50 protein-coding genes, 6 tRNA genes and 1 pseudogene (1 of these 57 running past the window's edge) are annotated in these 57,671 nt (G+C 49.4%); 45 read left to right on the top strand and 12 right to left on the bottom strand.

Going from position 1 to position 57,671, the window contains the following annotated elements:
• From metG to ACE418_RS08035, 23 genes and pseudogenes are all read left to right on the top strand, one after another.
• A protein-coding gene (metG, locus tag ACE418_RS08145) for a methionine--tRNA ligase (protein WP_416450143.1) crosses the window boundary here: on the top strand, positions 1–1,321 show its 3' portion. Its footprint begins 617 nt before the window's first position; the window shows 1,321 of its 1,938 coding nt (coding positions 618–1,938); its start codon lies beyond the left edge, outside the window; the stop codon is at positions 1,319–1,321.
• A complete protein-coding gene (locus tag ACE418_RS08140) occupies positions 1,321–2,088 on the top strand; it encodes a TatD family hydrolase (protein ID WP_416450142.1) in 768 nt (255 codons plus the stop codon). Before metG ends, ACE418_RS08140 begins: the two co-directional genes overlap by 1 nt.
• Before the next feature lie 167 nt (positions 2,089–2,255).
• Entirely contained in the window at positions 2,256–2,528 is a 273-nt protein-coding gene (locus ACE418_RS08135; RefSeq protein WP_416450141.1) for a TIGR04076 family protein, read from the top strand.
• Positions 2,529–2,707: 179 nt separating this feature from the next.
• Positions 2,708–2,782: transfer RNA gene (locus ACE418_RS08130), tRNA-Gly, on the top strand.
• A 5-nt stretch (positions 2,783–2,787) separates the two neighbouring features.
• Positions 2,788–2,863: transfer RNA gene (locus tag ACE418_RS08125), tRNA-Asn, on the top strand.
• Positions 2,864–2,866: 3 nt separating this feature from the next.
• Positions 2,867–2,941, top strand: a tRNA-Gln gene (locus tag ACE418_RS08120).
• A 4-nt stretch (positions 2,942–2,945) separates the two neighbouring features.
• A tRNA-Lys gene (locus tag ACE418_RS08115) sits at positions 2,946–3,021 on the top strand.
• Positions 3,022–3,036: 15 nt separating this feature from the next.
• Positions 3,037–3,112, top strand: a tRNA-Glu gene (locus ACE418_RS08110).
• A gap of 3 nt (positions 3,113–3,115) precedes the next feature.
• Positions 3,116–3,191 (top strand) — tRNA-Val (locus tag ACE418_RS08105).
• Positions 3,192–3,405: 214 nt separating this feature from the next.
• Positions 3,406–4,644, top strand: coding sequence for a hexokinase family protein (locus ACE418_RS08100; protein WP_416450140.1), 1,239 nt, complete (start codon positions 3,406–3,408; stop codon positions 4,642–4,644).
• Positions 4,645–4,803: 159 nt separating this feature from the next.
• Positions 4,804–5,592, top strand: a complete 789-nt coding sequence (locus ACE418_RS08095) for a MurR/RpiR family transcriptional regulator (protein ID WP_416450139.1) — start codon at positions 4,804–4,806, stop codon at positions 5,590–5,592.
• A 195-nt stretch (positions 5,593–5,787) separates the two neighbouring features.
• A pseudogene (locus tag ACE418_RS08090) lies at positions 5,788–7,956 on the top strand (alpha-glucoside-specific PTS transporter subunit IIBC).
• 9 nt (positions 7,957–7,965) lie between these two features.
• Positions 7,966–9,633 carry a glycoside hydrolase family 13 protein gene (locus tag ACE418_RS08085; RefSeq protein WP_416450138.1) on the top strand — a complete coding sequence of 556 codons (1,668 nt, stop codon included), beginning with the start codon at positions 7,966–7,968 and terminating at the stop codon, positions 9,631–9,633.
• Between the two features lie 11 nt (positions 9,634–9,644).
• Positions 9,645–10,424, top strand: coding sequence for an HAD-IIB family hydrolase (locus ACE418_RS08080; protein ID WP_416450137.1), 780 nt, complete (start codon positions 9,645–9,647; stop codon positions 10,422–10,424).
• A gap of 17 nt (positions 10,425–10,441) precedes the next feature.
• Positions 10,442–11,851 carry an S-layer homology domain-containing protein gene (locus ACE418_RS08075; protein ID WP_416450136.1) on the top strand — a complete coding sequence of 470 codons (1,410 nt, stop codon included), beginning with the start codon at positions 10,442–10,444 and terminating at the stop codon, positions 11,849–11,851.
• Between the two features lie 223 nt (positions 11,852–12,074).
• Positions 12,075–12,842, top strand: a complete 768-nt coding sequence (locus tag ACE418_RS08070) for a DeoR/GlpR family DNA-binding transcription regulator (RefSeq protein WP_298586904.1) — start codon at positions 12,075–12,077, stop codon at positions 12,840–12,842.
• 12 nt (positions 12,843–12,854) lie between these two features.
• Positions 12,855–14,066 carry a four-carbon acid sugar kinase family protein gene (locus tag ACE418_RS08065; protein WP_416450135.1) on the top strand — a complete coding sequence of 404 codons (1,212 nt, stop codon included), beginning with the start codon at positions 12,855–12,857 and terminating at the stop codon, positions 14,064–14,066.
• A 274-nt stretch (positions 14,067–14,340) separates the two neighbouring features.
• Positions 14,341–15,324: a 4-hydroxythreonine-4-phosphate dehydrogenase PdxA gene (gene pdxA, locus ACE418_RS08060; RefSeq protein WP_416450134.1), complete on the top strand. Its 984-nt coding sequence runs from the start codon at positions 14,341–14,343 to the stop codon at positions 15,322–15,324.
• A 36-nt stretch (positions 15,325–15,360) separates the two neighbouring features.
• Positions 15,361–16,239 (top strand): 4-hydroxy-tetrahydrodipicolinate synthase, encoded by an 879-nt coding sequence (gene dapA / locus ACE418_RS08055; protein WP_416450133.1) that lies wholly within the window; start codon positions 15,361–15,363, stop codon positions 16,237–16,239.
• Positions 16,240–16,261: 22 nt separating this feature from the next.
• Positions 16,262–17,239 carry a hydroxyacid dehydrogenase gene (locus ACE418_RS08050; RefSeq protein WP_416450132.1) on the top strand — a complete coding sequence of 326 codons (978 nt, stop codon included), beginning with the start codon at positions 16,262–16,264 and terminating at the stop codon, positions 17,237–17,239.
• Between the two features lie 213 nt (positions 17,240–17,452).
• Positions 17,453–18,031, top strand: a complete 579-nt coding sequence (locus ACE418_RS08045) for an MFS transporter (protein ID WP_416450131.1) — start codon at positions 17,453–17,455, stop codon at positions 18,029–18,031.
• Positions 18,032–18,121: 90 nt separating this feature from the next.
• Positions 18,122–18,757 (top strand): MFS transporter, encoded by a 636-nt coding sequence (locus ACE418_RS08040; RefSeq protein ID WP_416450130.1) that lies wholly within the window; start codon positions 18,122–18,124, stop codon positions 18,755–18,757.
• A gap of 25 nt (positions 18,758–18,782) precedes the next feature.
• The gene (locus ACE418_RS08035; RefSeq protein ID WP_416450129.1) at positions 18,783–19,931 is read left to right on the top strand and encodes an iron-containing alcohol dehydrogenase; all 1,149 of its coding nucleotides are present in this window, start codon (positions 18,783–18,785) and stop codon (positions 19,929–19,931) included.
• Between the two features lie 75 nt (positions 19,932–20,006).
• On the opposite strand, the gene ACE418_RS08030 is transcribed toward ACE418_RS08035, so the two are convergent.
• From ACE418_RS08030 to ACE418_RS08015, 4 genes are all read right to left on the bottom strand, one after another.
• Positions 20,007–21,413 (bottom strand): vWA domain-containing protein, encoded by a 1,407-nt coding sequence (locus ACE418_RS08030; RefSeq protein ID WP_416450128.1) that lies wholly within the window; start codon positions 21,411–21,413, stop codon positions 20,007–20,009.
• Between the two features lie 6 nt (positions 21,414–21,419).
• A complete protein-coding gene (locus ACE418_RS08025) occupies positions 21,420–22,496 on the bottom strand; it encodes an AAA family ATPase (protein WP_416450127.1) in 1,077 nt (358 codons plus the stop codon).
• Positions 22,497–22,506: 10 nt separating this feature from the next.
• Positions 22,507–23,304 carry a hypothetical protein gene (locus ACE418_RS08020; protein WP_416450126.1) on the bottom strand — a complete coding sequence of 266 codons (798 nt, stop codon included), beginning with the start codon at positions 23,302–23,304 and terminating at the stop codon, positions 22,507–22,509.
• A gap of 192 nt (positions 23,305–23,496) precedes the next feature.
• Complete coding sequence (locus ACE418_RS08015) at positions 23,497–23,976, bottom strand: hypothetical protein (RefSeq protein WP_416450125.1); 480 nt, start codon at positions 23,974–23,976, stop codon at positions 23,497–23,499.
• 220 nt (positions 23,977–24,196) lie between these two features.
• Between ACE418_RS08015 and ACE418_RS08010 the strand changes: the two genes are divergently transcribed.
• The 4 genes from ACE418_RS08010 to ACE418_RS07995 all read left to right on the top strand — a co-directional run bounded on the left by ACE418_RS08010 (position 24,197) and on the right by ACE418_RS07995 (position 28,035).
• Entirely contained in the window at positions 24,197–25,066 is an 870-nt protein-coding gene (locus tag ACE418_RS08010) for a LysR family transcriptional regulator (protein ID WP_416450124.1), read from the top strand.
• 54 nt (positions 25,067–25,120) lie between these two features.
• On the top strand, positions 25,121–25,813 hold the full coding sequence (locus ACE418_RS08005; protein WP_014015341.1) for an iron-sulfur cluster assembly scaffold protein: 693 nt from the start codon (positions 25,121–25,123) through the stop codon (positions 25,811–25,813).
• A 12-nt stretch (positions 25,814–25,825) separates the two neighbouring features.
• Complete coding sequence (locus ACE418_RS08000; protein ID WP_014015340.1) at positions 25,826–26,836, top strand: GGGtGRT protein; 1,011 nt, start codon at positions 25,826–25,828, stop codon at positions 26,834–26,836.
• 260 nt (positions 26,837–27,096) lie between these two features.
• Positions 27,097–28,035 carry a C40 family peptidase gene (locus ACE418_RS07995; protein WP_416450123.1) on the top strand — a complete coding sequence of 313 codons (939 nt, stop codon included), beginning with the start codon at positions 27,097–27,099 and terminating at the stop codon, positions 28,033–28,035.
• Positions 28,036–28,154: 119 nt separating this feature from the next.
• Here ACE418_RS07995 and ACE418_RS07990 read toward each other — a convergent pair whose 3' ends face one another.
• Together ACE418_RS07990 and ACE418_RS07985 are read right to left on the bottom strand one after the other, a co-directional pair.
• Complete coding sequence (locus ACE418_RS07990) at positions 28,155–28,925, bottom strand: hypothetical protein (RefSeq protein WP_416450122.1); 771 nt, start codon at positions 28,923–28,925, stop codon at positions 28,155–28,157.
• 6 nt (positions 28,926–28,931) lie between these two features.
• Positions 28,932–29,873, bottom strand: a complete 942-nt coding sequence (locus ACE418_RS07985) for a LysR substrate-binding domain-containing protein (RefSeq protein WP_416450121.1) — start codon at positions 29,871–29,873, stop codon at positions 28,932–28,934.
• A 230-nt stretch (positions 29,874–30,103) separates the two neighbouring features.
• On the opposite strand from ACE418_RS07985, the gene ACE418_RS07980 reads away from it, so the two are divergent.
• From ACE418_RS07980 to nagZ, 4 genes are all read left to right on the top strand, one after another.
• Positions 30,104–31,279: a DNA polymerase IV gene (locus ACE418_RS07980; protein WP_416450120.1), complete on the top strand. Its 1,176-nt coding sequence runs from the start codon at positions 30,104–30,106 to the stop codon at positions 31,277–31,279.
• Positions 31,280–31,304: 25 nt separating this feature from the next.
• Positions 31,305–31,592 carry a hypothetical protein gene (locus tag ACE418_RS07975; RefSeq protein WP_416450119.1) on the top strand — a complete coding sequence of 96 codons (288 nt, stop codon included), beginning with the start codon at positions 31,305–31,307 and terminating at the stop codon, positions 31,590–31,592.
• Between the two features lie 458 nt (positions 31,593–32,050).
• On the top strand, positions 32,051–33,205 hold the full coding sequence (gene nagA / locus ACE418_RS07970) for an N-acetylglucosamine-6-phosphate deacetylase (RefSeq protein ID WP_416450118.1): 1,155 nt from the start codon (positions 32,051–32,053) through the stop codon (positions 33,203–33,205).
• Positions 33,192–34,340: a beta-N-acetylhexosaminidase gene (gene nagZ, locus ACE418_RS07965; protein ID WP_416450117.1), complete on the top strand. Its 1,149-nt coding sequence runs from the start codon at positions 33,192–33,194 to the stop codon at positions 34,338–34,340. The genes nagA and nagZ overlap by 14 nt, the downstream gene beginning before the upstream one ends.
• Here the strand turns inward: nagZ and ACE418_RS07960 are convergent.
• A complete protein-coding gene (locus ACE418_RS07960) occupies positions 34,337–35,224 on the bottom strand; it encodes an ROK family protein (protein WP_416450116.1) in 888 nt (295 codons plus the stop codon). The genes nagZ and ACE418_RS07960 overlap by 4 nt on opposite strands.
• 117 nt (positions 35,225–35,341) lie before the next feature.
• Here ACE418_RS07960 and ACE418_RS07955 point away from each other — a divergent pair, with 117 nt between their 5' ends.
• Positions 35,342–37,186: an alkaline phosphatase gene (locus tag ACE418_RS07955; RefSeq protein ID WP_416450115.1), complete on the top strand. Its 1,845-nt coding sequence runs from the start codon at positions 35,342–35,344 to the stop codon at positions 37,184–37,186.
• 203 nt (positions 37,187–37,389) lie between these two features.
• Here the strand turns inward: ACE418_RS07955 and ACE418_RS07950 are convergent, their stop codons facing one another.
• Complete coding sequence (locus tag ACE418_RS07950; RefSeq protein ID WP_416450114.1) at positions 37,390–38,226, bottom strand: P-loop NTPase; 837 nt, start codon at positions 38,224–38,226, stop codon at positions 37,390–37,392.
• The gene (locus ACE418_RS07945) at positions 38,219–38,584 is read right to left on the bottom strand and encodes a DUF134 domain-containing protein (RefSeq protein ID WP_416450113.1); all 366 of its coding nucleotides are present in this window, start codon (positions 38,582–38,584) and stop codon (positions 38,219–38,221) included. The genes ACE418_RS07950 and ACE418_RS07945 overlap by 8 nt, the downstream gene beginning before the upstream one ends.
• A gap of 175 nt (positions 38,585–38,759) precedes the next feature.
• Here ACE418_RS07945 and ACE418_RS07940 point away from each other — a divergent pair, with 175 nt between their 5' ends.
• The 6 genes from ACE418_RS07940 to ACE418_RS07915 all read left to right on the top strand — a co-directional run bounded on the left by ACE418_RS07940 (position 38,760) and on the right by ACE418_RS07915 (position 46,238).
• On the top strand, positions 38,760–39,128 hold the full coding sequence (locus tag ACE418_RS07940) for a RidA family protein (protein WP_416450112.1): 369 nt from the start codon (positions 38,760–38,762) through the stop codon (positions 39,126–39,128).
• Between the two features lie 176 nt (positions 39,129–39,304).
• A complete protein-coding gene (locus ACE418_RS07935; protein WP_416450110.1) occupies positions 39,305–40,012 on the top strand; it encodes a helix-turn-helix transcriptional regulator in 708 nt (235 codons plus the stop codon).
• A gap of 5 nt (positions 40,013–40,017) precedes the next feature.
• Complete coding sequence (locus ACE418_RS07930; protein ID WP_416450109.1) at positions 40,018–41,691, top strand: SWIM zinc finger family protein; 1,674 nt, start codon at positions 40,018–40,020, stop codon at positions 41,689–41,691.
• Positions 41,692–41,923: 232 nt separating this feature from the next.
• Complete coding sequence (locus ACE418_RS07925) at positions 41,924–43,216, top strand: ATP-binding protein (protein ID WP_416450108.1); 1,293 nt, start codon at positions 41,924–41,926, stop codon at positions 43,214–43,216.
• Between the two features lie 398 nt (positions 43,217–43,614).
• Positions 43,615–44,874, top strand: a complete 1,260-nt coding sequence (locus ACE418_RS07920; protein WP_416450151.1) for an SLC5/6 family protein — start codon at positions 43,615–43,617, stop codon at positions 44,872–44,874.
• A gap of 44 nt (positions 44,875–44,918) precedes the next feature.
• The gene (locus ACE418_RS07915; protein ID WP_416450107.1) at positions 44,919–46,238 is read left to right on the top strand and encodes an L-cysteine desulfidase family protein; all 1,320 of its coding nucleotides are present in this window, start codon (positions 44,919–44,921) and stop codon (positions 46,236–46,238) included.
• A gap of 69 nt (positions 46,239–46,307) precedes the next feature.
• Here ACE418_RS07915 and eda read toward each other — a convergent pair whose 3' ends face one another.
• The 3 genes from eda to ACE418_RS07900 all read right to left on the bottom strand — a co-directional run bounded on the left by eda (position 46,308) and on the right by ACE418_RS07900 (position 49,084).
• Positions 46,308–47,270 (bottom strand): bifunctional 4-hydroxy-2-oxoglutarate aldolase/2-dehydro-3-deoxy-phosphogluconate aldolase, encoded by a 963-nt coding sequence (eda, locus tag ACE418_RS07910; RefSeq protein WP_416450106.1) that lies wholly within the window; start codon positions 47,268–47,270, stop codon positions 46,308–46,310.
• 9 nt (positions 47,271–47,279) lie between these two features.
• Positions 47,280–48,218, bottom strand: a complete 939-nt coding sequence (locus ACE418_RS07905; protein WP_416450105.1) for a sugar kinase — start codon at positions 48,216–48,218, stop codon at positions 47,280–47,282.
• Between the two features lie 62 nt (positions 48,219–48,280).
• Positions 48,281–49,084 (bottom strand): gluconate 5-dehydrogenase, encoded by an 804-nt coding sequence (locus ACE418_RS07900; RefSeq protein ID WP_416450104.1) that lies wholly within the window; start codon positions 49,082–49,084, stop codon positions 48,281–48,283.
• A 200-nt stretch (positions 49,085–49,284) separates the two neighbouring features.
• On the opposite strand from ACE418_RS07900, the gene ACE418_RS07895 reads away from it, so the two are divergent.
• The 7 genes from ACE418_RS07895 to ACE418_RS07860 all read left to right on the top strand — a co-directional run bounded on the left by ACE418_RS07895 (position 49,285) and on the right by ACE418_RS07860 (position 57,151).
• On the top strand, positions 49,285–49,758 hold the full coding sequence (locus ACE418_RS07895) for a hypothetical protein (RefSeq protein WP_416450103.1): 474 nt from the start codon (positions 49,285–49,287) through the stop codon (positions 49,756–49,758).
• A 186-nt stretch (positions 49,759–49,944) separates the two neighbouring features.
• Positions 49,945–50,832: a LysR family transcriptional regulator gene (locus tag ACE418_RS07890; RefSeq protein WP_416450102.1), complete on the top strand. Its 888-nt coding sequence runs from the start codon at positions 49,945–49,947 to the stop codon at positions 50,830–50,832.
• Positions 50,833–51,157: 325 nt separating this feature from the next.
• Positions 51,158–52,573, top strand: a complete 1,416-nt coding sequence (locus ACE418_RS13635; RefSeq protein ID WP_292300521.1) for a GntP family permease — start codon at positions 51,158–51,160, stop codon at positions 52,571–52,573.
• A 36-nt stretch (positions 52,574–52,609) separates the two neighbouring features.
• On the top strand, positions 52,610–54,151 hold the full coding sequence (locus ACE418_RS07875) for an acyl CoA:acetate/3-ketoacid CoA transferase (RefSeq protein ID WP_416450100.1): 1,542 nt from the start codon (positions 52,610–52,612) through the stop codon (positions 54,149–54,151).
• A 26-nt stretch (positions 54,152–54,177) separates the two neighbouring features.
• Complete coding sequence (locus ACE418_RS07870; protein ID WP_416450099.1) at positions 54,178–54,594, top strand: MaoC family dehydratase; 417 nt, start codon at positions 54,178–54,180, stop codon at positions 54,592–54,594.
• A gap of 195 nt (positions 54,595–54,789) precedes the next feature.
• Positions 54,790–56,160, top strand: a complete 1,371-nt coding sequence (locus ACE418_RS07865; RefSeq protein WP_416450098.1) for a short-chain fatty acid transporter — start codon at positions 54,790–54,792, stop codon at positions 56,158–56,160.
• A 31-nt stretch (positions 56,161–56,191) separates the two neighbouring features.
• On the top strand, positions 56,192–57,151 hold the full coding sequence (locus ACE418_RS07860) for a 3-hydroxyacyl-CoA dehydrogenase family protein (RefSeq protein ID WP_416450097.1): 960 nt from the start codon (positions 56,192–56,194) through the stop codon (positions 57,149–57,151).
• Positions 57,152–57,671: the final 520 nt, after the last annotated feature.

Below are 57,671 nucleotides of genomic sequence, written 5' to 3'. Positions count from 1 at the left end.
CGTCTCCCGTACGTCCTTCGACTGGGGCATCAAGGTCCCTTGGGACCCGAAACACGTCGTCTACGTCTGGTTCGACGCCCTGGTCAACTACGTCACGGCTGCGGGCTATCTCGATGACCCGGAAAAATTCAAGAAATTCTGGCCTGCTGACCTGCACCTGGTCGGCAAGGAAATCGTCCGCTTCCACAGCATCATCTGGCCGATTATGCTCATGAGCTGCGGCCTGCCGCTGCCGAAGAAAGTCTTCGGTCATGGCTGGCTCATCGTCGACGGCACTAAGATGAGTAAATCTTTGGGCAACGTCGTCGATCCCATTCCCCTTATCGACCGCTATGGTGCCGATGCGCTCCGTTACTATCTCCTGAAGGAAATCCGCCTCGGCCAGGACGGCAACTTCTCCCTGCCGTCGTTCATCAACCGCATCAACTCCGACTTGGCCAACGACTTGGGCAACCTCTTGCAGCGTACCCTGGCTATGGTCGAAAAATACGAAGGCGGTGTCGCAGCCGGCCCGACGGTCAAAGAACCGGTCGACGACGATTTGGCAACGTGTGCTGTGGAAACGGCGAAACGCTTTGAAACCTATATGGACGACATGAAAATCAACGACGCCATCAACGACGTCTGGGCCCTCATCCGCCGCAGTAATAAGTACATCGACGAAACGACGCCGTGGGTATTGGCCAAAGACGATGCCAAAGCGCAGCGCCTGCAGACGGTCTTGTACAATCTCCTCGAAGCCCAGCGCATCATCGCTACCCTGGTCAGCCCCTTCATCCCGGCCAGCGCTGCCGAAATGTGGAAACAGCTCGGCCTGGGTGATTTTGCCGAAGCCAACCTCCCGGCTGCCCAGGAATGGGGCCGCTATCCGGCTGACACGAAAGTCTGCAAAGGCCATGCCCTCTTCCCGCGCTACGATTTGAAGGAAGAAGTCGCCGAAGTAGAAGAAGAAAAGAAAGCGGCTCAGGCCTGCCCGGCGGCTAAGGAACCGACGAAACCAGAAATCACCATCGATGATTTCGGCAAGATCGACCTCCGCGTCGGCAAAATCGTAGCTTGTGAAAAAGTACCGAAGGCTAAGAAACTGCTGAAATTGCAAGTCGACCTCGGTACGGAAACGCGCCAGATCGTCAGCGGCATTTCTCTCTACTATAAACCGGAAGACCTCATCGGCCACTGCGTCATCGTCGTCACCAACCTGAAACCGGTCAAACTCTGCGGTGTCGAATCGAAAGGCATGCTCCTGGCTGCTTCCGATGGCAACGATAACCTGAAGGTCGCTTTCGTCGACGGCATGGCACCGGGAAGCCGGGTACGCTGATGCTCTTCGACACCCATTGCCACGTCAATGACGGCGCCTATGCCGAAGACCGTCCGGCTATGTTCAGCCGGGCGGCCGCAGCCGGCGTGGGCCTCATGCTCTGTCCGGCAACGGATATGGAAACGTCGGCTCAGTGCATCGCCATGGCCAGGGAACAGGAAGGGCTTTATGCAGCTGTCGGCATCCATCCCGAAGAAGCAGCTAAGGCCAAAGCAGGCGACGTCGGCCAGCTGCGCCAATGGCTGATGACGGAAGAGAAAGTCGTCGCCGTCGGCGAAGTCGGCCTGGACTACCATTGGCCTGAACCGGACCGGTCTGTCCAGCAGGCTGTCTTCATCGACATGGTCAAGCTGGCTGTGGAACTCGATGTACCCATCATCATCCATGACCGCGAAGCCCATGGCGACACGCTGGATATCCTGCGCCAGTACGGCAAGGGCATCCGCGGCGTCTTCCACTGCTATTCCGGCAGCCTGGAGATGACTGACGAACTGCTGCGCATGGGCTTCTATTTCGGCTTTGACGGGCCTTTGACCTATCCCAATTCCAAGCGGGCCAAGCGCGTCGCAGCCCATCTGCCGTTGGAGCGCATGCTCATCGAAACGGACTGTCCATACCTGACGCCCCAGGCTCATCGTGGTCAGCGCAATGAACCGGCTTATGTCCATTATGTCGCCGAAGAAATCGCGGCGCTGCGGGGCATAGATACCGCCGAAGTGGTACGGGCGACAACCGAAAACGCCAAGCGGCTATTCAGGATTCCGTAGAACAGGGGAGCCATCAGACGGAATGCCTTTGTTTCTGTCGTTTTTCGTTCATCGCGGTGGGTGTTATTTGTTCTATCCCTTACGACGAACGATGAACGGCCTACGACGAACGAAAACGCATTGCCTTCGGGCGGCGTACTGCTCATTTCTATATAAAGGAGAAAAAAATGTCACGAGGAAAACGTCCTGTCATCCAGCTTACGATTACGGGAAAACTGGGGACTATGGGCTGTCATCGCGGCCACCATATCGGAGAAACCTTTGATTACGATACGGACCGGGGAAAAATCTGTCCCATGGCCCTGCACTGTGCCTTTCCCTATGTCGACATCCTGCGCTATGGCGGCCAGCTGCCCGGGCAGCCTGAAGGCGAAGCCGAATTCTGCTGCTCCGACGCCGACGTAGCGTTGGTATTCAAGGCTAAAATCATTAGCGATTAGCAGGTAGGGGCTAGCCGTTAGCCCCTAGCCCCTAACCCCTAACCCCTAGCCCCTAGCCCCTCAAAAAGGCGCTGTCTTCATAGGACAGCGTCTTTTTTTTATTTTTTTCAAAAAATCCCTTGACAGAATCCTGTGGATTTGGTATTATAATCAAGTCTTCTGAAACAGACAACACACATGCGGAAGTAGCTCAGTGGTAGAGCATCACCTTGCCAAGGTGGGGGTCGCGAGTTCGAGTCTCGTTTTCCGCTCCATTTATTCCTCAATAGCTCAGTTGGTAGAGCAATCGGCTGTTAACCGATTTGTCGTAGGTTCGAGTCCTACTTGAGGAGCCATACAGGGGTGTCGCCAAGCGGTAAGGCAACGGACTCTGACTCCGTCATCCGTAGGTTCGAATCCTACTACCCCTGCCATTATGATCCACTAGCTCAGTTGGCAGAGCACCTGACTTTTAATCAGGGTGTCCCGAGTTCGAATCTCGGGTGGATCACCACATTCCACATTACGTGGCCCCTTGGTCAAGCGGTCTAAGACATCGCCCTTTCACGGCGAGAACATGGGTTCAAATCCCGTAGGGGTCACCACTTGGGCGATTAGCTCAGCTGGGAGAGCGCCTGCCTTACAAGCAGGATGTCAGCAGTTCGATCCTGTTATCGCCCACCAAACTCTATTCAAGGAACTGGAGCATGAAGGTTTTACTTTCGTGCACGGTTCCTTTTTATTTTTGCGCGCAGCGCCTGTACCAATATCCATATTTTGTACTACCGTCCCATATCGTGTTACAGAACCGAAAGACCATAAAAGAGTTGTCTTTATGGTCTTTTTTCATTATCATGAAACTATAGATGTTTTGTGTACAGACAGGAGGCCGACTATCATGGCAGATACGATAAAAAATTGGGAATCAATGAGACAGGCATTACAGTTATCCGGTGCGGACCTGCGGGAACTGGCGCAGCACTTCCGCAAGGCCGCCGAAGATGCCTTGGCAGGGAAGGACAGCTCCCTTTCCGCCCTGCGCACCTACCTGGGCTTGCCGACAGGACGGGAAACGGGAACTTTCCTGGCCTTGGACTTTGGCGGCACCAACATTCGGGCTTCGCGTATCCGCCTCATGGGCGAACAGGGCTTTGTGGTGGAAAACAAGGTAGCCAAACCCTTGAAATGCGCCGACTATGACTATACGTCTTCGGTACGGACGGCAGAAGAACTCTTCGACTTCATCGCCGCCATCGTCAAGGAAGCGGCCGGCGGCAATCAGGACTATAAGCTGGGCTTTACCTTTTCCTTTGCCGTCGACCAGACGTCGGCCAAAGACGCCAGCCTCATTGCCTGGTCCAAAGAAATCGCCGTCCCCGGTGTGGCCGGCCAATCCATCAACGGCCTGCTGAAAGAAGCCCTCGTCCGGGCCGGCCTGGACCACATCGAACCGGTGGCTTTGCTGAATGATACGACGGCGACCCTATTGTCTTCCGTCTATCAACATAACCCGTCGCGCATCGGTATCGTCTGTGGTACGGGTTTCAACATGTGCTATTATGAACCGGCTTTGCAGATGATCGTCAACCTGGAAGCTGCCGGTTTCGATGGTGGGCCGACCACCGTCTGGGACCGCCTCGTCGACGAAGCGTCCCAGCAGCCTGGCGACCATCCTTTTGAAAAGATGATCGGCGGCCGGTATTTAAGCGAAGTCTGCCGCGTCGTCTTTGGCGAATACCTCAAGCGGGACATTCCGTACTTTACGACGCGCGATATGAATGAACTCATTTCCGGCCAGCAGACGACCGAAGCCCTTCTCGGCTTTGCCGTCAGTGAAGAAGAACAAGAAGGCCTCTGCGCCCTGGTCAAAGCCGTCTTTGCCCGGGCAGCCCAGCTCATCGGGGCAGCCAGCTTCGGCATCCTCGGCCACTTGGCCCAGGATAAGGGCATTGCGGAACAGTCCATCGCTATCGAAGGCAGCCTGGTTGAAAAAATCAAAGGCGTTCCGGCCATCATTGAAGACGCCATCTGTGTCTTCTGTATGGCACCGACCGAAAATACGCGTATCCACGTCGTCCCCAACAGCAACGGTGCTTCCGTCGGCGCTGCCATTGCCGCGGCGCTGTGTGAGTGTTAATTCCGTTCATCGTAGGTCGAAAATACGATGCCATCGCGATGGACGATGAACGACGAACCATCGGCTTGACGTCCGTCCCTGGATTCCTTATAATGAAACTATGACCCGGCCCCTGCGGATTTTTCCGCCGGGGCCTGTTTCGTGAAAGGGGAACCAGCCATGCAACTTGCCGAACTCATCAATGCCCATCGCCAGCAGCTCAACAATACCGATATGGGAATCTGGAAGTACATCTTGCAGCACCGCGCCGCTGTCCGCCACAGCTCAATCCATGAGCTGGCCCGGGCCTGTCATGTCTCGACGACGACCATCGTCCGCTTTGCCCAAAAATTAGGCCTCGACGGCTTCGGTGAATTCAAGATGATGCTCAAGCGGGAAGAACCGGAAATTTCCAGTTACGATACGAATGTCATGGAGGAACTCCATCGCTTCTATGAACAGACCGTGGATAAGCTCTGCAGCCGCAACTTCGATAACGCCAGCGCCCTCGTCCATGAAGCCAACCGGATTTTCACCTATGCTTCCGGCTACGTGCAGAGCAACGTCATCCAGGAATTGAAACGGCTCTTCTTTTATGACAACGTCATGCTCTACGATGTACCGGCGCGGGAAGAGTTCCGCAACCTCGTACAGACCCTGAACAAGGATGATTTATTCATCATCGTCTCCTTTTCCGGGGAATCGCCAGCTGTGACGGAATTAGCCCAGGCCTTGAAATTAAGGGATATCCCTTTCATTTCCATCACTCGTCTCCACGATAATACCCTGGCGTCGTTATCGACAGTCAATTTCTATATTTCACCAGCTCGTTTCCAGCTCTATGATAAAGAAGAAGACCACGTTGCCTTTCAGTCCATGATGCCCTATTTCGTCCTGGCCGAAGTGTGGTATGTCAAATACTGTATGTATATGCACCGCTTGAAAGAAGAGAGCCGCCGGGATCTGTAGGCTGTACCAAAGTACAGGAAATGTACCAGATTACAGGCCGGGGGCCGTGTGCCAGAAAGCCGCGAATCTATTGTATTCGCGGCTCTTTTTTTATATCCTGTTAGTAAAGATAGCCTTCGGGCATACCTGCGGATGACGTCTCCGTTATATGTCAGGATGGGCTAGGGACTTATTGTTATTCAAAACGGGAGGAAAATGTATATGTCATTCAACAAGGACCGCGTGATGCAGGAATTGCAGCGTTTTGGCGGCGCTATGTATACACCGGTCATTTTATTCGCCTTCTTCGGGCTGACCGTCGCCTTGTCGATTATTTTCAGCAATACAGGCCTTTTTGGCAGTCTCGCCGAAAAAGGGACCCTTTGGTATGATTTCTGGTATGTTGTCCAACAGGGTGCCTGGACGGTCTTCAATCAGATGCCGATTCTCTTCGCCATCGCCGTTCCCATTGGCTTTGCCAAGAAAGAACAGGCCCGCTGTGCCATGGAAGGCTTCGTCATCTATATGGTCTTCAACTATTTCATTGCCGGTATCCTGACACTCCACGGCAGCTATTTTGGCGTCGACTACAGCCAGGAAGCCGGAGCCGGGACGGGGCTGGCCATGATTGCCAATATCAAGACTTTGGACATGGGCATGCTCGGGGCCATCTTCATTGCCTGCATTTCGGCATACCTGCACAATCACTTCTATGATACAGAAATCCCGGACTGGCTGGGCATCTTCAAAGGACCGGCCTTCGTCGTTGCTGTCGGCTTCCTGGTCATGCTGCCTATGGCGCTCCTCTTCTGCTACATCTGGCCGCCTATCCAGCACGGCATTGAACAGTTCCAGTTCTTCCTCAAGACCAGCGGCATCTTCGGCGTCTGGGCATACACTTTCTCGGAACGTATCCTCCTGCCGGCCGGTCTGCACCATTTCATTTACCTGCCCTTCATCTACGGCCCGGCCGTCTGCGACGGCGGGATCCAGGCTTACTGGCTGCAGCACCTCAATGATTTCGCTACCAGTGCTCATTCCCTGCGGGACATGTTTCCCCAAGGCGGCTTTGCCCTCCACGGCAGTGCCAAAGTTTTCGGCCTGCCCGGCGCAGCCTTAGCCATGTACTATTGCGCTAAACCGGAAAAACGCAAGAAAGTTGCCACCCTGCTCATTCCAGCTACGATTACGGCCGTCCTCTGCGGCATTACCGAACCGATTGAATTTACCTTCTTGTTCGTTGCTCCGCTTTTGTATGTCGTCCATGCCGTATTGGCCGCTACCTTGTCGGCTACGCTGTATTTCATCGGCTTGTCGGGCAACTTCGGCGGCGGCCTCATCGACTGCTTCGTCCAGAACTGGATCCCGCTGTTCCGTTACCACGCTGGGACGTACATTTTACAGATTGCCATTGGCCTCGGCTTCACGGCCATTTACTTCGTCGTCTTCCGCTTCCTTATCCTTCACTTCGATTTGCCGACACCGGGCCGTACCGATGATGGCGGAGAAGACAAGCTGTTCACCAAAGCGGAATATAAAGCCAAGAAAGAAATGGAAAAGAAAGGCATTACCGGCGGCGCCGATGCCCTGAAAGCCCAGGTCTTCCTCGACTGCCTCGGCGGTCCGGACAACATCCGCGAAGTCACCAACTGTGCGACCCGCCTGCGGGTTACCGTCAACGACCCGGATAAAGTCGCTGCGACCAGCAAGTTCACCAATGCCGGCGCTTTCGGCCTGGTCAAGAACGGCCACGCTATCCAGGTCATCGTCGGCCTGTCCGTACCGAATGTCCGCGGCCATTTCGATGCCCTCATGAAGGGGGAAATCCCGGCAGCCGTAGAAAGCACGGTCCCGGAAACGAAAGAAATGCCTGCCGAAACACCAGCGGCTCCAGCTGCTGAAACGGTGGCTTCCGTCGATGAAGACGACCGCTCCATGAAGCTGAAAGCCTTTGTCTCCGGTGACCTCGTCGATATCAGCGAAGTCCCGGATGATGCCTTCTCCCAGAAGATGATGGGCGACGGCGTCGCTATCAAACCGTCGAGCGATACCATCGTCGCCCCGGCCGATGCGACGGTTTCCATGATCATGGAAAGCTCGCTCCATGCTGTCGGCCTGGAATTGTCCAACGGGGCTGAAGTCCTCATCCATATCGGCCTGGATACGGTCAACATGAATGGCTAAGGCTTTACCCTCCTGACACAGCAGGATGCCCAGGTCAAATCCGGCGATCCCCTGATCCGCTTCGACCGCGATGCCATTGCCAAAGCAGGTTATAACGACATCGTCATCATGGCCGTCACCAACTCGACGGAATATCCACAGATGAAGAAAGAAGCGGACCAACCTGTCGTTGCCGGTGAAACACCGATTGTCATTTTCTAGGAGGAAGTTATGGATACTTTGAAATGGTGGCAGCAGACGGCTGTCTATCAGATTTATCCCCGCAGTTTCCAGGATACGACGGGAAGCGGTGAAGGCGATATCCCCGGCGTAACACGCCATCTGGATTATCTCAAAAAGCTCGGCGTCGGCGCTGTCTGGCTGACGCCGGTCTATCCGTCGCCCATGGTCGACAACGGCTATGACATCAGCGATTATATAGCCATCGATCCGCGCTATGGCACGATGGCCGATATGGATACCCTCATTGCCGAAGGAAAGGAGCGGGATATCCGTATCGTCATGGATTTGGTTTATAATCACACGTCCGACCAGCATGCCTGGTTCCAGGAATCGAAACGCAGCCGGACCAACGATAAGGCTGACTGGTACATCTGGCGCGATGCCAAAGAAGACGGATCGGCGCCGACGAACTGGCGCTCCATCTTCGGCGGACCGGCCTGGACGTGGTGCGAAGAACGGCAGCAGTATTACCTGCATACCTTCGCCGTCGAACAGCCCGATTTGAATTGGGAAAATCCCGCGGTCCGCCAGGCCCTCTATGATGCGGCTAATTTCTGGGTAGACAAAGGCGTCGGCGGCTTCCGCATCGATGCCATCGTCTATATCAAGAAACCCGCCGTCTTCACCGACGGGCCCGTCGATGGCGCCGACGGGCTGTCATCCATCCACAAGATGATTGCCAATACGCCGGGTATCCTCGACTTTTTGCATGAATTCCGCCGGAACGTCTTCGACGGCCATGATATCTTTACCGTCGCCGAAGCCAACGGCGTCACGCCGGCCGACCTGCCCCAGTGGGTTGGCAAAGACGGGGCCTTCAGCATGCTCTTTGAGTTCAGCCACGTGAACCTGGAATTTCCCGATGATGAAGTCTGGTGCCGCGCTGAAACATGGCCGCTGACCCAGCTCAAGAAGGCCTTGTCGGACAGCCAGGAGGCGACCGCCGTCAATGGCTGGTATCCCATTTTCTTCGAGAACCATGACCAGATCCGCTGCGTCAACCGCTATTTCCCGGAAGGGACGGACAAGAAGAAGGCGGCTAAAGCCATGGCGACCATCCTGTTTACCCTGCGCGGGACGCCTTTCATTTATGAAGGCCAGGAACTGGGCATGGCCAATACGGCTTTTGCCCATATCGAAGACTACAATGATATTTCGACGCACGGCCAGTATCGGTTGGCCCTGGAAGAGGGCTTTGCTCCGGCAGAGGCCCTGCGCCTCGTCCAGGCCCACAGCCGCGACAACGCCCGGACGCCCATGCAATGGAACCGGGCAGCTCAGGCCGGCTTTACGACGGGTACCCCGTGGCTTCCCGTCCATGACGATTATGGCCGGTGCTGTGCCGAAAGTGAAGAAGGCGATACCGATTCGGTACTCCAGTATTACCGCAAAGTACAGGCTGAACGCTTCCAGGGGGAAGCAGCAGCCATCCTGCAGCAGGGGCGCTACGAAGAGCTATTGACTGATGATGAACGCATTTACGCTTTCAAGCGCATCTTAGACGACCAGGCGACATTGACGCTGGTCAATTTTACCAACGAAACTATCGATTATGACGCATCCCTTACGGAAGGCGCAAAAGTCCTCCTGGGCAACTATGAAGCCCCGCAGGCCGGTACGCTGCGTCCGGCAGAAGCCGTCATCTATCGTATATGAGGAGGAGTATTATGTTAAAAGTTGCTGCCAGTGATTATGACGGGACCCTGTTCCGGGATGATATCATTACAGCTGGTGATGCCGAAGCCATCCGTAAATGGCGGGCTGCAGGCCATAAATTCGGCGTCGTGTCCGGCCGTGACCACGGTATGCTCATGCCACAGCTCAAACACTATGGCGTCGAATACGATTACCTGGCCTGCAATAACGGCGGCCTCATCAGCGATGAACAGGACCACGTCCTCTGGGAAGCCCGCATCGAACCGGCCGTCCTCAAGGCCGTCAGCAAGCTGGAGCTGGTCCGAAAGTCCTTCCATTTCTCGTTCTCCTCGGAAGACCGGACCTATCTCTGCCATGATTTGCCGGGCACCTGGGTATGGCGGGAAGCCAAGGAATGGGACTATCCCATCGTGCCGATAACGGAAGACGACATCGACCATCTGCCCCAGACGATTCACCAGTATTCCCTGGGCTTCACCAATCCCGACGATGCTTTAGCTGCCAGCGAACAGGTCAACGCCCATTTCGGCGATACCGTCCATGCCTATCCCAACCGCTGTGCCGTCGACATCATTCCCTCCGATATCAGTAAGCAACAGGCAATCTCCCACACGCTCTCCCTCTTTGGCTGGGACGGTGCGGACATCCTGGCTATTGGCGATGAAATCAACGATCTGCCCATGATCCTGGGCTATAACGGTTATACTGTCGCCACGGCCCGCCCGGCCATACAGGACCAGGCTCGCAAGGTATACGACAGCGTAGGGGCCATGCTGGAAGATAATTTATAAGAAAAGAGGTCCTTACGATGGAGTTTAACAAGAAAGCCTTTGCCGTCCTGGCGGTCCTGAGTCTCAGCATTTCCACTACGGCTCTGGCCGCATCGGCTGACAGCTTCTCCGATGTCCCCAAAGACCACTGGTCGTATGAAGCCCTGGATTATTTGGCCAAAGAAGGCGTCATCGAAGGCATGGGGAACAGCACCTTTGAAGGCGGCCGCACCATGACACGCTATGAAGTGGCCAGCATCGTCGCCAAAGCCATGCAAAAAGGCGGCGGCAACTTTGGCGACAAGACGGTCCTGGAAAAACTGCACGCCGAATATGCCGACGAAATCAACGTCTTGCAGCAGCAAGTCGCCAAAAACACCAAGCAGATCGAACAGAATACCAAGGATATCGATTCCCTGAAAAACGGGATTGCTGGAAAGATGGAACTCAGCGGCTTTATCCGCGTCCAGTACGATCATGACAAGTACAGCAACGACGTCCAGAACAACAGCGATTTGTATAAAGACAATGACCGTTTTTATATGAGCTTGAACGGGTCCTATAAAGTCAACGACAATTGGAAGGCTAAATTCCAGTTAGAAAAGAACTCTTTCTATAACGGGGGCCATGACCATGAAAATGAATCGGGGTCATGGGCAACGGATGGTAAAGATAAAGGCCGGGCGAAGCGGTGGTCTGGTCATGATGGCAATATCCAGCGGATCTGGGTCGAAGGGACGGACCCGAAAACGGGAGCCTGGATTAACATCGGCCGTGCCTGGCGCGGCTTAGGCCAGCAGAATGTCCTCTTTGGTACCGAATCGGATGGCTTCCAGCTCGGCATTCCCATTAAAGGGACGAGGCTCACTGCCAGCGGCTTCTGGTTCGCATCGACGAGCGGCGGCAATCATGAAAGCTGGTATGGCCTGGGCACCTGGGGGAACGTCGGACCGCGGGCCGGAATCAACCTGGCCTATGCCCTGAATTCTAAGAATAAAGGCGATGTCTACGAAATGAACACCAGCCATCTGGAATCGTGGGGCGAAGATACGGTTGAATACGATAAAGCCTACGTCCTCAGCGGTTGGCTGGACCTTTCTAAAAATATCCGCTTCCTGGCCGATTATGTCCAGACCAATGCGGATTACCAAAATAACAGTACGTTCTTACGCCTGAATTATCGCAATACGGATTTGCAGAAACCGGGGACGTGGCAGGCCTATGCCCGCTGGTATCGCTATGGAACCAATGGGACTATCGCCGGTGATGATGAATGGAGTTCCTTGTTCTACAATGGCAGTGCCGGCAGCAAAGGCTGGATTCTGGGGTATAAATACGTGCCTTGGAAGAATATCGAATGGGAAACGCTCTACTCGAAGCAGGAACAGATTTCCAATTCGGATAATACACGGACGCTCGTCCGCACCCAGATGGACTTCCATTTCTAAAAAAAGCGGCCAGGCGGCCTTCCGGAAGGGATTTCTAAAGAGGGATATCTGTATCATCAGATTTCTATTACTACGAACCACTTAAAAGGGCTTGTCGTCATACGACAAGCCCTTTTTCCTTGACGCCTTTTTTTTCTCTTGATATAATAAATTAACACAAATGAACAAATATAAACATGATATCATGAGAAAATAAGGTAAGTGTAAACACGAGGTGAAGGGTATGTTACCGGCAGAAAGACGGCAATTTATTTTAAACGAACTATACAAGAACAAAGCTGTAACGGTCAATGACCTGGCTCAGCAGCTCGATGTGACGACGATGACGATCCGGCGGGACCTGCAGCATCTGGAAGAAGGCGGCCTGGTCGAAAAAAGCCACGGCGGTGCTGTTCTGGTAGAGTCCTCGGTCAAAGAAGCGACCTATCGCAATCGTAAATTAGTCCACATTGAAGAAAAGCGGCGCATGGCGGCCGCGGCCCTGCCGCTCATCGAATCGTCCATGAGCATCTATCTCGATGCCGGTACGACGAATTTTGAACTGGCTGAATTGATGGCCAAACAGCGCTGGGATAATCTGACCGTCGTGACCAATGATTTGGCCATTGCCCAGGTCCTGACGCCGGTCATGGGGCTGTATGTCATCCTCTTAGGAGGCCATATTGACGTTGAATCCAGCTCGACGTGCGGGGTGCTGGCGACCAATATGGTCCGGGCCATGCACTTTGATATCTGCTTTTTAGGGACTCAGGCCATTACCCCGGATTGGCGCATCATGACGGCTAATGCCGAGAAAATCGACGTCAAGCGGGCTTGCCTGCAGGCGTCAGATAAAGTCGTCCTCTTGGCGGATCATTCTAAATTCAAGAAACATAAGCTTTATTATATCCTGGATCTCTGGAATATGGATGTCCTCATCAGCGATTATCGGGCCAGTGCCGAAGAAGAGTCTTTATTTGAGGAACATCAGGTTCAGTTTGTCCGCGTTTAAGGAGGAGAGCATATGCATCATTTTGTCATCATTGCCGATGATTTTACGGGAGCCAATGATACAGGCGTCCAGCTTTGCCATTACGGGATTTCTGTCGATGTCGTCCTGGATATCGCGCAGATCGAAGCCAATGGCAACAGCCTGTCCATCGACAGCGAGAGTCGTGTCGTTTCCGGACAGGAAGCCTATGACCGCGTTTTTGCCGCTGTAGAGCAGGTACAGCGCACGGGGGGCTGCCGTTTCCTGTATAAAAAGGTTGATTCGACGCTGCGCGGTCATTTGCAAGAGGAAATCCGGGCCGTTGTCGACTGTTATGCGCCGGAACTCATCATCTTTGCGCCGGCCTATCCCGGGCAGGGGCGGACGGTCGAAGCGGGGCGTCTCTGCGTCCACGGGACGCCGCTGCTGGACACGGAAATAGCCCGCGATCCGCGGAATCCCTTGCAAGAAGACCGGGTACAGCGGATCCTGTCAGACTGCCTGCAGCAGCCGGTCTGCCACTATACTCTCGATGATATCGAGAGCGGCCGTTTTGACTTGACAGGACCGGCCTATTCTTTCGATACGGTAGCGCAGGCGCAGCTGGAAAGGATTGCTGAAAAAGCCGGGCAGACGGGGAAGAAAATCCTTTGGATCGGGTCTGCCGGCTTGGCACAGGGCATATTGCAGACGTATCAGCCGAAGCGGCCGGCCCTGGCCGTCATTGGCAGCATCAGCAGCAAGACCATGGGCCAGCTGGCTTACTGCCGGAAGCGGGGGCTTCCTGTCGTTGCCTTGGATATGAAGGCCCTTTATGAAAAAAGGGATGGAAGCGCATCGCTTCAGAAAGTAGTAGATTTATTGCGGGCCGGGAAAAGTGTCGTCCTCACCGGCGCCGCTTGCCGCCAGGATTATGAAGATTTTGCCGCCTATGGCCGGGAAAAAGGCCTTTCGACGGATGAACTCGCCGAATTTACCAAACAGACTTTGAGCCGGATGGTACCGGCTATTTTGCAGGAAACCGCTGTGAGCGGCTTGTTTTTGACCGGTGGTGATACCGCTATCGCCGTCATTTCGCAGTTGCAGGCCAGCGGGTCCCATATTGAACGGGAAATCGTGCCGGGCTTTGTGCAGGGGCGCTTACTAGGCGGCAGCCAGGAAGGCCTGCCCATCGTCACCAAAGCCGGTGCCTTTGGCAGCGAAGAAGATATTTTCCGCTGCATCAAGGAACTTTGCCGTAAATAATAGTTTATTTTAGTTCTAAATTGTTGTTTTATGTTATAAAATCATACGTATAGAGAAATAAAAAATCCAGAAATGAGCGTTAATATGCCATTTCTGGATTTTTTTTGTAGGACTTCCTTGGAACTCATCTGTAAAAAAAGATGAATAAATAGCATAGATTATATACAAAAAAACCATTGACTAATTAGAGAAACTTTCTTATAATTTAATTAACAAAAACAAACAAATAACAACATAAAGAAACAAAAAATGTTGTGATAAAGGAGGAGGTACAGTGGCAGTGAATTTTATAGGCATTACCATGGGCGATCCGGCCGGGATTGGTCCGGAGATTTCCCTTAAAGCTATAAATGCCAAACCGGAGTACCAACAATCTGTCCTGATTTATGGCAGCTACGATGTACTCCAATACTACCATCAGCAGCTTCAGCTGACGACGCCGCTGGTACGCATTGAAAAGGTCCAGGATTTTCAGCCAGGGAAGATCAACGTCATTTCCGTCGTCGAACTGGCTATCGGCAAAGACTTTGAAATCGGCCAGGTATCCCCGGTTGCCGGCGATGCGGCCTATCAATATATTGCCAGAGCCATTTCCGATGCCTTGAAGGGCGATATCCGCGTCGTTACGACGGCGCCTCTGAACAAGGAAGCCCTCCATAAAGGCGGTCATAACTTCGACGGCCATACGGAAATCTTCGCTACCCTGACGAAGACGAAATCCTATACGATGATGCTTTGGAGCGAACGCATGTCTGTCGTCCACGTATCGACACACTGCTCTTTGCGGGAAGCCTGTGACAGGGCGACGAAAGCACGGGTCTTGGAATGTGTTCATCTGGCCGATGGCGCGATGAAGCAATTGGGGATTGAAAACCCCCGCATTGCCGTTGCCGGATTGAATCCGCACAGCGGCGAAGCCGGTCTCTTTGGCCGGGAAGAAATTGATGAAATCATCCCGGCTGTCCAGGCGGCCCAGCAGGAAGGCCTGAATGTCGATGGCCCGGTCCCGCCGGATACGGTCTTCTTAAAAGCCTATAACGGCATCTATGACATCGTCGTCGCCATGTACCATGACCAGGGACATATCCCCATGAAAATGGTGGCTTTTGATTCTGGCGTCAATGTTACGTTGGGTCTTCCCATCATCCGGACATCCGTCGATCACGGCACGGCCTTTGATATCGCCGGGAAAGGCATTGCTAAGGCAGACAGCATGTGCTATGCCGTCGATTTAGGAAAACGATTTGCAGACCATTAAATTTTACATATATTCACAAAGGAGCGAGATGTCATTATGTTTAAAGCAGAAGGATTAATTACACCGGTTATTACCGCGCTGACGGAAACCGAAGAATTTAACAAAAAGGAATACCAGGCTTTTATCGACCATTTGATTAAAGCCGGTGTCCATGGGATTTTCCCGTTAGGGACGAATGGCGAATTCTATGCGTTTTCGGCTAAAGAAAAATTGGAAATCATCGAAGCCGCTGTTGAAGCCGTCCAGGGTCGCGTTCCCGTCTATGCCGGCACGGGCTGCGTTACGACGAAAGAAACGATTGAATTGTCGAAAGCCGTCCAGCAGATGGGCGGCGTCGATTGCTTATCTATCATCACCCCGTACTTTGTAAAAGCTTCTCAGGCTGACTTAATAGAACATTATAGCGCCATTGCCGAAGCCGTCGATATGCCGATTTTGTTGTATAACATCCCGGCGCGTACCGGTAATTCCATTGACTGGAAAACGGTCAAGACGTTGGCAAAATATGAAAACATCATCGGTATCAAAGATTCGAGCGGCAACTTCGACAATATGTTGAAATACATCGAAAACACAGATCCCCGCCTCAACGTATTGGCTGGTAGCGACTCCCTTATTCTCTGGGCCCTTATGGCCGGCGGTACCGGTGCCATTTCGGGCTGCTCCAATGTCTTCCCGGAATTGATGGTCAGCATCTATAACTACTGGAAAGAAGGCAACATCGAAAAGGCCAATGAATCGCAGAAGAAAATCCGCGCCTTCCGCAATGTCATGCAGATGGGCAACCCGAATTCGGTCGTCAAATTAGCCGTCAATATGCGCGGTTATCATGTAGGACCGGCTCGCCAACCGTCGAACTGCACGGATCCGGCTATTAAAAAAGCCTTGGAAGATGTTTTCAAACTGTATGAATAATGAAGGCAAGGAGATGTAACTCATGGCTAAAGTTGTAATTTCACATCGTCTTCATGATGATGGTATGGCTGTTCTTGAAAAAGCTGGGGTAAATGTCGTTATTACGAATAGTGGCGATCCTAAAGTTATGTTACCAGAATTAAAAGATGCTGATGGCGTTATTATTCGGATTGGTTCTATTGATCGTGAAACAATGGAACAATGCCCTAAATTAAAGGTTATTGGTCGTCCTGGCGTTGGTGTTGACGATGTCGATGTTGAAGCGGCTACTGAATTAGGGATTCCTGTCGTTATTGCTCCTGGTGCTAATAGCCGATCTGTTGCAGAACATGCTATGGCAATGATGTTTGCTTGTGCTAAAGATATGATGCGCAGTGATAGAGAAATGCGCAAAGGAAACTTTGGTATCCGCAGTTCCTATAAAGCATATGAATTAGGCGGAAAGACACTTGGATTACTTGGGTATGGTCATATTGGGAGCATTTTTGCTAGCATGGCTGCTGGTATTGGTATGAAGGTCCTAGTTTATGATCCTTTTATTAAAAAGGAAATTGTTGAAGCCCAGGGATATGGATATCGTGAAGATATGCATGACGTTTTGCGAGAAGCAGACGTTGTTTCTATTCATACGCCATTGACCCCGCAAACAAAAAATATGATTGGGGAAGCAGAGTTAAAAATGATGAAGACAGATGGTATCTTGATAAACTGCGCTCGTGGTGGGATTGTAGACGAAGCTGCTTTGAACAAAGCATTGGATGAAAATTGGATTCATAGTGCCGGTACGGACGTTGTTGTACATGAACCTATTGATCCAGCAGATCCGATTTTCCATCATGATAATATCGTTGTTACACCACATATGGCTGGCCAGACACGGGAAGCTGCTTCGGGAGTAGCCACACTTGCAGCAGAAGGAACTGTAGCCGTTATAAGTGGTAAAAAATGGGATAAAGTTTGCAATCCAAAGGCTTACGAACATCCCCGTTGGAATAAGTAAGGTCATGGTAATATGAAAAACTCTCTTGATGATTGCGCCTGGAAAACATAATCATCAAGAGAGCTTCACAGAAAAGGTAGAGCCTAATCTGGATTTCATTATACCATAGTCTTACCACTTATATACTTGGAAAAGAAAATATATTTCTTAGCGTTTTCTCATGTCCGTAAGAACAAAAAGGTATAAAAGGTGATAAGAATGTCTTCGATGAGCATGACAGCTTTGGAAGCTACAAAACAAAAAAGAACTCATGTTAGATGGATTGTCTGCGGATTGATGTGGGCAGCTATCGCCATTAACTTTATTGATAGAACCACTTTAGCTATTGCTACACCTCATATTATGCAAGATCTTTCTATAACAACTGAAGAAATGGGCATGGTTATGTCGGCTTTCTTTCTCTGTTATGCGTTGCTTCAAATTCCGGCTGGATTTGTATCAGAAAAATTTGGGCAACGTAAAGCTTTAGGTATGTCCGTACTTTGGTGGTCTATTGCTACTGCATTAACCGGGATGGCCACTGGATTTAAGTCCATTTTGGGCATGCGTATGATTTTAGGTGTTGGTGAAGCCGGTGCGTATCCCAGCAACGCGGCGATTACTAGAAAGTGGTTCCCAAAAAGTGAACGAGCTACTGTTGGGGGTATTTTTGATAGTGGACAAAAATTTGGTGGGGCTTTTGGGATTCCTATTTTGACTTGGTTGATGATTCAAATTGGTTGGCGTGGTACTTTTGCTATACTTGGCGTATTGGGGATTATTTGGGCAATTGTTTGGTTTGCATTTTTTTAAGATGATCCAGCGAAGAATAAGCATGTCAATGCTGCCGAACTGGCATATATTAAGTCAGGACAAGATACCGACGAAACAAGCAATAAGACAATGCCTTGTAAATGGTATGAATTATTAAAATTTAGAAATATGCAGGCAATGTGTATTGGCTTTTTTGCAACTAACTATAGTTCATATTTCTTTATTACTTGGCTACCGATGTATTTGATGAAAGATAGAGGATTAAGTTTTGCGCAAATGGGTTTTGCCGCCTCATTGCCATTACTTTGTGGTGCTATTGTTGAAGTTATTGCAGGCTGGTCTTCAGATAAAATTGTTTCATCTGGCAAATTCTCATTAACCAAAACACGAAAAATGTTTCTGTGTGGTGGCTTGATTTTAGCTTCTACCATTGGGTTTGCGGCCGTAACTGAGTCTATTTATGTAACACTGTTCTTGTTGTGTTGTGCTAAATCCGGGACTGTTATTGCTGCTTCTCAAACATGGGCTATCCCTAGTGAGATTGCACCACGTAATATGACTGGCATTGTTGCTGGGATTCAAAATTGTGTTGCTAATTTTGGCGGTGTAGTTGGACCGATTGTTACTGGTTTTATTGTTGGGGCTACAGGGCATTTTGAATTTGCGATGCTCTTCACCGCATTATTATTGTTAGGTGCAGTATTAAATTACATTTTCTATTTAGGTAAAATTGAACCGATGAAAGTGGAAGAAAAGGTTGCATGATTCAATATTAAGGAGGGTTTATCTTATGAAACAATGTCAGTTGACCATTCCGGGCGTCGTTTATGCCGGTCCCGGCAGTGTAGAAAAAATCAATGAAGTCTTGCAGCGGGAAAAGGCACAGTCTGTCTTGCTGTTTACCGATAAAGGGGTCCGCGGGGCGGGCCTTACGAAACGGGTGGAAGAAATCTGCTCGGCCGTGAAATTGACGGTTATCGATGATTTGGCTTCGGAACCTTCCTATCAGGATGTGGAACGCGTCATCGATGAAGTCAGCGTGGCCAACATTGATTTGGTCATTGGCGTAGGCGGCGGCAGCGTTATGGATGCGGCTAAATTGGCCAGCATCGTCATTGGGGCCGACTACGGCGTCCGCGATTTGCTGAAGGATCCGACAATTGCCAAGAAATATATCAAATCCCTGATGATCCCGACGACTTGCGGGACCGGTTCGGAAGCGACCTGCAATTCCATCGTCGCCATCCCGGAAGAACAGTCTAAGCAGGGCATCGTCAATAATTGCATGATTCCGGACTATGTCATCCTCGACGCCGAAATGATCCGCCATCTGCCGCCGAAAGTCCTGGCTGCCACCGGCGTCGATGCCCTGGCTCATGTCGTCGAATGTTTCACGTCCAATAAGGCGACGATCCTCAGCGATACCTATGCCATCGAAGGGGCGAAGAAAATTTTCCATAACATCCGTGAAGCCTATGCAGACGGCGATAATATGGATGCCAAGACAGAAATGCTCATCGGCGCTTTCTACGGCGGCGTCGCCATTACCGGTTCCGGTACGACCGCTGTCCATGCCCTTTCCTATCCGTTAGGCGGCAAATACCATATTGCCCATGGCGTTTCGAATGCCATCCTGTTTGCCCATGTCATGGAATTCAACAAGGATGCCTGCACGGACCGGCTGGCCGCTCTCTGTGATGCCGTATACCCTGAAAAGTATGCCGAAACAGCTGACAGCAAAGCGGATTACATCATTTCTGAAATCAAAGATGTCGTAGCCAAAGTCAATATCCCGACGAAACTCGACGAATTTGGCGTCAAGAAAGAAGACCTCGACTTCCTGGTCAAAGCCGGAAGCCAGCAGACCCGTCTCTTAGTCAACAACTGCAAGAAACTGTCCCTGGACGATATCCGTTACCTCTACGAAAAATTATTTTAAAACCATCCGCTAACAACTAACTGCTAGCCACTAACCACTTAAAAAGGGCTGTCGCATGTGCGACAGCCCTTTTACTTACGGCATACTGATCCCTTCCTGGTGATTCATGGAGAACCCGCCTTTTTCTACGTCGTCGAAGTCGAGGGTCGGGTCGTATTCTGGGAGCTTGGTCAGGCGTTTGACCAGGCCGAAAGGCTTTTTCAGGGATAGCTTATCTCCTTTGCCCGAAAGGACCCAGAGGACTTTGTAGCCTTTGGGCGGTGTCTGGAGTTTTTCTTCGCCTTTGCCGTCGGTGAAGTAGACGACGAGGTCGACGCGCTGGGTGTTGGCGTAGGCGAAGACCGGGGAATAGGCCGTACCGCCGCGGATATCCAGACGGCCGCGGACGTCGTCCATGGTGCGGATGCGGTAGGTGCGGCGGATTTCATCGTCACATTCGGCGACGATGATTTCATGGTTGTAGCAGCGGACCAGGTGCAGGACTTCGCCGATGGCCTGGCGGAATTCGGCATCGGTGATGCTGCCACTGATGTCCAGGCCGATGAGGATTTTGGCCGTATGGGAACGCAGGCAGCCAGGCAGATCCAGCCGTTCCGGCTGGCGGCGGTTGCGGCGCATAGTCGTCTTTTTCCAGGTACTGGTGACGGAGCCGACGAGCTTTTTCAGGTACCAGTGCCAGGGCAGATCTTCCTGGCTGTCTTTCAAGGCCTTGATCATGCTTTCCAGATAATTCGACAGTTCGCCTTTGCACGATGCGTCAATATATTTTTCGGTGAACTTCCGCAGCGTCTCTTCGTCGATGTCATCGCCTTCATCCCATAAATCATGGGTCTTGGCCGGGTCATAGGATACGGCGATGGATTCGTCGGAATCGCTTTCTGATTCGGGCAGGTCCCTTTTATCGGTCCGCAGGTCCAGGGCTGCCTGGATCTTATCGACGTAGTATTCCAGACTTTCAAAGGGCTTCAACAACAAGGAGTAGTTCATGTTCACCCATTCCAGGGTCGTCGAAAACGGCGGCAGGTGGTCGAGATAGGTATTGACGACGACATCCATGGCTAAGTTGACGGCCAGTTTGCTGTACTGCTGCTGCAATTCTTTGGCCCGGATGAGGTGCAGCGATACGACGTGGAGGATTTCGTGCTTGATAGTGCTTTCCATCTGCTCCGGCGACAGGGGAAGGAAGAGCATGGGATTGAAATAGAGATGGTACCGCGTCCCTTTGAAATTGGTCCCCGTCGGCGAGGCCATGTCGAAACGGATGTCCTTGACCATTTGAAAGAGAAAATAGCCGAAGAAGTTATCTTTATCTTCCATCAAGTGACTGGTGATGCGGTCCAGAAAGGTATAGAATTGCTTTTGAAAACCGGCCGGCACGTCCGGGACGCTCCCTGTCCGGCGCTGCTCGGCGAGGACGGCGTCGGCTACGATAGATGCCTGCTGATAGAGGAGATTGGCCGCAATGGGCAGTGACTGTTCCATAAGCCGTTATCGCAGGGACCGGAAGGCGGCGAAATAGCTGTCGATGAAGTCGTCGTTATCCAAAGCGCAGGCATAGACTTTGGGGTTGGCGGCTTTCATGTCTTTCATGACGCCGAGGCGCAGGTCGACAGGATAGAGGGCCAGAAAGGCTACGAAGCGGGATAGGAGCGCCTGGGCCTGGCTGTCGTCGAGGCGGAGTTCATGTTCCAGCTGTTTGAGGATATTCTTGGCGGCCAGATAAAGGCGGGTGTGGCTTTCACTGGTGATGCGGCCGGCCAGGGAGGAGTCCAGGGCCGTTCCGTTGAAGACGTCGTCATAAGCGATGAGCGGCTGGGCGTCAGACGTGACGAAATGGACGAATTCCTGGGCGATGAGCTTGCCGACGTTGCCGCGGATGACGTTGTAAAAGACGCCTTGCGGGATGGCCGACGGGTCCTGTTTATAAATGTGGTACAGTTTGGAAATACGTTCGTAGCTGCGCGGTGTCGCATTGATGTCGTCTTCGTTGGTCTTGTCCAGGTATTCCGGGAAGGTGGAAATGAATTCCATGACCTTTTCTTCGATACCCGCTGTCGAGGCCCAGTCAAGCCATTGCAGGTAATCGGCTTCCATGTACAGCCAGACGAAACGGTTCTGCTGGGCCGCATCCATTTCGACGACTTCGTAGTCATAGGAATCGGCCGGGTTCATGGCGGCGATGATATGGACCGACGGCGATAAGACGTAGCCGTTGATTTCGCGGTTGAGGATGAGGTTCATCAGTTCCTGCTGGACAGCGTGGTCGCAGCGGTTGATTTCGTCGATGAACAAGAGGACGGTCTTGCCCTTGGCGATTTCTTCGTCGATTTTGCGGAGTTTATGGTGGACGGCGTAAATCGTCGTTCCCGCTTCGACCGTGGGCAGGCCGCCGATCTCTCCTTCTTTTAAGAGATTGCCGTCGATGCCGACGAGGCTCCAGTCGTTCTTGGCAGCCAGTTCCCGGGCCAGGGACGTCTTGCCGATACCCGTTTCGCCGACGAGCAGTGGGACTTCGCCGGCTTTGAGGACTAATTCTACACTTTTGAAAGTATCTGTAAAGTTCATGATTTCTCTCCTATTTCAATGTCAATTTTTCATCTACTGTAATGCGGCGGGCCTTCTTGCTGCCGTAATCGTCGACGAGGAGGACTTTATCGGCCGGTGTCAGGTCGACGGCACTGCAGGTAATGAAATTGCGGACGTAATCTTCCGGTACGTCGTCCCGGGATAAGACGGCCTTGAAGGTGTTGCGCCAGTCATCCGGTGCCAGGGAGATGCCTTTGGGCATATATTTGCTGACCAGGACGTTGCGGCTGAGATAGTGGAGAAATTCTTCTTTACGGATGTCCGGGATAAGGCGGATGGCCTGTTCATTTTCGCTGATGGCCAGCTCTTTGGCTTCTTCCGTCGGCTTTTCGATGTAGCGCAAGGCTTCGTAGTTGCCGCGGATGGCGGCCAGCTGGACAGCCGGCGTCGGATGCTTGATGTATTTGATGGCGTCGTAATTCTTTTCGACAGCCCGCAGCTGCAAGGTTTCGTCCGGGTCTTTGACGTATTTGATGGCCCAGCCGGACTGGTCCAACGCAGCGTCGATGAGTTCCGGTGAAGGATTTTTGATATAGCTCAAATTATTCCAGCCGGACTGGACGGCTTGCAGGAGCATGTCTTCCGATGGGTTGTCGATGAATTGGATAGCCCGCGCCGTATTGGCGACGGCCGCTTTCTGGACGGCTTCCGATGGGTGCTTGATGTATTGCAGGGCCAGGCCGTTCATCTGGACCGCCAGGAGCTGCATTTCTTCCGTCGGATTTTCGATGCGGTCGATTACATAGGGATTGTTGCGGATCATATTCATATATTTTTCGTTCGTCATGTCAGGTCCCCTTCATTTCGTATAATAAAGATTCATTGACTCTATTATACAATAGCTGCGGACTAGATGAAACTCAAAAAGGACTTGTCGCGCGCGACAAGTCCTTTTAAGGGGCTAGTGATTAGTTGTTAGGGGTTAGCGGATGGGGTTAAATTTACGAGCCACGAGCCACGAGCCACGAAGCACGAACCACTAATCCTTCTGCGGCATGACGACGGCGAAGTGGTGCAGGGCCGTGTACATATCGCGGACATTCTTGAACTGGACCGTGTCGATTTTGATGGAGTATGCCGTTCCGTCGGTATGGTAGACGTTGGTCAAGTCGGCTTTCAGGTCATACGTCCCTTTGCGCTTGTTGGCATGCAGGGCGGCTTTGTATTCGTTGATCTGGTGGATTTCCTGACCGGTCTGGAAGACTACGTCGTCGCGGATGCCGGCATATTTTTCGACATACAGCGTCAGGCTCATGTTCTCGATACTGCTGGGATAGTCCATGGTCTGCATGGCGCGGAGCGAATCCATATCGGCGTAGACGATGCCATCCGGGCTGGTACTGATGACCCGGTAGCGGCTGGGATTGTTGACCAGGGTCTGGGAATCCATGGCATTGGCTGTCAGGCAGCCCAGGACCAGGAGCAGGGACGCGCAGAGCGTCGTCATTTTTTTCATCATAATAATTCATCCTTTCTTGCATTTGATAGGTTAATCGTTTATCTTTATTATACCATGAGGGTCTTGCCGACTACAAGCGGGCGGGATTGGGCCTGGATGGAAACTAATGGGAACAAAGTCGTCCCATGTGTATACATAAAATGCCCACTTTTTTCTTGATAAAAATTTTGAAATATCATAAAATTATCTTATGGAAAACGCAAAGAAAGGGAAGGGTGCTATGTTAGATTTTCGTATCCATACATTTTTGTGCGTTTGCCGTCACATGAACTATACCCGGGCTGCTGCGGAACTGCACATCACACAACCTGCCGTTTCTCAGCATATTCGCTACTTGGAACGCGAATACGGGACCAAGCTTTTTAGTTACAAGGGGAAACATCTGCAGCTGACACAGGCGGGGCACATCCTTTGGAATGCCGTGACTGCCATCAGCCATGACGATGCCATCTTAAAAGAGCATCTCCGTGACTTGCAGCATAACCGCTCCTTGTCTTTTGGTGCGACGCCAACGGCTGGCGTGGGGATTCTCGATAAATTGTCTGACCTGCTCAAGCATAATGACGATATGAATCTTCGCATGGAAATTGCCGATGCTGAAAAACTGCTCCAGTCCCTGGATGATGGCGCCATTGATTTCGCCATCGTCGAAAGCTCCTTTGACCAGGGACGCTATGAATCGCTCTTATTTTCTAATGAACCGATTGTCGCTGTCTGCGGCACCGGTTATGAAGCGCCGGAGGAAATGACCTTGTCAGACCTCATGCGCTATCGGATCATCGTCCGCGAACGCCATGCCGGCGCCCGCCGGATTTTAGAACATAAGCTGGCAGAACAGGGATACACACTGGAACATTTTCCGGCCCGCTATGAAGTGGGCAGCTTGTCGGCCGTCAAAGGGCTGGCCTGCCGCGACTGCGGTATTGCATTTTTATATGAAAAATCGGTTCAGAAAGAACTGGCTGACGGGACGCTGCGGCGCATTGTCGTCAAGGATTTTTCCGTCATGCACGCATTTTCATTCTTGTGGCGCAAAGGCAGCATGTATCGCGCTTTATTCACACAGATATACGACCAGTTGAAGGACTGAGTCCTATACGTGCTGCTTTTTATTTCTCATACATTTTGAAAGGGTGAAGAGAACATGTTATATTCAACAGAAGTTAAGAATATGTGTCCCGTCACGAAAGGCGCATATCACGGACCGGCACCGATTCCGGAAGAAGGCGAATGGGTACAGGTAAAGGAAATCAAAGATGTCAGTGGTTTGACCCACGGTGTAGGCTGGTGTGCTCCGCAGCAGGGCGCCTGTAAGCTGACCCTCAACGTCAAAGACGGCATCATTGAAGAAGCCCTCGTTGAAACCATCGGCTGTTCCGGCATGACTCATTCTGCTGCTATGGCTTCGGAAATCCTTCCGGGCAAAACGCTTCTTGAAGCCCTCAACACCGACCTGGTCTGCGATGCTATCAACGTCGCTATGCGCCAGCTCTTCCTCCAGATCGTCTATGGCCGTACCCAGACGGCATTCTCCGAAGGCGGTCTCCCCATCGGCGCCAGCCTGGACGACCTCGGCAAAGGCCTGCGCAGCCAGACCGGTACCATGTTCGGCACCAAAGCCAAAGGCACGCGTTATCTGGAAATGACCGAAGGCTATGTCACCCGCATGGCACTCGACGAAGACAACCAGGTCATCGGCTATGAATTCATCCACCTCGGCAAAATGATGGAAGCCATTAAAAAAGGCGTCGAACCGGCAAAAGCTATGGAAGACGCAAAAGGCCACTATGGCCGCTTTGAAGAAGCAGCTTCGTATATCGATCCGAGACAGCAATAGGAGGGCAAAACCATGGAATTATTTGAAAGCTACGACAGAAGAATTGATAAGATCCTCGGCGTACTGAAAGAATACGGTATCGGCAGCGTTGAAGAATGTCGCGATATCTGTGCAGCTGCCGGCCTGGATCCTTATAAAATCGTCAAAGACGTACAGCCTATCGCATTTGAAAATGCTGGCTGGGCATACACGGTTGGCGCCGCTATCGCCATCAAAACCAATGCACGCACGGCTGTAGAAGCTGCGAAAGCTATCGGCATCGGCCTCCAGTCCTTCTGCATCCCCGGCTCCGTTGCCGAAGACCGCAAAGTCGGCCGCGGCCACGGCAACTTGGCAGCAATGCTCCTGCAGGACGAAACGAAATGCTTCTGCTTCCTCGCAGGCCACGAATCCTTTGCGGCTGCTGAAGGCGCTATCGGCATCGTCCGCAATGCCAACAAGGCCCGTAAAGTGCCTCTCCGCGTCATCCTCAACGGCCTCGGCAAAGACGCTGCTCAGATTATTTCCCGCATCAACGGCTTCACGTATGTTCAGACCCAGTTCGATTATAAAACTGGCGAATTGAACATCGTCCGTGAAATCCCGTATTCCAAGAGCGAACGGGCTAACGTCCGCTGCTTCGGTGCTGACGATGTCCGCGAAGGCGTCGCTATCATGCACCACGAAGGTGTCGACGTTTCCATTACGGGCAACTCGACGAACCCGACCCGCTTCCAGCACCCCGTTGCCGGTACATACAAAAAAGAATGTATCGAAATGGGCAAGAAATACTTCTCCGTTGCATCCGGCGGCGGCACAGGCCGTACGCTTCATCCGGACAACATGGCTGCCGGCCCTGCTTCTTACGGCATGACCGATACCATGGGCCGTATGCACAGCGATGCTCAGTTCGCTGGCTCTTCGTCCGTACCGGCTCACGTAGAAATGATGGGCTTCCTCGGCATGGGCAACAACCCCATGGTTGGCGCATCCGTAGCCGTAGCCGTAGCCGTAGAAGGCGCTGCCAAAGCTGGCAAATTCTAATAAAATCCGTATGTAAAAAGAGGCTGTCCCATAAAGACGCCTCTTTTTTTTGTTCGTCGTAGGTTGTTCATCGTTGGTCGTATGGGATAAAAAATAAACCATTGCGATGAACGATGAACTACGAACGAAAAACGATGAAGGTAAAACAGCAGGTCTGATGTCGTAAATAGCTCTGTCATACCTTTACATACCCTATAAATATTGTGAGAAAAATGGTATAATTAACTATCTATGTTACAAATTTGGGAAAGGGGTATTCCATGGATACGACAAAGAAGATAGCCGTTATGCTGGGGGTGTGCTTCATGACGTCCCTGTCAGTAGCGGGTGCGACGTTCCATCCCGGGGATAAGGGACAGCAAATCACCGAAATCCAGCAGGCTTTGACAGCGCATGGATATGATACGGATGCTGATGGCGACTATGGCGATTCGACCAAGGCCGCAGTCCGCCAATTTCAGACAGACCACGGACTGGATTGTGATGGTATCATCGGTGCTGCTACGTATGAAGCCCTCATGGGCGAAGCGATGCCGGAAAACAGGACGTCTCAAGGGAATATGGCTTCGGCTGCCTTGCCGGCTGTAACGGCAGATAATGAAGTCCGCGTGATCCAGCAGGCACTGGCCAATGAGGGCTATACCGTCGATGTCGATGGCGTTTTTGGTGTCGGTACGGAACAGGCCATCCGCCAGTTCCAGGCTGACCATGGACTGGAAACAGATGGCATCGTCGGCCAGTCGACTTTTTATGCCCTTACGGGGCAGAGCCTGCCCAATGGCCCTATCCGCCGCTTCGGCAATGGCGGCTATAATGGCCTGGCCCGCGTCCAGAGCCCGGCAGCTACGCATATCCTCGACATTGCCAATCAGTATATCGGCGTTCCCTATATCTTTGGCGGTTCGACACCGTCCGGCTTCGACTGCTCCGGCTTCACGCGCTACGTCTATTCGGCAGCCGGCATCGACTTGCCGCGCAGCGCCGATGAACAGTATGGCGTAGGCTATTCCGTTTCCATGGCCAACTTGCAGCCTGGCGACCTGGTCTTCTTCTCGACCTACGACTCGGGAATCTCCCACGTCGGCATCTATATCGGCAACCACCAGTTCATCAATGCCGCCAGTGATGGCGTCAGCATCTCCGATATGGACAGCAGCTATTGGGCTGCCCGCTACATCGGTGCCAAACGCGTCATGTAAGACGGAGAGTGCGTGAAGGCTTCTGTCATTCACTAACTGCTAACAGCTAGCTGCAACGGGCCGCCCTTTGGGACGGCCCCTACGAAAAAAAGCTTGTCGCACGTGCGACAAGCTTTTTTTTAAAACGTTTTCTCAATAATTGCGACATCTTCGTCGGTGACGGTGAGGTCCGGTCCTTTTCGCAGGGCTTCGATGGCCTGCGTATCGACGACCCAGAGGGCCGGTGCCAGTTCGACGGCGTGGTCTTTCATCCACGTTGCAATGGCCCGAGCGCCCTGGCTATAGGGCAGGGCCGCTTTGACGTAGCGGAAATGGGAGCGGGGAACGGCTTTCATCGGCTGTTTCCATACTTCTTCGATTTCCAGGGTATAGTCACATTCGTGATAGCCGTTGGACACGGCTTCGCGGCCGATGTCTTCGGTATTTTTCTGGCCCATGTCGAGGAGCAGGTAGTCATTGAGCAGGACCTGTTCCCATTTTTCTTTGAAGATATCCCGTTCGGGCAGGATTTGGCATGGGTCTTCGCTATACAGGCGCAGCAGATCCAGGACGAAACGGAAGCGGTGGCGCTTGAAGGTGAAGTTCACGGCGTCGACATAGATTTCCCGCATGCGGATATAGTGCTTCGTCTGTTCGCGGAAATCGCTGTCAAAATAGCTGATCGGCGTCTCGTGGCGGACGTAATCGAATAGTTTTTGTTCCAAGGCCATCCCCTTTTTAAGGGCTGCGCGGCGGTCGGCCGGAGCTGCCAGGGGATTGCGGAAGGTACGGTTCAGCCGGTCCAGATAGTTCAGACAGGCCGTTTCCAGGGCCAGGGCGCTGAAGGGACCGTTATCATGCTGATGTGAAAAAATTTCGTCTTTTTCTGCTACCGATAGCAATGATGTCATCGTAATCTACTCCTCTGAAAGGTAAGGATGTTCGGCTGCAGCACTCTGGATGGCCGCATTGGCATCCTTGAAATAATCTTTGAATGACTGTACCCATGTCCGGGATGGGTGCGACAAATAGCCCTTGCTTTTCCAGATCAAGGCCAGGGTCCAGTAGAGATGGGGCTGGACCAGGGGGACGGAGACGGCAAGGTCCGGTGAAATCCGCTGACAAATCGTGTGCGGCATCAGGGAAATCCCCAGGCGGCCGGCTATCATCTGGGCCAGGAAGTCCCAGTTACTGGAGCGGCAGACGATTTTCGGATGAGCCATGATTTCCTGGAAAGCCGAGCGCAGATAGGGGTTCAAGGAGAAACCATTCGGATAGAAGACGAAGGTTTCATCTTTGATATCCGTCAAGGTCAGCGATGGCTGGGAGGCCAGGGGGTGATCCGGCCAGAGAACGACATCGAGAGGTTCTTCGTGGAAGATGAAAAATTCATAAGGAATTTCTGTCGTAATCGGCAGGGCGACGAACCCGACCTGGATGAGGCCGTCATCAATGGCGGATACGACGTCTTGAGAACCGACTTCCTTCATTTCCAGTTCGATTTTTGGATATTTATTGATGAAATGGGCGATGAACGGGGCAATGACGGAAGACCCGATCATAGGCGGTACGCCGACGGATAATTTACCGGCATTGAGCAGCTGTGGCGATTCCATTTCTTCATTCAGCTGGGTGAATCCCTTGATGAGTTCTTCGATTTTAGGAAGCAAATAAGAACCCGTTTCCGTGAGTTCGACATTTTTCCCTTTGCGGTCGAAGAGCTGGACACCCCAGTGTTCTTCCAGGGCTTTGATTCCCTTACTGATTGACGGCTGGCTGATGTGCAGCGATTTTGAAGCTTTGGTGAAGCTTTTTTTGTGAGCGACTTCGATGAAGTATGTCAGTTGGAATAAATCCATGATATAATATTTCACCTCTCTTTAGTATTCTTATAGTTTACCATATTACGGAATGAAAATCCAATGGTGTACACTTCTTTATAAATGGCCGTACTAAGCCATTTTAAAGCAATTTGTGTTTCGATGCGGTATGCTATTGTTAACAATATTTTGTATGAAATGGTACAAGCCTCTATATTTAGAGAGGGCAATCGTTGTATAATATAAAATAGAATGGAGGAGGGATGGTTATGGCACGGCGATGGATCATGCATGTCGATATGGATGCGTTCTACGCGTCTGTAGAACAACGGGATAATCCGGCCCTGAAAGGCCTGCCGGTCATCGTCGGCGGTCTGATGGAGCGGGGCGTCGTCGCGACGGCGTCTTATGAGGCGAGGGCCTATGGTGTCCATTCGGCTATGAGCATGAAACTGGCCCGCAGGCTCTGTCCGAACGGCGTCTTCCTGCCCGTGCGCATGTCCCATTACCGGCGCATTTCCCATCAGATACGCCTGATCCTGTCCCATTACTCGCCCTTCATCGAACCGCTGGCTCTGGATGAGGCTTTTCTCGACGTCTCCGGTATGGAGCGCCATTATCCGGATATCGTCGACATGGGCAAAGCCGTAAAGGAAGAGATACGGCGGACGACAGGCCTCGTCGCGTCAGCCGGGATTGCGCCCAATAAATTCCTGGCCAAACTGGCATCAGACCTTCGTAAACCGGATGGCCTGGTCTGGATCCCCTATGGGACGGAACGGCAGATATTGGCGCCTTTGCCGCTGAGCCGCCTGTGGGGTGTCGGCAAGGTGACGGCAGAGGCCCTGCAAAAAGCGGGGTATCGCACCATCGGCGACATCGCTTCAGCCAGTCCCGAAGCCCTTCAGCCCATGGTAGGCAATCAGGCCAAGCGGATTTACCGCCTGTCCCTGGGTGAGGATAACCGGCCGCTGGAAGTGCGGCGGCGGCCCCAATCCGTCGGCAATGAGCATACGTACAGCCATGATTTGACGCGCGATGCTGAAGTGGATGAACAGTTCCGCCTCCTGGCCAACGAAGTATCGTGGCGGCTGCGGCAGAACCGGCTCATGGGGCGGACGATTACCATCAAGATACGTTATGCCTCTTTCAAGACGATTACCCGCTCTTTGACGCTGCACAGTATAGGGACCTGTTCGGAAGAACAATTATATTTTTCAGCGAAAAAATTGTATAATAAGAGCAGTGGTCATGAGCCTATCCGTCTCCTCGGCCTGACGGTCAGCCAGCTTCAGGCTTATCAGGTGCAGGGCGACTTGTTTTCAGAAGATGAAGAGACGAAAGCGAAAGTGACAGAAGCAATCGACAAGCTGCAGAAGCGCTTTGGCCGTACGGCTATCATGAAAGGATTTCTTTGGGAAATGTCCCATGAAAAAGATACATAAGAACGCTAAAGAAGGAGTTTTTGTTATGGCAATTTTTAAAGTAGCTGCCCACACGGGTGATAACAACAACGGGTACATCGAATACGATACAGAAACGAAAGAACTCGGCGTCCACTTGAATGACGATGTCATGAATGAACGGGCCCGTCAGTATTTGACGACAGAAAAAGTCTTACACCAATATACCGATCTATCACAATATAAGACAATCAGCGCCGTCCCGACGTCGAGCCTGGAAACGCTGAAACTGGCCTTGTGCTATATCTGGCGGGCTACAGGCATCCACATTGACTGGAGCCGTCCCGTCGATTGAGATTAACCCTCCACAATAAGCTATGCACAATCTATCCACATTTTCTGTGTACAATGGTGACAGAAATGTGGATATTTTTTTGTGAAGCGCACGGTTATGCTGATTTTTTCAGGTGCATACTTTTTGAGGATTAGCAGGGAAAATGTGGATAACTTTCGTGGATAAATGTGCATCTCCGGTAAAAATAGCCTGAAAACAGGTTGGTTATGCGATTTTTAGTGGGCGAACAAATGGTGCAAATAATGTGTACAATTCTTGTGAAATTGTGGATAAATGCCAAAAACGAGTTATGCACAATATGTGGATACATTGTGGAAATGTATACACAGGTGGACAAAGCATAAAATAGCCATTCTGGCAACATGTGCACAACTTATCCACTTTATTTATCCACAATTTCCACAGGTTGGTCGTTTGTGGTATACTGAAATAACGAACACGATTAGGAGGAAATCAATATGAAAGCTATCATCGACGGACTCATTGTCCTGCCGAACGAAATCATTAATGGACATGTCATTATGTATGAAAAGGACATCTGGCGCATCGTACCGCGCAAGCAGTTCCGGGCCGGCATGTGTTCGGAATTCATCGATGCCAACGGCGGTTTTGTCGTACCGGGATTTATCAATGAACACATCCACGGCTGTGCCGGAGCCGATACCATGGATGACGATGACCAGGCCTTGAAGACCATGCAGCAGGCCCTGCCGGCGACGGGCGTTACGGCCTTCGTACCGACGACGATGACCATGGAACAGGGACGTATCGAAAAAGCCCTCAGCCGGATCCGTCAGGCCCGGGATGACTATCAGGGCGGTGCTCAGGTATTAGGGGCTCATATGGAAGGACCATTTATCAGTCCGGCTTATAAAGGCTCCCAGGCAGAAGAAAATATCAAGACAGCTGATTTTTCCTGGCTTGAACCCTATGCCGACGTCATCAAGATCATTACCTTGGCACCGGAAACACTGAAGAACAAGAAATTCCTGAAAGACTGCCAGGACCACGGCATTATCATATCCATCGGCCATACGGCCGCCGATTTCGACCAGGCTATGGAATGTATGGATACTCTCGGCAGCTGCCATATTACTCATTTATATAATGCCATGACGCCGTTCCATCATCGCAATCCAGGCGTCGTCGGAGCGGCCCTGCTCAATAAACACGCCTGCTGTGAACTGATTTGTGACGATCTGCACGTCCATCCGGCAGCGCAGAAATTGGCGTACCAGATGAAAGGCCGTGACGGCCTCATCCTGGTCACCGACTCTTTGCGGGCCTGCCTGCAGGGCGATGGCGAATCCAGTCTGGGCGGCCAGAAAGTCTTCGTCAAGGATGGCGAAGCCCGCCTGGCTGATGGGACACTGGCTGCCAGCATTGCACCGATGAACGAAGTGGTCCTCCATTTCCTGATCAATTCCGGCGCCTCCATCCCCGATGTCATCGCCATGGCTACGGTCAATCCGGCCAAAGCTCTCGGCGTCTACGACCGCATGGGCTCCCTGGAAGAAGGAAAACAGGCGGACATCACCATCTTGGACAGCAATGATTTCCATGTAAAACAGACGGTCATCGCCGGGGAGCTGGCATATAATGAAGAAGCATAATACGAAAAGCGGCATCTTCCTGGCTATAGCCGTCCTAGTACTCGCCGTCATCGGCGCCTGGTTTTTCTGGGACCGGTCCTCCTCGCCAGCCGGGCCGGCAGCTCCGGCTAAGGGCGCTGTGCAGGAAGACGAAGCGTCACGGCTCGTCGCCAAGATGTCACCGGAAGTCAAAATCGGCCAGCTCATGATGATCGGCCTGGCCGGGACGACCATCGACGACCAGGGCCAGCGCCAGCTGGAATACTGCCATGCCGGGAATGTCATCTTATTCGACCGCAATATGGATACGCCCGAGCAGGTCCAGCATTTGACAAAAAAAATAGACACGACGATCCGCAAGAAGAGCGGTGTCATGCCTTTCATTGCCCTCGATCAGGAAGGGGGGCAGGTTCTGCGCATGCGCAAGGCCTTCCCGCCCGTGCCGTCTGAACAGGCCATCGGCCAGAGCGGCCAGCCGGAACAAGCGAAACAGTGGGCTGTCACGACGGGGAATGAATTGAAGAAACTGGGCATCAACGTCAATTTTGCGCCTGTCGTCGACCTCGGTTCCCAGGCCGAACGGTCGTACAGCCTCGACCCTGGCGTCGTGACCCAATTCGCCCATGAAGCCATTGCCGGCTATGAACAGACGGGAATCTGGTGTTCCCTCAAGCATTTCCCCGGTATCGGCAAGGTCAAGACGGATCCCCACATCGACGGCGACAGCGTCAACAGTTCTAAGGACGACCTGATGAAGCAGGATTTGAAGCCCTTTGAAAACCTCATCAAGAGCGAAGACAATCAGAAAATGTTCATCATGGTCTCGAATGTCACCTTCCCGGCACTGGATCCGAATCTGCCGGCCTGTGTCTCCAAGCCGATTATGACCGACTTATTGCGCAACACCTTCGGGTACCAGGGGCTCATCGTTTCCGACGATATGGAAATGGGGGCCATGGCCAAGCATTATGCCTTTGCCGACATGGGTGTCATGGCCATCAAGGCCGGTGCCGATATGGTCCTGGTCTGCCATGAATATGCCCACGAACGGGAAACGTATGATGGACTCTTGAAGGAATATAAAAACAATGCGGAATTCCGGGCCTTAGTCGATGAAAAAGTAACCCGCATCGTCCGCACGAAACTGAATCATTAATAGTTGGCCCGGCGATGCAGCAGCAGATACAAAGCTCCCAGCATACCGGCGTCGTTCTGCCGTTTGGCAAAGGCCAGCCCCTTCGGCGGCAGCATCATGGCTGGCAATCGGGCAGCCAGGGCTTCTTCCAGTTTCGGCCGCAGGATATCTTCCTGGGCCATGATACCGCCGCCGAGGACGATGCCGTCGGGATTGCACAGGCAGGCTATGTTGGCCAGGCCATCGGCCAGATTTTGGCAGAACATATCGAGGACGGCTGATGCCGCGGCATCGCCCTGACGGATCCACTGAAAACAAGTACGGCCGTCGACCTTTTCCGGGTCGGCGGCTTTTTTGCGTGCCGTTTCCCGGCAGAGGTACGTAGCCGAGGCGACGTCGTGGAGACGCCCGGCGGGAACGCGCATGTAGGCGATTTCACCAGCCGATCGGCAGGCTCCGTGGAGGATATGGCCCTTTTCGATGAAGGCCCCGCCGATGCTGGTGCCGACGGTGACGGCAAAGAGCGACGCCATGTTCCGGCCGGCGCCGAGCCACCATTCGCCCAGGGCAGCGCAGTTCGTGTCGTTTTCGACGATGCAGGGGAGATGGAATTCATCTTCCAAGAGCGATTTCCATTCGGTTCCCGTATAATCGGGGATGGACAGGGCGTAGTCGACGCGCCCTCTTTCCGTATCGATGATACCGGCTGTCGAAATGCCGATGCCTTCTAAGGGATGGTCGGCCAGCTGGCGTTGGATGAGCGAGCGTATTTTGTGGACGAGGCCCGGCCCGCCTTCCGTCTCAGCTTCTGTCGGCAGGCTGCCTTTTTTATGGAAGCGGCCTGTTTCGTCGATGAGGCCGAATTTAATGGCTGTACCGCCAATATCAATGCAGCTGTAAATCATAGTCATACACTCCTTCTTCAAATTATACCTAAATTATACATAGATTTGACCATTTCTATGTATACGGATTTTATACTTACCATGTCGAATATGTTACAAAATTCAGGAGGTCATGATATGAAACGACAGTGGTTGAAACGAGCAATTCTTTCTATGGTAGCCTGTGGCTCATTGGCAGGCTTTATTCCCGGAGTACAGGCAGCTGATGTCCGGATTCTTCCCGTTGATAATGCTAAATTCCTGGCAGGGGCTAAATTTGATTTCGACGTCGAAGTATCTAAGGCAAAGGATTTGAAGAACGTTGATATCACTGTCAATGGTCAGAAAGCGGATAAGTTCTTTGGACAGCAATTGAATGCCAAAGATTTAGGCAACGGCGTCGTTTCTTATCGTGTCAATCAGGTCAATTTCCCTAAAGTCGGTTCTTATACGGTAAAGGCGACGGCTACCGATGCAGACGGGACTAATTCGGCGGATGCCCGTTATACGGTCGTCCAGGAAAAAGCCCAGCGCCAGGCTAAGAACGTCATCCTCTTCGTCGGCGACGGCATGTCCCTGCAGGCCCGTGAAATGGCCCGCATTATTTCCAAAGGCATGACCAACGGTAAGTACAATGACTTGCTGGCCATGGAAAAGATGCCCCATAACTGCCTGATCACGACCAGTGGGTACGACTCCCTGACCACAGATAGCGCCAACTCGGCTTCGGCTTATGCAACGGGCCATAAATCCGTGGTCAACGCCATGGGCGTCTATGAAGATTCTACGAAAGACCCCTTCGATGATCCCCGTGTCGAAAACATTTCGGAAATCGTAAAGCGCAGCCGCGGCATGTCCGTAGGCATCATCACCCAGGCCGAATCGACCGATGCCACTCCGGCAGCCATGGTCGGTCATACGCGCCGCCGTGCTAACCAGGACTACATCGCTTCAGAATACCTCGAAGATTATCATCGCCCGGATGTCATCATGGGTGGCGGTTCGCGGCGGTATATCCCGCAGTCCGAACCGGGATCGAAACGCCACGATAATCAGAACGTAATCCAGGAATTCAAGGATAAAGGATATACCTTTGTCACAAATTCCAAAGAAATGATGGCAGCCCCGGATAATAAACCGCTCTTAGGCCTGTTCCATCCGGGGACGATGAACGTCTATATCGACCGTGAAATGCTCAAGAATCCAGAAGTCCTCGGCAAATATACGGACCAGCCGAACCTCATCAATATGACCAAGAAGTCTTTGGATATCCTCAGCAAGAACCCGAAAGGTTTCTTTGCCATGATTGAAGGCGCTTCGATTGATAAACAGCTCCATGCCATGGACTGGCAGCGTGCTACTTATGATACCATCGAATTTGATAAAGCTATCGAATATGCCCAGAAGTGGAATAAAGAACACGGGGATAACACGCTGATTATCGTCGTCGCCGACCATGCTCACGGGGCTTCCATCACGGGCACCTATCATGAACGGGATGGCAAGAAAGGCCTGGCCGCTGTCCGCACCTATGCCGACTCCATCTTCCCGACCTTCAAGGATGCCAACCACGACGGCTTCCCGGATAATCCTGATCCCGATGTCACCCTGGCTATCCAGTATGCCAACCATCCGGAATATTACGAAAACTTCCACTTCCAGCAGAAACCGACGCTGCCGACCGTTTCTCAGACCGTTACCAAACAGGAAGCCCAGCAGGCTGGCGATAAGACCGAATACCATCAGGTATCGACGGTCGTTGAAAAAGCCAACCCGGCCCGCCATCACGACGGCGATCCCTGGGAACTCGTACCGGCCAACATCCCCGATACCATCGGTGACGAATGCCATGCTGCCGACGACGTACCGCTTAACGCCGAAGGTCCTGGCTCGGAATATTTTCAGGGCGTCATGGATAACACCGAAGTATTCTTTGGCATCATGAGAGCCCTCGGCATCGATGCTACGAAAAATGTGAAATAATTTAGTGGCTCGTGGCTAGTAGCTAGTGGCTCGTGGCTCGTGGCTTGTGGCTCGTAGGCGGCCCGCAGTGGCTCTCTTCATAGGAGAGCTGTCAGCGAAGCTGACTGAGAGGTTGCTCTTTCATTATGGTTTTCAGCATGAAACTAAAAACTGCAAACTTAATACTCAAAAAGGCGCTGTCTTCATGCGACAGCGCCTTTTCCTTATTTCCCTAACACGCCTTCCAGGAAGGAGGCTGTATCTGCCATATAGTTGGCTTCATAGCTTTCAATATCGCCTTTATCGCAATGGGATGCGAATTCAGGGTCAATCGGCAGTTTTGCGGTATGTGGGATATCATATTTCTGTGCCGATTCTTCGACGTGGCTCTGACCGAAGATGGACAGTTTTTCATGACAGTGAGGACATTCGAAATAGCTCATGTTTTCGATGAGGCCCAAGACTGGGACGTGCATCATTTCCGACATGTTCAATGCTTTTTCGACAATCATGGAAACGAGTTCCTGCGGCGACGTGACGACCAGGATGCCATCCATGGGCAGGGACTGGAAGACCGTCAGCGGTACATCGCCCGTTCCCGGCGGCATGTCGACGAACATGTAGTCGATATCGCCCCAGATGACATCCGTCCAGAACTGTTTTACCGCACCGGAAATGACCGGGCCACGCCATACGACTGGCGAAGCGGCATCTTCGAGCAGGAGGTTCATGGACATGACTTTGATGCCCGTTTTAGTCGTGACCGGATAGATGCCGTTTTCATCGCCCGTAGCGCGATCAGTCAGGCCGAAGACTTTCGGAATCGACGGGCCCGTGATATCGGCATCGAGGATGGCCGTCTTGAAACCGCGGCGCTGCATTTCAACAGCCATGAGGGACGTTACTAGGGATTTACCGACGCCGCCTTTACCGCTGACGACAGCGATGACATGCTTGATGTGCGAGCCGGCATGGGGAGCCGCTTGCAGGCTTTGGGGCTGTGTGCGTTCAGCGCAGGAGCTGCCGCAGCTGGAACAGTCGTGTGTACAATTTTCACTCATTGGGATCATTCTCCTTTGTATTCTTTTTTCCGGCGCGGCAGCAGGCATGACAGCACGTGCCGGAACGTTCACAAACTTGGATATGGCCGCCTTCGATGACGAGGCGTTTGCCATGGATGAGGGCATCGGCCAGCTTGCGTCGAGCCGAATCATAAATGCCGGTTACCGTCGTGCGCGCGACGTTGATCTGAGCAGCACACTGTTCCTGTGTCAGGCCGACCCAGTCGATGAGGCGGATGACTTCATATTCATCAATGCCCATGATAATGGCATCTTCTGATTGTCCTCTGTCAATAGGTCCGAAGACAGAAGCCGCAGGCAATGAACAAACCCGGCGGCACCGCGGTGGTCTCGGCATACGAATCCCTCCTTTACGCCTCTTATTATAGATTTATAGATGACATATGTCAACATTATAGGGAGTCTCTATACTATTTTCGGATAAAAAATGTCGGGATAACACTTGAAAATCAATTATTATCGTGATAAAATTTTATTAGTAAAAATAAACTTTATCACAGGAGGGTATTTCCATGAACGTAATTGTTTCTTCGAATGCACCGAAAGCTATTGGTCCTTATTCTCAGGCTATGGTATCGAATGGTATGTTGTATATTTCCGGGACAGCTGGCGTCGACCCGCAGACCGGCAAGCTCCAGGAAGGCATTGAAGCACAGACCGAACAGGCTATCAAAAACATTGCCGCTATCCTCAAAGAAGCCGGTTCGGATTTCTCGAAAGTCGTCAAGACGACGTGCTTTCTCTATGACATGAAAGACTTTGCCGCTTTCAATGCCATCTATGAAAAAGCATTCATCAGCAAACCGGCCCGCAGCTGCGTAGCCGTCAAAGAACTGCCGGCTCATTTCCTCTGCGAAATCGAAGTCATTGCAGAAGTGTAAGCATTAGCTTGTAGTACGGGGTTTGTAGAAAATGGCTTTAAATTTAAAACCAGTGGCTAACCACTAACTGCTAGCCACTAACCACTTAAAAGGGGCTGTCGCACGAGCGACAGCCCCTTTTCTATTATTTATCATTGTGATAAAATTTTCTTATAATACATAGGGGAAGTGATGTCATGGCTATTTTAGAGATATATAAACGTATGGTACCTTTTTTGGGGGCTGCCTTGGGGAAGGATTGCGAAGTCGTCCTGCACGATTTGCGCCATCCTGATGAATCGGTCATCGCCATTGCCAATGGGGACATCAGCAGCCGCAAATTAGGAGCGCCTGCTACCGATTTCATATTGAAACTCATGCAGGTCGGTAAAAAAACGGCTCAGGAATACATGACCAATTATTATGGGAAAAGTGTCAATGGTCATACCCTGCGGTCTTCGACTCTCTTTATCCACGATGAGGAAGATAACATTATTGGGGCACTCTGTCTGAATTACGATGTCCAGCGTTATATCGATGTGCGGAAACAGCTGGACGCCCTCGTCCTGATGGATCCGGTGAAACACATCGACGGGATGCCTCAGGACGACCCCAAGAAGGACGATGACCATTTCCTGGGCGTCGAAATTTCAGAGAGCATGTATCCGACCGTAGACGATGCCATCCAGCATCTTATCCAAAAGGCACTGTCTCCCTACGCGGCCGATGCCAAACGCCTTTCTCAAACAGAACGGCTGGCCGTCGTAGAAGACCTCTATAAGAACGGCCTCTTCGTCCTCAAAGGCAGCGTCTATGCCCTGGCCCAGATCTTGGGCGTCTCAGAACCGACGATTTACCGCTATTTGAACCGTATCAAGAAAGAAAATCACAATGTGCAGGGGTGAGAAATATGGATTTAGGGAATTGGAGAGATTTCTTTTCATCGAAAATCTATAAGCGCGGGGAACAGTATTATGAAGAAGGGGACGTCTATAATCTGGAGTGTACGAAGAATCAGATAACGGCCGACGTCTATGGCAGCGATATATATGAAGTCACCATTGATTTGGAAGATGGCCAGGTCGAAGGTATGGACTGCACCTGTCCCTATGCTGAACAGGGAGAATGTTGCAAGCACATGGTTGCCGTACTGCTGGCCGCCGAAGACGAAGAGCTGGATGAAGCGGCTGATGCTGGCAAGGAAAAAGCGTCGTGGCAGGATATCTTGCAAAAGCTGCCCGAAGCGGATTTGCGTAACTTCGTCTTTCAGTTAGCTGAAGACAATCGGGATTTGCAGAAGAAAATCGTACTGGATTTTTCCAAGGGCAAACCGTCTGCTCAGGAAATGCATCGATATGAACGCGAAATAGACCGGGTATTGGCTCCTTACGACCTCTTGGGATATATTGAATATGATGCCAGTAAGGCTTTCGCCGATAAGGTCATTGATTATTTGAGTAGCACCATACCGCCGCTGATTAAGCGCTCCTGTACGATGGAAGCGTTGGAACTGGTCCATATCATGGCGGCCAATGTGGCTGATATATCTTTTGAAGACGAAGATGACCAGCAGCTCTGCCTGGATGAATGCCGGGCTTACTGGGCCGATATCATCGGTCATGCCAAATCGGAAGACGTGCCGAAGCTGCATCAATGGTTTATACAGCAGATGGATGCCATCAAAAATAAGGGCAATGAGTTATACGGTTATTACGAAGAAGTGCTGTACAATGATTTTGATGACCCGGCGTCTTTGAAATGGAAGCTTGCACGGCTGGATGCGGAAATCGAGCATCATGAATCGACGAAATCCGACCCAAATGACTGGAATTACGGCTATACCTATGGCACCAATCTGGTCATGCGGATTCATACAATGCAGCAATTAGGCTATCCGTCGACGGACATCGAGCAGTATATCCAGGACCATTATGAAAACCGGCAGGTACGGAACATGCTGATTTCAGAGGCTTTTAAAGAAAATGATTACCAAAGAGCCATCAAGCTGCTCCGCGATTCTCAGGCCATCGATGACGATAAGGATTATTGCCAGCAGGATTACAGCACCAAGCTCATCCATGCCTACCAGGCCCTGGGAGACGATGAGGGATACAAGCAGGCCTTGTGGGAACATATCCAGCATTTCGACCAAGACGATTTGGAACAGGTCTTAGCCTTGAAGGCCTGCTGCGATGCTGACGAATGGGACACGTTGAAGCAAAAAATCCTTCAGCTGCCGTCTTGCCGATATCTGCGTCAATGCTTTTTGGCAGAAGAAAAAATGATCGACGAACTCTGGGCCGATTTGCAAGAAAATTTGAATCCCTGTGACGTAGATTACTATGCAGACGTATTGAAGGAAAAATATGGCAATGAAATCCGGGATTACTATGCGGACTATGTAAAAAAGACCATGCCTGGCCTAAATAGCCGTAATCAATATCGGAAATGCATTGTTTATTTGAAAAAACTCAGCACCTATCCCGAAGGCCTGAACATGGCCCGCAAAATCGCCCAAGAATGGCGGGAAACCTACCGGAAGCGCCGGGCCATGAAAGACGAATTGGCCAAAGCGGGCTTCTAAAAAGTGAGGCGAAAGGCTCTCTTCCTAGGAGAGCTGGCCGCTCAAAGGCGGTCTGAGAGGTTGAAGTTTTGTAGGCGTCCTCCCCTTGATAATAGCTTTTGACAAAAAAAGTCGCGCGGAAAAATGTAGTAGGAATACAAAAAGTCGCGCAGAAAAATGTATAAATAGGTGCAAAAGTCGCGCGAAAAAATGTTATAATAAGGAAAAGACTTTCTGTTCAGGGGGTGGAATCTTGGAAAGAGAATTGATGAAATCATTGGTAAAGTGGAAAACGGCGCCTCGCCGGAAACCGTTGATTTTGAAAGGCGCTCGCCAAGTTGGCAAGACTTGGCTCATGAAAGAGTTTGGACGCCGATATTTTCAGAATGTAGTATACATTAATTTCGATAATAATCCACGGATGCAGCAGATTTTTGAACAAGATTATGATATCCGCCGCATTTTATTAGCTTTTCAGGTAGAAACTGGTGAAAGTATCCGGCCTCAAGAAACTTTGATTATCTTAGATGAAGTCCAGGAAGCGCCACAAGCGATTTCTGCGTTAAAGTATTTTTGTGAAAATGCACCGGAGTACCCTGTAATAGCTGCCGGTTCTTTGTTGGGGATTGCTTTGCATAAAGGCATTTCATTCCCTGTTGGAAAAGTGACGACAATGCAATTGTATCCGCTCTCTTTTTATGAATTTTTGCGGGCTGTTCATGAAGAGAGCTTGGCGGATTTATTGGACCAGCGCGATCCGGCTATGCTGGAAGTATTTCATGACCGTTTTGTCACATGGCTCAAGAATTATTATTATATCGGTGGTATGCCGGAAGCGGTAGCCGCTTTTGCAGAAACATCTGATTATAATGCTGTACGGCAGATTCAAAACGACTTGATTACCCTGTATGAAGCAGATTTTAGTAAGCATATCATCACAGCGGAGATTCCTCGTGTTCGAATGGTATGGAACGCCATACCGCTTCAATTAGCGAAGGAAAATAAGAAGTTTTTCTTTGGACAGGTCAAAAAAGGAGCACGGTCTAAAGATTTTGAAATTGCCATAGAATGGCTTGTCGATTGTGGATTGATTGCCAAGGTGAATCGTGTTTCCAAACCAGCTATGCCACTCAAAGCCTATGCCGAACAGAATGCATATAAACTTTTTTTCTTGGATGTAGGATTATTAGCGGCCATTAGTGAATTGGACGTGCGTTCCCTTCTGGATGGAAACGACATTTTTGTAGAGTTTAAAGGGGCTTTGACAGAACAGTACGTTTGCCAGCAGCTGCTTTCTGAAACATCGTATAATCCCTATTATTTTACGTCTCCCAGTAATCGCTATGAAATCGATTTCATGATTCAGAAAGGGAGAGAAGTCATTCCACTGGAAGTTAAAGCGGAACAGAATTTACAATCCAAGAGCTTAAAGGCCTATGTTGAAAAGTATCATCCAGCTAAGGCCATCCGGTTTTCCATGAGTGATTATCAGGAACAGGAATGGGTGACGAATATACCCTTATTTGCTATTCGCTGGATTACCTAACGGCTAGCCACTAATCAGCCTCCTTTTTATTGATTTTTTTTGAATTTGTCCTTTCATAAGAGATTAAATATAACGAAAATATAAATATCCTGCTAAAATATTTTATTTTTGGCAGGATATTTTTTTGACCTTGTAAGTGCATTACAAAAGAACAATTACTGGTGACTGTTTATTACAAAAAGACAAAATGAAAAATATTGCAAAATAATTATTACTATGATAATATTTTATTAACGAAAAGAGGGGCATACAAGCGCGCATGAAATGACGATATCTTGTGTGGAATTAAGGGATTATCATGTAAAAGGAGATTTGACGGTATGGAACAGACAGTACAGTGTCCTGACAAAGGACAAGTTTTGGGTAAAGAAAAGCTTACCCGATGGGAAAAAGCGGGTATGACTCAAGCCCAATGGAAAGAAGCGGTCAAATTCGATAGTACCGACTGGGGCTGGGTTATTATGAGTATCGGTATGGCCATCGGTGCCGGTATCGTATTTTTACCGGTACAGGTAGGCTTGGCAGGGATTTGGATTTATCTCTTGTCCTCTATTATCGGTTATCCTGCGATGTATCTTTTCCAGCGATTATTCATTAATACATTGGCAAAATCTGAACGATGCGAAGATTATCCCAGTGTCATCGGCAATTATCTTGGCAAGAATTGGGGCTTATTCTTAGGTCTCCTCTATTTCCTGATGCTCATTATCTGGGTCTTCGTCTATTCGACGGCTATCAATAATGACAGTGCATCTTTCTTAGTTACCTTTGGCGTAACCGATCATTCACTGGCTAAAAATCCATTATACGGGCTGGCCATTATTTGTGCTCTTGTCGCTATTGCATCTCGTGGTGAAAAAGTGCTCTTCAAGATTTCGACACTGATGGTTTTAACGAAACTGTGCGTCGTAGCTGTATTGGGCATCATCATGGTTCAGCATTGGAATTTGGCTAATGTAGGCAGTTTCCCTGATTTTGGCTATCTCATCAAGCAGACCATCATCATGCTGCCCTTCACGCTGACATCTATTTTGTTCTTGCAGAGTTTGAGCCCGATGGTTATTTCTTATCGTTCCCATAATAAGTCGATTGAAGTCGCTCGGTACAAGGCTTTGCGAGCCATGAATATCGCTTTTGGCGTGCTCTTTGTCACCGTATTTTTCTATGCTATTTCGTTCAACTTGGCTATGGGCCATGACCAGGCTGTTATGGCTTATGAAAATAATATTTCTGCCTTGGCGTTAGCTGCCCAGGGTATTCCCGGCACATCCATTAAAATCATGAGCTTGATTTTAAATATTTTTGCTGTTGTTACGGCGTTCTTCGGTGTTTTCCTGGGCTTCCGCGAAGCCTGCCGCGGCATTGCCATGAACTGTTTGAAACGTATCATGCCGGAAGATAAGATTAATGTCCGTGCCGTTTCGTTGGGCATCTTGGTCTTTGCCGTTCTCGTGTCGTGGGGCGCCATTATCCTCAATGCTCCCGTTTTGAGCTTTACTTCCATCTGCAGTCCTGTTTTTGGCATGATCGGTTGCTTGATTCCGGCTTATCTTGTCTATCGGGTGCCACGGCTGCATGACCTGAAAGGTGTTTCGCTGTATCTCATTATTGCAACGGGCATCTTGCTGATTATCTCGCCGTTCCTGGCTTTTTCGTAGGCCTGTAACGGATTTCATAGATTGATTTTTTAGGAGTGATACTAATGGAAACATGTACTATGTGGAATAAAATGATTGAAATCATGAAACAGGATATTAAACCGGCTACGGGATGTACGGAACCGATTTCCTTGGCTTTTGCAGCAGCTACAGCGGCCAAAGAATTGGGAGAACCCGTACAATCTGTCAAGGCCTTCGTTTCCGCCAATTTGATGAAAAATGGGATGGGTGTCATGGTTCCGGGAACAGGGATGCCAGGGCTTGCTATTGCCGCTGCTGTCGGTGCCTTGGGCGGTGATGCCGAAGCAGGACTTCAGGTCTTGAAGTCTTTGACGCCCGATGTGGTAGAGCAAGGGAAGCAAATGGTAGCCGATGGTCGGGTTACAGTGGGTGTCAATGAAACGACCAAGCACATTCTCTACTCAGAAGCCAACGTCTACGGGGAACATCATCATGTCCGCGCTGTCATCGTCGATAGTCATACGAACGTCGTCTTGATCGAAAAAGATGGGCAGGTTATTTTTGAAAAACAAGCGAGCTGCGATAATAGCGAAGCCGATAAAATCGCTTTTTTGCAGGCCCTTTCTATCAAAGATATTTTGAAATTTGCTGAAAATATTCCCCTTGCCAATATCCAATTCATCAAGAATGCAGAAAATTTGAATGATGCCTTGTCCAAAGAGGGACTGACGGGGAAATATGGCCTACGCATCGGCTGTACCATGGAAAAACACATTAAAGAAGGCCTGCTGGCAGGCGATTTAGCCCGTGAAATCCAAGTCCGTACGGTAGCGGCTTCGGATGCTCGCATGGGTGGCGCTGCCTGCCCGGCTATGACTAATTCTGGTTCAGGGAATCAGGGAATCACCGTGTCCGAACCGGTAACTGTCGTTGCGGATCATATCAAAGCCTCTGGCGAAGAGCGCGTCCGTGCCCTGGCTTTAGCCAGTATGGTAGCCATTTATGCCCACAGCTATTTACCTAAATTATCTGCTTTTTGCGCGACCGTTACGGCTGCCATGGGGGCAGCGGCTGGCATGGCTTGGCTCCTCGATCGCAAGACTCCGTATCAGACTATTTGCAAAGCCATTTCGTCTATGAATGGCGGCATCGTTGGCATGGTCTGTGATGGCGCGGCCGATAGCTGTGCTATGAAAGTTGCTTCGGCAGCAGAAATCGCTTATCGTTCGGTCCTCATGGCCTTAGCCGGTATCCGTGTAGAAGGCACGGATGGACTCGTCGCCGATACGGCTGATGAATGTATCCGCAACGTAGGCCTTTTAGCTTCCAATGGGATGCAGCAGACTGATTGTGAAGTATTGCATATCATGTTGAACAAAAACAAAGAAGTTGCTGGAGCATAATTTCTCTGACATTAATGTGAAAAATCCGCTGATGCTATCTATTATTTTGATAGCATCGGCGGATTTTTTTTATTTTCTACGCAGATGAATGGAGAAACCGCCTACTGTTTCTTTTAAGAAGGCGACTTTGATATTTCCTTTTTCATCGCGATAGCAATGGTCTTCATCCAAAGCGATTCCCTGCCGTTGATAGAAGGCTAAGGCGCGGGGCATATCGCGCGTATCAATGCAGATGTGGCCGTTCGTACCGGGCATTTCATGGTCGCAGATTTCGGCGATAGGACCTGCAAAGAAATTGTCGGCACCGGGAATTTTGTCCTGAGCCATTAATCGGCACAGACCGTCGGTTACGGCTTCAGCTTCCGCTCTGCCGGGTACATGCAGACCTACGTGACCGAGTGTGAAATCCAGCATGTGACGGACGATTTTTTGGCAGTGTGCTGCGACGGCATCCCAATCTTTGGCCTTGACTAAATCAGAAGGGGTGATGAAACTGCCACCGACAGCTGCGACATTCGGTAAATCCAGATATTCATTCATGTTATCGTAGTTTACGCCGCCTGTTGGAATGAATTTCATGGCAGCAAAAGGACCGGCAAGGGCTTTTAAAGTTTTCGGACCGCCATAGGCTCCGGCTGGGAAGAATTTGCAAACTTCTAGTCCTAACCCATTGGCTGCTTCGATGTCGGCTGGAGATACGGTTCCCGGCATGATATCGATATGATTTTCGACGCACCACTGGGTGACTTGAGGATTATAGGCCGGCGTAATGATGAATTCAGCACCTGCTTCTACAGCGGCTTGCGCTTGTGCTACATTATGTACTGTACCAGCCCCGACGATGAGTCCAGGAATGGTCTTCATAGCGCGGATGATGTCCAGGCAGGCACCCGTACGGAAGGTAACTTCTGCAATCGGGATACCACCACGGACCAAAGCTTGACCAAAGGGAATCGCGTCTTGTGCATCTTCTAAGACGATGAGCGGAACCAGTCCAATCTCAAATATTTTCTTCATATTATTGCTAATCATGGTTGCCTCCTATTTTTCCATAAACGCTTTTAACTGATCCGGATAGGGAAGCCCTTCGTTGTCTCCCCGACTGGTAACCTGGATGGCACCGATGGCATTGCCACGGCGTACCGCTTCTTTTAAGGGAAGACCTTCCATCAATGCCGTAATGACACCGGCTGCAAAACCATCGCCGGCACCGACTGTATCGACGACTTTATCGACTTTAAAGCCGGGAACGAGATATTCTTCGGTAGCTGTCGTTACGTAAGCGCCTTGGCTGCCGACTTTGGTAATAACGGCTTTGGCTCCCAGGTTACGATAGAAAGCGTTGATTTTTTTCGGATCATCACTGCCCATGAGGATTTTGCCTTCGGCTGTCCCAGGAAGAACGATGTCGGCTTTGGAAGCCATTTCGTTGATGGACTGAATCATGACATCCTGACTGGGCCAGAGCTGAGGCCGTAAATTAGGATCGAAGGTAATCAGTAAACCTGCCTGACGAGCCTTATCGAACATTAAGTTGACAGCAGCCCGCGTCGATTCACTGAGGGCGGGCAAGATACCTGTCAGATGGATATGACTGTATTCATCAAAGCGGATTTTTTCAACATCTTCGACGGATAACGTAGAGGCAGCCGAGCCAGCACGGAAATAAAAAATATCCGGATCGCCCTGACTGACACGGCCTTTCAGCATGAACCCTGTCTTTCTCGTATCACTCCAGGCGACGAATTCATTGCCGATTTTGTTTTCGTTCAATACATGGATGATTCGCTGACCAAAAGGATCTTTGCCCAGTTTCGTCATGTAAGTAACGCGGTGTCCCAGACGGGCTACACCGACAGCTACATTGAATTCTGCGCCAGCAACGGCCAAATCATAACCACTTACACTATCAAGGGAACCTTCACTTTGAGCAATCAAGAGGCCCATGGGTTCACCTGCAAGAATTAATCCAGATTTCATAGTTCTTCATCCTTTCGAAATAGAATAGGAGCTGCCTTATGCGACAGCTCCTTATTTTTTGTTTAAGGTTGTTTTCCGATGTAAGCAAGAATACCGCCGTCGACATATAAGATGTGGCCATTGACGAAGTCCGACGCATGAGAAGCTAAGAATACTGCCGGTCCTTCGAGGTCTTCTGTCGTGCCCCAGCGGCCAGCCGGCGTCTTGGAGACGATGAACTGGTCAAAAGGATGACGGGAGCCATCAGACTGTTTTTCGCGCAGTGGAGCTGTCTGAGGCGTTGCGATGTAGCCAGGGCCAATGCCATTGCATTGGATATTCGCCCCGCCGAATTCGGAACAGATGTTGCGGGTCAACATTTTCAGACCGCCTTTGGCTGCGGCGTAAGCCGATACGGTTTCACGGCCTAATTCGCTCATCATAGAGCAGATATTGATGATTTTGCCGTGGCCTTTTTTTATCATGCCGGGAATGACCGCTTTGGATACGATGAACGGTCCGACTAAGTCGATATCGACGACCTGGCGGAATTCTTCCGTCGTCATGTCGCACATGGGGATGCGTTTAATGATGCCGGCGTTGTTGATGAGGATGTCGATGGTTCCTAACGTTTTTTCAATTTCACTGACTAATTGCTGTACATGCATTTCATCAGTGACATCGCAAATGTAGCCGTGTGCTTCGATACCTTCTTTTTCATAATCCTTCATGGCCTGGTCCAGGTGTTCCTGGCTGCGGCAGTTGAAGGCAATGACGGCACCAGCGCGGGCTAAGGCTTTGGCGATGGCAAAACCGATACCGTAAGAACCGCCCGTGACAAGGGCGACATTGCCTTTCAAAGAAAACATATCGTTTAAAAAATCCATCTTAAACCTCCTGAAAATAGGAATGGGACACCAATAATAGGGAAAAACGTCAGTTGAGTTAGACTTACGGATTGACTCTATTGTAGCAAAACCATTCAGGTTTGTATATTCGGAGCACAAGGGATTTCTTAAAAATTGACGGAGCTAATTTACCCAAGGGCTGCTGGATTCGAGTTCTTCCTCAGCTTACCATAAAAATCATGAATAAAAGCGATGATCCGAATGAATTTAACTCTTTTGCACTTTGCGTATTTATTTTATACGATAATATTATAGGAAAGAAAAAGATTAAAGGTGGTGATAATATGAAAACGTTTGAATTATTTTCCCAAGGGTTGAAGGATTTTTCTGGTCTGAAAAAAGAAGATTTGTCGAATGTCTTTGTATTACATGGGATTGTTCATTGGTTTATGGACGAATTTGATTTAGGCCAACAGGTATTTCGGGAATGCCTTGAAAATAAAGATCCTGACCTTGCCATTTCCCTGACACCAAAAGAATTACTTTTAGATGCTTATGAACGATATTTATTTGTTAGTGAATCTACTTGGCTGTCGATGTTGAAGGATCGATATCATCCCGATTGCTGCGAACCAGTAGAAGAAAAAGTTCGGCGTATTATTCGCTACTATGTGCCGGCCTTTCAAACTATGGAAAAAGAACTGGTGAAGTAGGTGTAAGGCTGTCACTGAAATGGCAGCCTTTATCTTGAAAATATCAATGAATATAATTCATGTATGATATGACCGAAATGTTATGGGGGGGGGTAAAATCATAGCATTTTGGTATGCGATACGATATAATTAATACTATAAAATAATACTTCCTTCTTTATAATACTATTTTAGAAAAGGGGGGATATGATGAATATCAACCATTTTGCATATTTTATAGAAGCTGTTCGGGAAAATAGCATTACCAAAGCGGCTGAATCGCTGTTTATTAGCCAGTCTACTATCAGTAAGGCCATAAAAAGTTTGGAACAAGCTTATAATACGGAGTTAATTGATCGTAAAGCCAGGAAATTTAAGCTCACTTCAGCAGGAGAGATTTTTTACAATAGTGCAGTTAAAATTGTATCGAATTATCAATCAGAAACGGCAGTCCTGGCTACACTGTTGCATAGCCATCGCGGAAAACTCACGTTGGGGATTCCGCCGGTCACGATTACCGTTATTCATTCGTTATTGCATCAATACAGCCAAATGTATCCGGAAATCAATTTACGCGTCATGGAGATTGGTGCACAGACGGCTTTTTCTCTGGCACAATCTGGTGCTGTCGATATTGGAATTATTATTGAACCCTTTGATAATCCTGAATTCAATAAAGTTCCCATTATGGAATCGGAAGCTGTTTGCGTCGTTTCTCCACATCATCGTTTGGCTAATTATGATACCATTTCATTTTCACAATTAAAAAATGAAAGATTCCTTGTCCTTGATAAATCCTTCATGCTCTATTATCGGATTATCGATTGTTGCAAAGAGGCAGGATTTATGCCTCATGTTGGTCTTGAAAGTGCACAATGGGACTTATTAGTAGAAGCTGTATCTGATGGGGAAAGCATAACCATTTTGCCAAAGCCGATTATCCAGAAGTTTTGCAGTAAAAAAGTAAAAATGTTGCATTTATGCAATCCATCGTTCCCTTGGATTCCTTTGGCAGCCTATCATAAAGAAAAATTTTTAAGTACGCCGATGAAATTATTTTTAGACTTGATACAAAATGCAAAGTTTCATATTTGATTTTTAAATTAGCCTACAATGAGGACTGTCAGTTAGACAGTCCTTTTTTTGACGGATACGTGAAATTTATTCATTACCTTAATGAAATCGATGTATTTTACAAAAGCATGGATGAGATGATACCATGAAGGCAAGAAAAACATCCGAAAAATGAACTTCAGTTATTTACACGTGTGACGAACGGAATCAATGTTTTGGATTGTATGACGCTTTACCCCTTCTGTGCTTATTGGTCAAAATAATAAGGGTACGATGAAACGCCTTATATATTCTTACCATTATGCAACAACAAAATGTTTTATTATGCCCAAAAGGAGTGATACGTATGGACTTTGGTGTAATCATTATTATCCTCAGTTTACTGGGATTGATTGCTTTTGCTTATCGCGGATTTTCCGTTATTATGATGGCACCGATTATGGCTTTATTAGCAGCAACATTATCGGGGCTGGCCATCATGCCTTCCTATACCGAGTTATTTATGGGCAAGGCTGTTACTTACATTAAATCGTTTTTCCCTATTTTCTTGTTAGGGGCCATCTTTGGTAAGGTCATGGAAGATACGGGTCTGGCCAGGAGTATTGCTAAAGCCATTATTACTGGTCTTGGCAAAGAACCCCATAAAGCAGTTCTCTCCATTGTTATTGCTGCTTCTCTTTTGACCTATGGTGGTGTCAGTCTTTTCGTCGTCGTTTTCGCTGTTTATCCTTTCGCAGCGGCTCTTTTCAAAGAAGCAAATTATCCGAAACGCTTACTTCCGGGGATTATTGCACTGGGTGCTTTTACGGCGACGATGGACTGCCTGCCTGGGACTCCTCAGATTCAGAACATTATTCCGACAGCCTATTTTGGGACAACCTTGTATTCGGCGCCTTTAGCCGGGATTATCGGTGCCTGCATCATTTACGGCGGTGGCTTTGTTTATCTTACCCATTGCCTGAAAAAAGCGATTGCTAAAGGAGAAGGGTATGGCAACCATACCATCAATGAACCTGAAGACAATCCGGATGCAACCTTGGTATCTTGGAAACTGGCATGTGTCCCATTGTTAGCTGTATTAGTCATTAACTTCCTCATTACGGAATATGTTGTTTGGCATCCAGCCATTCTTGAACCGTTCCAGTCGATGAAAGGCGTGCCTCTTGTAGTAGCTCATGTTAAAAACGTTGCGAGTATCTGGTCGTTGATCATTGCATTGGTAGCAGGGATTTTCCTGGCTTTGATTATTGGCAAGGGCGAAATCAAATCAATTGATCGTTTGACAAAAATTCTCAATGCTGGTGCTATCGGCTCACTCTTAGCTATTATGAACACGGCATCGGAAGTTGGTTATGGGAATGTTATCTCTCAGCTTCCCGGATTTCAGCATGTAGCTCATGCGCTGATTAATATTCATATTGGTGGTACACCGCTGGTATCAGAAGCCATCAGTGTTACGACGTTAGCCGGTATTACTGGGTCTGCTTCCGGTGGGATGGCCATTGCTTTGGAATTGATGTCTCAGGAATGGATGGCTTGGGCGACTTCGATTGGAATGGGACCGGAAATCCTCCATCGCGTTGCATCAATGGCATCTGGCGGTCTTGATACCTTACCGCATAATGGGGCTGTCATTACCTTATTGGCAGTTTGCGGTCTGACTCATCGCAGTTCGTATAAAAATATTTTTGCAATTACCTTGTTGAAGACATTTGCGGTATTTGTGATTATCATTATTTACTCTGTTACGGGACTTCACTAAAATGAACAAATACATAATAAAGGAGATGTGATTCATATGGCAAAATTTGTAACGGCAGCGGAAGCAGTCAAACAAATTAAAGATGGTGCGATTCTTGCTACCAGTGGTTTTGTAGGCGGCTTAGTTCCTGAAGCTGTGTTAAAAGAGATACAGACTTCGTTTAAGGAAACGGGCGCTCCGAAAGATTTAACGGTCATCTTTGCAGCTGGCCAGGGGGATGGTGGTGAACGCGGTCTGAATCATTTAGGTGAAGAAGGCTTACTTCGCTGTATTGTCGGTGGTCACTTTAATTTAACGCCGCGCATCGGTAAGTTAATTACGGAAAACAAAGTATTCGCATACAACTTTCCCCAAGGGACGATTTCCCAATGGTTCCGGGATATTGCCGGACATCGGCCGGGGACGATTACCAAAGTCGGATTGAGGACCTTCGTTGATCCCCGTCTGGAAGGTGGTAAATTGAATGCCGGCACTACGCGAGATATGGTCGAAGTCATTCATATGAATGATGAAGAATGGCTTTGGTATAAACCGTGGCCCATTCATGTTGGGATTATCCGTGGTACGACGGCTGACCAGGATGGCAATATTTCGATGGAAGAAGAAATCGGTACGGGTGAAGCGCTGTCCATTGCAGAAGCAGCACATGCGTGTGGTGGCATTGTCATTGCACAGGTTAAAAAAGCAGCTATTCGCGGAACCCTGGATCCGAAGGATGTTAAAATTCCAGGTGTCTTAGTTGACTATATTGTCCAGAGTGATGCAGCCGACCATTTTATGACTTGGGATTATGAATTTAATCCTGCTTTTAATGGCGACTTGAAAGTGCCTGTTGATTCACTCCCAGCTATGCCGTTGACGAACCGTAAAATCATTGCCCGCCGTTGTGCCATGGAATTGATTCCCAATGCTGTCGTTAATTTAGGCATCGGCATGCCAGAAGGTGTTTCTGCTGTAGCTTCTGAAGAAGGAATCAACAGTATGGTATTGACGACTGAAGCGGGAACTATCGGTGGGATGCCTGCCGGAGGTAATAGTTTCGGGGCTGCTACCAATGCATATGCTATCCTTGACCAGCCTTATCAATTCGACTTCTATGATGGTGGCGGTGTTGACTTAGCCATCCTGGGATTAGCTGAAGCCGATGAACATGGGAATATCAATGTTAGTAAGTTTAAAGGTCGTGTTGCCGGATGTGGTGGATTCATAAATATTACGCAAAACTCAAAAAAAGTGATTTATTGCGGTACATTTACAGCTGGTGGACTTAAGGAAACGGTTCAGGATGGTAAGTTGATCATTACCCAGGAAGGCCGAAATAAAAAGTTCCTCAAACAAGTTGAACAGATTACTTTTAGTGGTGATTATGCCAACTCAATAGGACAGCCTGTCCTCTATGTTACGGAACGCGCTGTGTTTAAATTGACTCCGGACGGGATGGAATTGATTGAAATTGCTCCCGGGATTGATATGGAAAAAGATATATTGGCACATATGGACTTTAAGCCTATCATCAATGCTGTTAAATTGATGGACAGCCGGATTTTTGAAGATAAGCCAATGGGCTTACAGATATAGTGGTTGCTTTTTAAGGAGGTGGTAGCATGGCCAGAAATGTCCGTTATGAAGACATCCATGTAGGAGATAAAGCGTCTTTGTCAAAGACAATCTCTGAACATGATGTGTATGCCTTTGCAGGCGTGACTGGGGACTTTAATCCAGTTCATGTAAATGCGGAATTTGCGAAAAACTCGCTGTTCAAACAGCGAATTGCACATGGTATGATTTCAGCTGGTCTTATTTCGGCAGTATTGGGAACAGAGCTTCCTGGAATCGATACGATTTACATGAATCAGGAACTCAGCTTTTTAGCACCTGTTTTATACGGGGATACGCTGACCGCGACTGTCGAATGTATTGAAAAAGATGATAAGAAACATCGGATCATTTTTCGCACCACTGTCACCAATCAAAATGATAAATTGGTCACAGATGGCAAAGCAAGAGTCATGAAACGTTAACGTTTCAGCAGGTTTCACACGCCTGCAGCATCAAATTGGTTCCTATTTAAAAGCTCAAAGATAAAACCTGTTTTCATGAATAAAAGCCTTCGGATTCTGGAAAAACCGCCCTTTTGCATAGTTCGGAGGCTTCTATTCCCTATAAAAATGTGAAATCAATCACAAACAAATCCTATAAAGAAAGGAGATAACACTATGGTTAAGGAAAAGAAACAATTTACCGATTACTTTACGGATTTTGCCCAAAAATGGGTTCCGGATTCATATGTTATTGCCCTTGTATTAACGATTGTTGCTTTTATTTTAGCATTGCTGTTTACTTCGTCAGGTCCCTTGGATACAGTTATCGCTTGGGGGAATGGATTTTGGACGTTGTTAGCATTTTCTATGCAGATGTCATTGATTGTCATAACTGGGTATGCTTTAGCTACCACCCCGGTTTGCACACGCCTTATTTCATCGGTATGTAGTAAACCGAATTCTCCTACGGCTGTTTACATTTATGTCGTTTTGTTGTCAGCTATTGGTTTCTATTTGAACTGGGGCTTTGGCTTGGTATTTGCGGCCCTTATTTGTAAGAATTTAGCAGTTCAAGCAGAACGGAAACATATTCTTATTGATTATCGCTATTTATGTGGCGCCGCCTGGACGCCGTTCTTTATTTGGCATATGGGGCTTTCCGGATCAGCTCCGTTATTGGTTGCCACAGCGGATCACTTTATGGTTAAGGAAATAGGCGTCATTCCCATTTCCATGACAATCTTTCATCCGTACAATTTGATTTTAACTATTCTCTCGGTTATTGTTATTTTAATTTTATTTGGATTCGTACTCCAGCCCAAAGACAAGACCAAAATGGTTTCTATTTCTCAGTGGAATCCGGAATTAGCTAATATTACAGCGCCAGTCATGCCTAAGAAAAAAGACATTAAGACGCCGAGCGAATGGGTTACTTATACGCCATGGTGCTCTTATCTGATTGGCTGCATGTTCTTGGTTTATTTAGGCTATCATTTCTTTGTTTTAGGAAAATCTCTGGATATTAATGTTTTGAATTTCCTTTTCCTGACATTGATTATTTGGCTTTATGGTTCGCCAGCTGCGTTATTACAGGCTGTCAAAGCATCGACGCCAGCCGCTTGGGGCGTTATTTTACAGTTCCCCTTCTATGCCGGTATTTATGGCATCATGAAATACACTGGCTTGGTCGATACCATTGCGTCCTGGGTTATTGCTTTTAGTAATGAAACCACATTCCCTGCTATTGCAGCCATCTTGACGGGAATTATCAGCTACTTTATTCCTTCAGGTGGCAGCAAATGGGTTATTGAAGCGCCTTTCCTTATCCCAGCCGGTCAGGCCTTGGGGATTCCTGATGCGCAGACAGTTATTGCTTATATGTTTGGCGGGGATTTAACGGCATTAGTACAACCTTTCTTTGCCGTTCCGTTTATGGCCGTTTGCGGATTGGAATTCAAGGATTTTGTAGGATATAGTTTCGTTGCCTTTATTGTATTAGGCATCATCATGGTGGTTGGCTTAACGGTGATTCCTTTTGCTATTTAAAAAATATGTGTAATGGAAAGAAGGTAAAAGTATGAAACAGTTAAAAGATATCAAACGGATTTGCAATTTAGGGTGTGGGACGATGGGGTTTGGCACCGCCATTGCGTTTGCCCAGAATGGGTATGAAGTAAACATGTTTGGGCGTAAAGATGCCAGTATTGCCCGGGCTATGCGGAATATACATGCAACATTAGATGTCATGAAAGCGAACGATTTGCTGTCCGAAGCGGAAGAAAAAGAATTGCTCGGTCATATCCATGGTGTTACATCGATTGAAGATGCTGCCAAGGATGCCGATTTTGTTCTCGAATCGGTAGCAGAAGACATGGATGTTAAACAATATGTTTATGGAGAATTGGAAAAATATCTTGGCCCAGATGTTATTTTTGCTACGGACTCTTCTGGCCTTTTGCCGACAGAAGTCGCCTCCGTTCTCAAACATCCGGAACGTTTCGTCGTTGCTCATTTTTGGAATCCGCCTCACCTTATTCCTTTGGTTGAAGTCGTTCCAGGTGAAAAGACAAGCCAAGAAACGGTAGATATTACTTGGCAGCTCATGGAAAAAATCGGGAAAAAACCAGTAGCCCTTTTGAAAGAAGCTCCGGGCTTCGTGGGAAACCGGTTACAGTTTGCCCTGCTTCGTGAAGCCTTATATTGTGTACAAGAAGGTATCGCAACTGCAGAAGCTGTCGATCTTATTTGTAAATATAGTATTGGCCGCCGGTTAGGCGTGACGGGACCGCTTGAAACAGCTGATTTAGGAGGTCTTGATATTTTCTATAATATTTCAGCGTATTTGAATGCTGATTTGGCTGATGACAAAGAAGGCTCTTCCGTCATGAAAAAATGCGTTGATGAAGGGAACTTGGGCGCCAAAACGGGTACTGGACTATATCAGTGGAAACCGGAAGAACTGGATCATATCAAGAAGACTCGAGAAGAAGTCTTGATTGAATGGCTGAAAAAAGATAAGGCCGGTCAGAAATTCTGATCGTTACTTATATACATTTGTCCTCCTTCGAGAACAGGGACTACTGCGATAGCAGTAGTCCCTGTCCTTTATGTTTGAAGTTTAGAAAAATGGTTTCATATTTTTATAGCAGTTTGCGACCTTTTTTAAGGACTTATGTGATGAGTTCATTATTAGCGATTCGTATTCACATAAAGAAAAATAACCGCCTCGCTCGCAACGCAACGGTTATTTTTCTTTAAATAATCTTGAGGGCTAACCGTCTATCGGTAGCACCTTTTTCTATGTCAAGTTTAGCATTTATAGGAGAGTCCGTCAAAGGGGTGTCGCATGAAGGCACATGCCATCTGCTAGCCCCTAACCGCTAACAACTTAAAAGGAGCTGCCCTGATGAGGCAGCTCCTTTTTGCTATGTGATTATTTTGCCAACGTATGGGCAGCTTTGATGCGGTGGGTGATATAGGGGGTATGTCAAGAATTTTGTGTAATTTTTTTTAGAAATCTTTGTCGTATTTTTCCATCAGAGGGCCAAGCCGTTCAT

The sequence above is a fragment of the Megasphaera jansseni genome, from assembly GCF_047974155.1.
In the GTDB taxonomy this organism is placed as follows: Bacteria; Bacillota; Negativicutes; order Veillonellales; family Megasphaeraceae; genus Megasphaera.
Note: the sequence above shows the minus strand (reverse complement) of the source record. Positions and strands in the feature narration are given on the sequence as shown.

Bases quoted from the DNA above. Each gene is read 5' to 3' on its own strand.
- ACE418_RS07900 (WP_416450104.1), bottom strand. From the start codon at position 49,084: ATGGATTTTTTAAACGATATGTTTTCTTTGAAAGGCAATGTCGCCCTT.
- ACE418_RS07950 (WP_416450114.1), bottom strand. From the start codon at position 38,226: ATGAGTGAAAATTGTACACACGACTGTTCCAGCTGCGGCAGCTCCTGC.
- ACE418_RS07865 (WP_416450098.1), top strand. From the start codon at position 54,790: ATGGTTAAGGAAAAGAAACAATTTACCGATTACTTTACGGATTTTGCC.
- ACE418_RS08135 (WP_416450141.1), top strand. From the start codon at position 2,256: ATGTCACGAGGAAAACGTCCTGTCATCCAGCTTACGATTACGGGAAAA.
- ACE418_RS07955 (WP_416450115.1), top strand. From the start codon at position 35,342: ATGAAACGACAGTGGTTGAAACGAGCAATTCTTTCTATGGTAGCCTGT.
- ACE418_RS08015 (WP_416450125.1), bottom strand. From the start codon at position 23,976: ATGATGAAAAAAATGACGACGCTCTGCGCGTCCCTGCTCCTGGTCCTG.
- ACE418_RS08020 (WP_416450126.1), bottom strand. From the start codon at position 23,304: ATGACGAACGAAAAATATATGAATATGATCCGCAACAATCCCTATGTA.
- ACE418_RS07995 (WP_416450123.1), top strand. From the start codon at position 27,097: ATGGATACGACAAAGAAGATAGCCGTTATGCTGGGGGTGTGCTTCATG.
- ACE418_RS08140 (WP_416450142.1), top strand. From the start codon at position 1,321: ATGCTCTTCGACACCCATTGCCACGTCAATGACGGCGCCTATGCCGAA.
- ACE418_RS08045 (WP_416450131.1), top strand. From the start codon at position 17,453: ATGACAGCTTTGGAAGCTACAAAACAAAAAAGAACTCATGTTAGATGG.
- ACE418_RS07890 (WP_416450102.1), top strand. From the start codon at position 49,945: ATGATGAATATCAACCATTTTGCATATTTTATAGAAGCTGTTCGGGAA.
- ACE418_RS07930 (WP_416450109.1), top strand. From the start codon at position 40,018: ATGGATTTAGGGAATTGGAGAGATTTCTTTTCATCGAAAATCTATAAG.
- ACE418_RS07975 (WP_416450119.1), top strand. From the start codon at position 31,305: ATGGCAATTTTTAAAGTAGCTGCCCACACGGGTGATAACAACAACGGG.
- ACE418_RS08030 (WP_416450128.1), bottom strand. From the start codon at position 21,413: ATGGAACAGTCACTGCCCATTGCGGCCAATCTCCTCTATCAGCAGGCA.
- ACE418_RS07875 (WP_416450100.1), top strand. From the start codon at position 52,610: ATGGCAAAATTTGTAACGGCAGCGGAAGCAGTCAAACAAATTAAAGAT.
- ACE418_RS07870 (WP_416450099.1), top strand. From the start codon at position 54,178: ATGGCCAGAAATGTCCGTTATGAAGACATCCATGTAGGAGATAAAGCG.
- dapA (WP_416450133.1), top strand. From the start codon at position 15,361: ATGTTTAAAGCAGAAGGATTAATTACACCGGTTATTACCGCGCTGACG.
- ACE418_RS07915 (WP_416450107.1), top strand. From the start codon at position 44,919: ATGGAAACATGTACTATGTGGAATAAAATGATTGAAATCATGAAACAG.
- ACE418_RS08085 (WP_416450138.1), top strand. From the start codon at position 7,966: ATGGATACTTTGAAATGGTGGCAGCAGACGGCTGTCTATCAGATTTAT.
- ACE418_RS07985 (WP_416450121.1), bottom strand. From the start codon at position 29,873: ATGGATTTATTCCAACTGACATACTTCATCGAAGTCGCTCACAAAAAA.
- ACE418_RS08095 (WP_416450139.1), top strand. From the start codon at position 4,804: ATGCAACTTGCCGAACTCATCAATGCCCATCGCCAGCAGCTCAACAAT.
- ACE418_RS08070 (WP_298586904.1), top strand. From the start codon at position 12,075: ATGTTACCGGCAGAAAGACGGCAATTTATTTTAAACGAACTATACAAG.
- ACE418_RS08075 (WP_416450136.1), top strand. From the start codon at position 10,442: ATGGAGTTTAACAAGAAAGCCTTTGCCGTCCTGGCGGTCCTGAGTCTC.
- ACE418_RS07990 (WP_416450122.1), bottom strand. From the start codon at position 28,925: ATGACATCATTGCTATCGGTAGCAGAAAAAGACGAAATTTTTTCACAT.
- ACE418_RS07860 (WP_416450097.1), top strand. From the start codon at position 56,192: ATGAAACAGTTAAAAGATATCAAACGGATTTGCAATTTAGGGTGTGGG.
- ACE418_RS08035 (WP_416450129.1), top strand. From the start codon at position 18,783: ATGAAACAATGTCAGTTGACCATTCCGGGCGTCGTTTATGCCGGTCCC.
- eda (WP_416450106.1), bottom strand. From the start codon at position 47,270: ATGATTAGCAATAATATGAAGAAAATATTTGAGATTGGACTGGTTCCG.
- ACE418_RS13635 (WP_292300521.1), top strand. From the start codon at position 51,158: ATGGACTTTGGTGTAATCATTATTATCCTCAGTTTACTGGGATTGATT.
- ACE418_RS08000 (WP_014015340.1), top strand. From the start codon at position 25,826: ATGGAATTATTTGAAAGCTACGACAGAAGAATTGATAAGATCCTCGGC.
- ACE418_RS07935 (WP_416450110.1), top strand. From the start codon at position 39,305: ATGGCTATTTTAGAGATATATAAACGTATGGTACCTTTTTTGGGGGCT.
- ACE418_RS08025 (WP_416450127.1), bottom strand. From the start codon at position 22,496: ATGAACTTTACAGATACTTTCAAAAGTGTAGAATTAGTCCTCAAAGCC.
- ACE418_RS08080 (WP_416450137.1), top strand. From the start codon at position 9,645: ATGTTAAAAGTTGCTGCCAGTGATTATGACGGGACCCTGTTCCGGGAT.
- ACE418_RS08100 (WP_416450140.1), top strand. From the start codon at position 3,406: ATGGCAGATACGATAAAAAATTGGGAATCAATGAGACAGGCATTACAG.
- ACE418_RS07905 (WP_416450105.1), bottom strand. From the start codon at position 48,218: ATGAAATCTGGATTAATTCTTGCAGGTGAACCCATGGGCCTCTTGATT.
- ACE418_RS07960 (WP_416450116.1), bottom strand. From the start codon at position 35,224: ATGATTTACAGCTGCATTGATATTGGCGGTACAGCCATTAAATTCGGC.
- ACE418_RS08065 (WP_416450135.1), top strand. From the start codon at position 12,855: ATGCATCATTTTGTCATCATTGCCGATGATTTTACGGGAGCCAATGAT.
- ACE418_RS07940 (WP_416450112.1), top strand. From the start codon at position 38,760: ATGAACGTAATTGTTTCTTCGAATGCACCGAAAGCTATTGGTCCTTAT.
- ACE418_RS08040 (WP_416450130.1), top strand. From the start codon at position 18,122: ATGCCTTGTAAATGGTATGAATTATTAAAATTTAGAAATATGCAGGCA.
- ACE418_RS08010 (WP_416450124.1), top strand. From the start codon at position 24,197: ATGTTAGATTTTCGTATCCATACATTTTTGTGCGTTTGCCGTCACATG.
- ACE418_RS07895 (WP_416450103.1), top strand. From the start codon at position 49,285: ATGAATAAAAGCGATGATCCGAATGAATTTAACTCTTTTGCACTTTGC.
- ACE418_RS08050 (WP_416450132.1), top strand. From the start codon at position 16,262: ATGGCTAAAGTTGTAATTTCACATCGTCTTCATGATGATGGTATGGCT.
- nagZ (WP_416450117.1), top strand. From the start codon at position 33,192: ATGAAGAAGCATAATACGAAAAGCGGCATCTTCCTGGCTATAGCCGTC.
- nagA (WP_416450118.1), top strand. From the start codon at position 32,051: ATGAAAGCTATCATCGACGGACTCATTGTCCTGCCGAACGAAATCATT.
- ACE418_RS07980 (WP_416450120.1), top strand. From the start codon at position 30,104: ATGGCACGGCGATGGATCATGCATGTCGATATGGATGCGTTCTACGCG.
- ACE418_RS07945 (WP_416450113.1), bottom strand. From the start codon at position 38,584: ATGCCGAGACCACCGCGGTGCCGCCGGGTTTGTTCATTGCCTGCGGCT.
- ACE418_RS08005 (WP_014015341.1), top strand. From the start codon at position 25,121: ATGTTATATTCAACAGAAGTTAAGAATATGTGTCCCGTCACGAAAGGC.
- ACE418_RS07920 (WP_416450151.1), top strand. From the start codon at position 43,615: ATGACTCAAGCCCAATGGAAAGAAGCGGTCAAATTCGATAGTACCGAC.